This window comes from Ktedonobacterales bacterium, assembly GCA_036557285.1.
Taxonomy (GTDB): Bacteria; Chloroflexota; Ktedonobacteria; order Ktedonobacterales; family DATBGS01; genus DATBHW01.
Genome location: DATBHW010000038.1, coordinates 1 through 47,340, shown reverse-complemented (window position 1 = coordinate 47,340; position 47,340 = coordinate 1). Strand labels below are relative to the sequence as shown.

General features: G+C 60.1%; 49 protein-coding genes. 20 read left to right on the top strand and 29 right to left on the bottom strand.

Features of this window, described 5'->3' with window-relative positions; all coding sequences use genetic code 11:
- Positions 1–387, bottom strand: a 387-nt coding sequence (locus VH599_10835; GenBank protein ID HEY7348800.1) for a hypothetical protein, incomplete at its 3' end; no start/stop codon positions are given.
- Between the two features lie 711 nt (positions 388–1,098).
- On the opposite strand from VH599_10835, the gene VH599_10830 reads away from it, so the two are divergent.
- The 4 genes from VH599_10830 to VH599_10815 all read left to right on the top strand — a co-directional run bounded on the left by VH599_10830 (position 1,099) and on the right by VH599_10815 (position 3,993).
- Positions 1,099–1,416, top strand: coding sequence for a YtxH domain-containing protein (locus VH599_10830; GenBank protein ID HEY7348799.1), 318 nt, complete (start codon positions 1,099–1,101; stop codon positions 1,414–1,416).
- A gap of 192 nt (positions 1,417–1,608) precedes the next feature.
- On the top strand, positions 1,609–2,769 hold the full coding sequence (locus VH599_10825; GenBank protein ID HEY7348798.1) for a YihY/virulence factor BrkB family protein: 1,161 nt from the start codon (positions 1,609–1,611) through the stop codon (positions 2,767–2,769).
- A gap of 226 nt (positions 2,770–2,995) precedes the next feature.
- The gene (locus VH599_10820; protein ID HEY7348797.1) at positions 2,996–3,292 is read left to right on the top strand and encodes a hypothetical protein; all 297 of its coding nucleotides are present in this window, start codon (positions 2,996–2,998) and stop codon (positions 3,290–3,292) included.
- Positions 3,293–3,714: 422 nt separating this feature from the next.
- Positions 3,715–3,993, top strand: coding sequence for a YtxH domain-containing protein (locus tag VH599_10815; protein ID HEY7348796.1), 279 nt, complete (start codon positions 3,715–3,717; stop codon positions 3,991–3,993).
- Positions 3,994–4,192: 199 nt separating this feature from the next.
- Here VH599_10815 and VH599_10810 read toward each other — a convergent pair whose 3' ends face one another.
- The 3 genes from VH599_10810 to VH599_10800 form a co-directional block, all read right to left on the bottom strand.
- On the bottom strand, positions 4,193–4,600 hold the full coding sequence (locus VH599_10810) for a hypothetical protein (GenBank protein HEY7348795.1): 408 nt from the start codon (positions 4,598–4,600) through the stop codon (positions 4,193–4,195).
- A 768-nt stretch (positions 4,601–5,368) separates the two neighbouring features.
- Positions 5,369–5,695 (bottom strand): IS1 family transposase, encoded by a 327-nt coding sequence (locus VH599_10805; protein ID HEY7348794.1) that lies wholly within the window; start codon positions 5,693–5,695, stop codon positions 5,369–5,371.
- A 32-nt stretch (positions 5,696–5,727) separates the two neighbouring features.
- Positions 5,728–6,117 (bottom strand): helix-turn-helix domain-containing protein, encoded by a 390-nt coding sequence (locus VH599_10800; protein HEY7348793.1) that lies wholly within the window; start codon positions 6,115–6,117, stop codon positions 5,728–5,730.
- Between the two features lie 43 nt (positions 6,118–6,160).
- On the opposite strand from VH599_10800, the gene VH599_10795 reads away from it, so the two are divergent.
- Together VH599_10795 and VH599_10790 are read left to right on the top strand one after the other, a co-directional pair.
- Positions 6,161–6,340, top strand: a complete 180-nt coding sequence (locus tag VH599_10795; GenBank protein ID HEY7348792.1) for a helix-turn-helix domain-containing protein — start codon at positions 6,161–6,163, stop codon at positions 6,338–6,340.
- A 194-nt stretch (positions 6,341–6,534) separates the two neighbouring features.
- Positions 6,535–7,032: a DinB family protein gene (locus VH599_10790; protein HEY7348791.1), complete on the top strand. Its 498-nt coding sequence runs from the start codon at positions 6,535–6,537 to the stop codon at positions 7,030–7,032.
- Positions 7,033–7,210: 178 nt separating this feature from the next.
- On the opposite strand, the gene VH599_10785 is transcribed toward VH599_10790, so the two are convergent.
- Together VH599_10785 and VH599_10780 are read right to left on the bottom strand one after the other, a co-directional pair.
- Complete coding sequence (locus tag VH599_10785; GenBank protein ID HEY7348790.1) at positions 7,211–7,495, bottom strand: transposase; 285 nt, start codon at positions 7,493–7,495, stop codon at positions 7,211–7,213.
- A gap of 2 nt (positions 7,496–7,497) precedes the next feature.
- Positions 7,498–9,090: an ATP-binding protein gene (locus VH599_10780; GenBank protein ID HEY7348789.1), complete on the bottom strand. Its 1,593-nt coding sequence runs from the start codon at positions 9,088–9,090 to the stop codon at positions 7,498–7,500.
- A gap of 264 nt (positions 9,091–9,354) precedes the next feature.
- Between VH599_10780 and VH599_10775 the strand changes: the two genes are divergently transcribed.
- Together VH599_10775 and VH599_10770 are read left to right on the top strand one after the other, a co-directional pair.
- On the top strand, positions 9,355–9,570 hold the full coding sequence (locus tag VH599_10775) for a helix-turn-helix domain-containing protein (protein ID HEY7348788.1): 216 nt from the start codon (positions 9,355–9,357) through the stop codon (positions 9,568–9,570).
- Complete coding sequence (locus VH599_10770; protein ID HEY7348787.1) at positions 9,563–9,745, top strand: hypothetical protein; 183 nt, start codon at positions 9,563–9,565, stop codon at positions 9,743–9,745. The genes VH599_10775 and VH599_10770 overlap by 8 nt, the downstream gene beginning before the upstream one ends.
- A gap of 208 nt (positions 9,746–9,953) precedes the next feature.
- Here the strand turns inward: VH599_10770 and VH599_10765 are convergent, their stop codons facing one another.
- From VH599_10765 to VH599_10755, 3 genes are read right to left on the bottom strand one after another with little or no spacing between them, the layout of a single operon-like run.
- Complete coding sequence (locus VH599_10765; protein HEY7348786.1) at positions 9,954–10,493, bottom strand: replication-relaxation family protein; 540 nt, start codon at positions 10,491–10,493, stop codon at positions 9,954–9,956.
- Positions 10,494–10,550: 57 nt separating this feature from the next.
- Positions 10,551–10,901 (bottom strand): hypothetical protein, encoded by a 351-nt coding sequence (locus VH599_10760; protein HEY7348785.1) that lies wholly within the window; start codon positions 10,899–10,901, stop codon positions 10,551–10,553.
- 19 nt (positions 10,902–10,920) lie between these two features.
- Positions 10,921–13,911, bottom strand: a complete 2,991-nt coding sequence (locus VH599_10755; GenBank protein HEY7348784.1) for a hypothetical protein — start codon at positions 13,909–13,911, stop codon at positions 10,921–10,923.
- Between the two features lie 373 nt (positions 13,912–14,284).
- On the opposite strand from VH599_10755, the gene VH599_10750 reads away from it, so the two are divergent.
- From VH599_10750 to VH599_10740, 3 genes are all read left to right on the top strand, one after another.
- On the top strand, positions 14,285–15,493 hold the full coding sequence (locus tag VH599_10750) for an IS256 family transposase (GenBank protein HEY7348783.1): 1,209 nt from the start codon (positions 14,285–14,287) through the stop codon (positions 15,491–15,493).
- 151 nt (positions 15,494–15,644) lie between these two features.
- Positions 15,645–16,106 carry a DinB family protein gene (locus VH599_10745; protein HEY7348782.1) on the top strand — a complete coding sequence of 154 codons (462 nt, stop codon included), beginning with the start codon at positions 15,645–15,647 and terminating at the stop codon, positions 16,104–16,106.
- 778 nt (positions 16,107–16,884) lie between these two features.
- The gene (locus VH599_10740) at positions 16,885–18,912 is read left to right on the top strand and encodes a recombinase family protein (protein ID HEY7348781.1); all 2,028 of its coding nucleotides are present in this window, start codon (positions 16,885–16,887) and stop codon (positions 18,910–18,912) included.
- Here VH599_10740 and VH599_10735 read toward each other — a convergent pair.
- From VH599_10735 to VH599_10700, 8 genes are all read right to left on the bottom strand, one after another.
- Positions 18,830–19,891, bottom strand: a complete 1,062-nt coding sequence (locus VH599_10735; protein HEY7348780.1) for a hypothetical protein — start codon at positions 19,889–19,891, stop codon at positions 18,830–18,832. The two genes, VH599_10740 and VH599_10735, sit on opposite strands and share 83 nt — an antisense overlap.
- A gap of 73 nt (positions 19,892–19,964) precedes the next feature.
- The gene (locus VH599_10730; protein ID HEY7348779.1) at positions 19,965–20,615 is read right to left on the bottom strand and encodes a transposase; all 651 of its coding nucleotides are present in this window, start codon (positions 20,613–20,615) and stop codon (positions 19,965–19,967) included.
- Positions 20,616–20,790: 175 nt separating this feature from the next.
- Entirely contained in the window at positions 20,791–21,522 is a 732-nt protein-coding gene (locus VH599_10725; protein HEY7348778.1) for a tetratricopeptide repeat protein, read from the bottom strand.
- Complete coding sequence (locus VH599_10720; protein ID HEY7348777.1) at positions 21,467–23,308, bottom strand: tetratricopeptide repeat protein; 1,842 nt, start codon at positions 23,306–23,308, stop codon at positions 21,467–21,469. The genes VH599_10725 and VH599_10720 overlap by 56 nt, the downstream gene beginning before the upstream one ends.
- Positions 23,309–23,339: 31 nt before the next feature.
- The gene (locus tag VH599_10715; protein HEY7348776.1) at positions 23,340–24,275 is read right to left on the bottom strand and encodes a tetratricopeptide repeat protein; all 936 of its coding nucleotides are present in this window, start codon (positions 24,273–24,275) and stop codon (positions 23,340–23,342) included.
- Positions 24,276–24,284: 9 nt separating this feature from the next.
- On the bottom strand, positions 24,285–25,610 hold the full coding sequence (locus VH599_10710; GenBank protein ID HEY7348775.1) for a tetratricopeptide repeat protein: 1,326 nt from the start codon (positions 25,608–25,610) through the stop codon (positions 24,285–24,287).
- 23 nt (positions 25,611–25,633) lie between these two features.
- A complete protein-coding gene (locus VH599_10705) occupies positions 25,634–26,731 on the bottom strand; it encodes a tetratricopeptide repeat protein (GenBank protein ID HEY7348774.1) in 1,098 nt (365 codons plus the stop codon).
- A 151-nt stretch (positions 26,732–26,882) separates the two neighbouring features.
- Entirely contained in the window at positions 26,883–27,827 is a 945-nt protein-coding gene (locus tag VH599_10700) for a tetratricopeptide repeat protein (protein ID HEY7348773.1), read from the bottom strand.
- Between the two features lie 278 nt (positions 27,828–28,105).
- Between VH599_10700 and VH599_10695 the strand changes: the two genes are divergently transcribed.
- The gene (locus VH599_10695) at positions 28,106–28,801 is read left to right on the top strand and encodes a hypothetical protein (protein HEY7348772.1); all 696 of its coding nucleotides are present in this window, start codon (positions 28,106–28,108) and stop codon (positions 28,799–28,801) included.
- On the opposite strand, the gene VH599_10690 is transcribed toward VH599_10695, so the two are convergent.
- The gene (locus VH599_10690; GenBank protein ID HEY7348771.1) at positions 28,768–29,178 is read right to left on the bottom strand and encodes a hypothetical protein; all 411 of its coding nucleotides are present in this window, start codon (positions 29,176–29,178) and stop codon (positions 28,768–28,770) included. The genes VH599_10695 and VH599_10690 overlap by 34 nt on opposite strands.
- 95 nt (positions 29,179–29,273) lie before the next feature.
- Here VH599_10690 and VH599_10685 point away from each other — a divergent pair, with 95 nt between their 5' ends.
- On the top strand, positions 29,274–29,498 hold the full coding sequence (locus VH599_10685) for a hypothetical protein (GenBank protein HEY7348770.1): 225 nt from the start codon (positions 29,274–29,276) through the stop codon (positions 29,496–29,498).
- A 14-nt stretch (positions 29,499–29,512) separates the two neighbouring features.
- Here VH599_10685 and VH599_10680 read toward each other — a convergent pair whose 3' ends face one another.
- Positions 29,513–29,842 carry a hypothetical protein gene (locus VH599_10680; GenBank protein HEY7348769.1) on the bottom strand — a complete coding sequence of 110 codons (330 nt, stop codon included), beginning with the start codon at positions 29,840–29,842 and terminating at the stop codon, positions 29,513–29,515.
- A 178-nt stretch (positions 29,843–30,020) separates the two neighbouring features.
- Between VH599_10680 and VH599_10675 the strand changes: the two genes are divergently transcribed.
- On the top strand, positions 30,021–30,497 hold the full coding sequence (locus VH599_10675; protein HEY7348768.1) for a hypothetical protein: 477 nt from the start codon (positions 30,021–30,023) through the stop codon (positions 30,495–30,497).
- A gap of 1 nt (position 30,498) precedes the next feature.
- Here the strand turns inward: VH599_10675 and VH599_10670 are convergent, their stop codons facing one another.
- Positions 30,499–31,008: a hypothetical protein gene (locus VH599_10670; GenBank protein ID HEY7348767.1), complete on the bottom strand. Its 510-nt coding sequence runs from the start codon at positions 31,006–31,008 to the stop codon at positions 30,499–30,501.
- 480 nt (positions 31,009–31,488) lie between these two features.
- Between VH599_10670 and VH599_10665 the strand changes: the two genes are divergently transcribed.
- Positions 31,489–31,701, top strand: a complete 213-nt coding sequence (locus VH599_10665) for a hypothetical protein (protein ID HEY7348766.1) — start codon at positions 31,489–31,491, stop codon at positions 31,699–31,701.
- On the opposite strand, the gene VH599_10660 is transcribed toward VH599_10665, so the two are convergent.
- Both VH599_10660 and VH599_10655 read right to left on the bottom strand, forming a co-directional pair.
- Entirely contained in the window at positions 31,690–32,643 is a 954-nt protein-coding gene (locus VH599_10660; GenBank protein ID HEY7348765.1) for a hypothetical protein, read from the bottom strand. The two genes, VH599_10665 and VH599_10660, sit on opposite strands and share 12 nt — an antisense overlap.
- 162 nt (positions 32,644–32,805) lie before the next feature.
- Positions 32,806–34,923 carry a Mu-like prophage major head subunit gpT family protein gene (locus VH599_10655; protein HEY7348764.1) on the bottom strand — a complete coding sequence of 706 codons (2,118 nt, stop codon included), beginning with the start codon at positions 34,921–34,923 and terminating at the stop codon, positions 32,806–32,808.
- Positions 34,924–35,351: 428 nt separating this feature from the next.
- Here VH599_10655 and VH599_10650 point away from each other — a divergent pair, with 428 nt between their 5' ends.
- The 4 genes from VH599_10650 to VH599_10635 all read left to right on the top strand — a co-directional run bounded on the left by VH599_10650 (position 35,352) and on the right by VH599_10635 (position 38,641).
- The gene (locus VH599_10650) at positions 35,352–35,831 is read left to right on the top strand and encodes a ClpX C4-type zinc finger protein (protein ID HEY7348763.1); all 480 of its coding nucleotides are present in this window, start codon (positions 35,352–35,354) and stop codon (positions 35,829–35,831) included.
- A 2-nt stretch (positions 35,832–35,833) separates the two neighbouring features.
- Positions 35,834–36,118 (top strand): hypothetical protein, encoded by a 285-nt coding sequence (locus VH599_10645; GenBank protein HEY7348762.1) that lies wholly within the window; start codon positions 35,834–35,836, stop codon positions 36,116–36,118.
- Between the two features lie 71 nt (positions 36,119–36,189).
- Positions 36,190–37,155, top strand: coding sequence for a hypothetical protein (locus VH599_10640; GenBank protein HEY7348761.1), 966 nt, complete (start codon positions 36,190–36,192; stop codon positions 37,153–37,155).
- Positions 37,156–37,801: 646 nt separating this feature from the next.
- Positions 37,802–38,641: a hypothetical protein gene (locus VH599_10635; GenBank protein ID HEY7348760.1), complete on the top strand. Its 840-nt coding sequence runs from the start codon at positions 37,802–37,804 to the stop codon at positions 38,639–38,641.
- Positions 38,642–38,931: 290 nt separating this feature from the next.
- Here VH599_10635 and VH599_10630 read toward each other — a convergent pair whose 3' ends face one another.
- The 5 genes from VH599_10630 to VH599_10610 form a co-directional block, all read right to left on the bottom strand.
- Positions 38,932–39,447, bottom strand: coding sequence for a hypothetical protein (locus VH599_10630; protein HEY7348759.1), 516 nt, complete (start codon positions 39,445–39,447; stop codon positions 38,932–38,934).
- Positions 39,448–39,815: 368 nt separating this feature from the next.
- The gene (locus VH599_10625) at positions 39,816–40,280 is read right to left on the bottom strand and encodes a hypothetical protein (protein ID HEY7348758.1); all 465 of its coding nucleotides are present in this window, start codon (positions 40,278–40,280) and stop codon (positions 39,816–39,818) included.
- Between the two features lie 513 nt (positions 40,281–40,793).
- Entirely contained in the window at positions 40,794–41,666 is an 873-nt protein-coding gene (erm, locus tag VH599_10620; GenBank protein HEY7348757.1) for a 23S ribosomal RNA methyltransferase Erm, read from the bottom strand.
- A 544-nt stretch (positions 41,667–42,210) separates the two neighbouring features.
- Positions 42,211–43,455, bottom strand: coding sequence for a PQQ-binding-like beta-propeller repeat protein (locus VH599_10615; GenBank protein ID HEY7348756.1), 1,245 nt, complete (start codon positions 43,453–43,455; stop codon positions 42,211–42,213).
- Positions 43,456–43,499: 44 nt separating this feature from the next.
- Positions 43,500–44,456, bottom strand: coding sequence for a threonine/serine dehydratase (locus VH599_10610; GenBank protein ID HEY7348755.1), 957 nt, complete (start codon positions 44,454–44,456; stop codon positions 43,500–43,502).
- Positions 44,457–44,752: 296 nt separating this feature from the next.
- Between VH599_10610 and VH599_10605 the strand changes: the two genes are divergently transcribed.
- Positions 44,753–45,370, top strand: a complete 618-nt coding sequence (locus tag VH599_10605; protein HEY7348754.1) for a hypothetical protein — start codon at positions 44,753–44,755, stop codon at positions 45,368–45,370.
- Between the two features lie 148 nt (positions 45,371–45,518).
- On the opposite strand, the gene VH599_10600 is transcribed toward VH599_10605, so the two are convergent.
- Complete coding sequence (locus tag VH599_10600; protein ID HEY7348753.1) at positions 45,519–46,793, bottom strand: transposase; 1,275 nt, start codon at positions 46,791–46,793, stop codon at positions 45,519–45,521.
- Positions 46,780–47,340 (bottom strand): IS607 family transposase (locus tag VH599_10595; GenBank protein ID HEY7348752.1); only part of this gene is annotated, 561 nt, incomplete at its 5' end. The genes VH599_10595 and VH599_10600, both read right to left, overlap by 14 nt.

Genomic DNA, 47,340 nt, shown 5'->3' with positions numbered 1-47,340 from the left:
GCGTAGGACCAGGAAATCGGGAACGTGTCTCGGGGCGATAGTCCGCCCCTGCTGGTTCTGGTACCGCAGGTGCAAGCGCGTGGGCTGGCCGTAGAGTTCGAGGACGGCGGGATCATGTTCCAGCAGATAGATTGCCGCGAGCTCCAGGGTATGGCTTTCAAAGGGAATGCGCCGGCCCTCCATCTTGCGGCTGGGATAGCTCCCGTGGACGTTATGCCCCCGCCCTTGCACCGGGCGTGCGGGAGGCGACATGCGCAGGGTGTGAAGCACCTCCCGCGTCGCGGCACTGAGCTGGAGGTGGCGGCACCACTGTTGAAATTGGACGGACGTGAGCACCTGCACACCTCCTCGTTGCTCCACCACGAGCGCGAGATGCGTCTTGGTCACGATGGTCTCAGCCTACGGGGAGTTCCAGCAGCCTCCCTGCCGGTGAACAGTATAGCAGGGGGGGAGGACAAAAAGCAACCCACTCCAAACCATATCCTGTCCGCTTTAAAGCATATACGAGATGGAAATGCCAACAGCATCGCAGCGGTGTTCCTACCAGTTGCTCCTGCGGCACACAGCACACCTGCGGACCAGATATGCGGCAGAGAGCGGCAGCAGAGGACAGGATATGGGTAAACATGTGTATTGATCGATTGCCATGAGACCAGGAAATAGCATCGAAGCCGGTCAGCTTATGTGGCAAAAGGATGGATAGGATATGGTGTAATGCACAGCAGGTCTGCCGTTTGGCATGCCGAGTGCATCTCCTTTCTTAAGACCGAGGAAAGGAGGAGCGTTATGCCACGATGGATTTTCCCAGTGTCCGGAGTCGTGCTCGGAGCCTTTGGAGCCGCCTGGCTCTTTCTCACGAAGCAAGGTGCCAATGCGCGCCAGCAGTTCATGAAACAAGGGCGCCTCATGCGGAAGCAGGGGGAACGGACCTTTAATCAGATGAGTCACCGGGTCCAGGGAGGGACCCAAGACCTGCTCGCCCAAGGCCGACGCCTCGTGGGCAAGGTCACCAGGGAGCTGCCTCGCTGAAGCTAGGTAGGCTCGTCTGGCAGCGCACCCTAGCCACGGCTGGGCTGCGCTGCCAGTCAGGAGGCACCAATGCGGGAGTGGGAATCTGAGTTCCTTGGGAAACCGATCCAGGACCTGTGTGGTACTCTCACGACGCTCCGCCGCGCGGGTGCGACGCGACTGAAGCGGGTCAGGCGGGCTGTGCGCTGGTTCGTGCGCGGCGTCATCGTCGGAGCCGTCTGGGCGATGCTGTTTGCCCCCCAGTCAGGCGCAGCAACGCGACAAGCGGTCGGCAAGCTCCTGCATCCGCTCATAGAGATCGGCATCTCCTTGCGCGCCTGGCGGAGATGCCAGCAGTATGTCCACCACGATGCGTTGGCGGCAAGACGCGCGGGAGGCGAGGACTGAACCGACCCCGAGGAGTGACGGGCGGGAGGGCGTTGAGTCTTCGCTGCCCAGGAGCAGCCAGCAAGAAGGCTGGACGGGCGAGGAGGCATTCGCTCGGCCTGCGGTACCAGGCTGACAGGAGCCGTGTCGCCGGGAGTGGTCCAACTGGCTCGCGAGGCGGCAGCCCAGTTCGACCAAAAAGGGAGGAAAGCCATGGCGCTCTCCACACCACAAGCACAGCCATCGCGGCCATCGAACTGGCAGCCTCGACGCACCAGCAGTCCGTCGGGCCAGGCAGCACGCCAGCCCAGCGTGCCGCAGGAGCGCAAAGCGACCTCTCCGGCCAAGCACGCCCTGCAGGCGCTTGCCGCCTTGTGGGCTAAGATCATCAACGATTGGGTCTTCAATCTGGCCGCCATGCTTGCCTATACCCTGCTGATGTCGATCGTGCCCCTGCTGGCGATGTTTTTGAGCTTCTTTGGCCTCTTCCTGGGTGAGTTGGCACCCAGGTCAGAGCAGCAGTTGATCCAGCAGATTGGCGCGGCGATTCCCAGCGGGGGGCAGTTCATCGAGCCTGCGCTGCACCGGCTGGCCGCCAGTTCCGGCGTCTTGGCTCTCATCACTATTCTCCTCAGCGCCTGGTTTGGCTCGCGGCTCTTTGTGACCATCGAACAATGCTTTGGCATCATTTATCGCTTGCCGCCGCGCGGCCTGGTGCGCCAGAACCTCATCGCCCTCTTGATGTTGCTCCTCTTTGTCGTGCTCATGCCGGTGCTGCTAGTCGTTTCGGCAGCGCCATCGTTTCTCTCCACCACCTTTGTGGGCCGGTTCCTGGGCGACTCTCTGGCAGCTCGTGTCTGGCTGGCGCTTGCCACGGGCCTGGCGGGCTTGCTGATCGCCACAGCCCTCTTTCTGGTGATCTATGCGGTCATGCCTAACCGCCCCTTGCGAATCCGCGATGCGTGGAAAGGCGCACTCATCGCTGGAGCGCTGCTGGAAATCTATGTCATTGCGTTTCCATTTTACGCGACGTTTCTCCTGAGGCCAGAGAGCTACGGTGCAACGGCAGGCTTTGCCATGCTGGTGCTGGTCTTTTTCTACTACTTTGGTGTCATTCTGCTGCTGGGGGCCGAAATCAACTCGTTCTGGGTCGGACAACGCCCGACGGCGACCGAGCTGTCAGGCATCCTCTATGAGGTGCAGGTACGCAAGAGCCTGGCGGGCGCCGCTGGGCCCACCGCTGGGCAACCGCAGGAAGACTTACAGGCAGACCCCACTGGTCTGCACTTCACCATGACCCCAGCGCCCCACCGGCCTTCTGCCCCAGCCGAAGCGGCGCTATGGAGCACACAGCATGCCGAGGACGAGGGATGAGCCGTATCCCAGCACCCAGTACAGAGAGGTGCCCAGTGGTGGGGGCAGCGGAGACAGCCAGGCATCGTCACCTGCTTGATGGAGATGGAATAGTTTATCTTGGTGCGTGCTGGTGGTCACGGCCTCTGGAAGAGGCAGGATCACCACCTCATGGACACCCGGCGTGTCCCCTGCTCGTGACCGAGCAGCGAATACCATCGAAGCCATGCCGAAAGGAGATGATCTGATGGCACAGTACCAATCCTCGTATCGGACCCTGACGCTGGAAGCGTGCCTGGAGGAAGTGATCCGCCTGGGAGACCACTATTTCCTGTCTGGTGGTGGGGAGGGGTGGCGGGCAAGCGATCTCCTGGCCTGGCTGGAGCGGAAACATCCCGCTCTCCTCTCCTTGCCAGTCGCGCTGGTCCCCCCAGATGCCACTGGGTATGGAGCGGTCTTTGAAGTGGACCTGGAGGGGGAACCGATCACCGATGCGCCCCTCTATCGGCTTGAGCGGCGCAAGCCCGCGGTGGAGCCGTTCTGAGAGGATGCTCGTCATGCTTCCCACCGACCAGCATCCGGGCCAAGCCCCCGCTCAGGACTTCCTGACGCCCAGCACCGAGGCGCCCCAAGCCGCATCTGGGCGACGTGACGAGTCGACGCGAGCGGCAAGCCCCTGGAGGTGGCTCTTCAGCAAGAGCCACCTCCAGGGGCAGCTGGCGCGCATCCACGGGGCGGACGGGATATGGCTGATGATCGGAACCCTGCTGATCGCGCTGGGCGGCCTCACCTTTTTCCATTATCTTGCCGTCGCAGAGATAGCGGGCGGCTGTTGTGGGGGCGGGCTCCTGGTCCTGGCGGGCGTCATTTTGCTGGTGATCGGGGTCCGGGACCGAGGCGAGTTTTCAGGGTCGAGGGCTCCTGATAAGGGACATCAAGAACCCCTTGAGAAAGGATGAAAGACACATGGACTCCGATGATACGGCTTATGTCTTTGGCGTGCTCCTTGGCTTGTTCCTTGGCACCGTGCTGGGCGCTACCGTGGCGTTGCTGGTTGCGCCCAGGGAAGGAGTTGCTACACGCCAGCAGGTGCTCAAAGAGGTCCGCCGCCTCAATGAGCAGGGCGAGGAAACCCTCAGCCAGATCAATCGCCAGGTGCAGCAGCGCTCGACGGTGCCGCTGGCGCTGGCGGCTCAACCTTTCTCCAAGTCCAAGCCGGGCTGGAGGCGCCTGTGGCCGTGGTAAAAGACAACCGCCTTCCGCTTCCCATACTGATGTGGCCTGGTCATGCCGCTCGCACGCTCACAGCAGCAACGTGTGAGCGGCATGACCAGGCCAGGTGCTGGACCCGTCTCCACAGCCAGGCCGTCACGCGGGCCCCTGGAAGTACAGGGACTGGTCCAGCGGCTGCCGACGTGCCCTGCCCCGCTTCCGGTCTGCTGCGCTAGGAACTGGAGACGGGCCGCCTGCGCACCCCATCGTGACGCCAGAAGCCGAACAGCAAATGCACGACCAGCAGCGAGAAGACCGCGCCGATAATGGCCGTCATCAGCGGAATCCCATCGATGTAGTAGTCGCCCTTCCACACCAGCGGGATCAAGGCGAGGAACAGCCCGATCCCAATCAGCGAGATCAGAAAGGCGCCCAGCAGTCCGCCAGGGGTGCCGCGCCAGAGCAGTCGCTCCAGCAGGACCGCAGCCACAATCGAGATGCCCAGGATCAGTAGCAACTGGAGCAGGTCATACGAGATCGCGGGCTTGTCGCCAATCTGGAATGTGAGGATCAGGAACTTGACGCCAGGCCCCCCAATGTTCAGACTCACAAAAAACAAATTGGCCAATGGCAGTGCCATACCGACCTTCCTTCCTGGAGCGACATGCCGCGGGGAGTCAAGCGAGGAGAATTGATGGCCCGCGGCCACCGCCTCCAGCTTGTGGTACGCCTGGGCGCGGGGCATCAGCTCCCGCTGTCCCGGCAGCCAGACGCACGCGATCGTCACAACGTCGCTCCTCCCTCTCCTAAGGACGAAGCACTCCGCATGCCAAAAGCAGGCGAGAAGACGAGCCAGTGAGCAACGGCCTGGCGATCCGATCTCCCCCAACTCATCGCTGCTGCCGCGCTCGTGGGCTCGTGGAGAGCCCTCGCCAATTGGCCTGTGGATGGCAGCGATGGTGGGAAGAGGGCTTCAACAACAGAAGCCAGATGCCTCTGCGAGAGGAGGAAGCGGATGATTGCCACCAGACAGCGGACCACGGATCCGGAAAGGGAGACCGCCAGTGCTCCAGCCGCGCTGGCTGAGCAGACACGCTCAGCCGATGAGCAAGCGATCCTGCAGGATCCGTCGTTTGCGCCCCTCTCCTTAGGCAAGGGCTGGTCCAGATGACACGCCCGTTGTTCCTGGTCTGGAAACACTCTCACCTGCGAAAAATCGGCTCAGCCGCGTTTTTGCTTGTGGTAGTAGACCTGCTCGTGCTCCCTGCCTCGAAAGGAAGCTCTCCATGCCCGTCCGGAACGTGAGCAATTATGGAGGGAACATCACTGGGGCCATCCCCAGCCGGAAGTTAGAGCGGTGACCAGAAATATTGAGCGATATGCTAGACTGGAGGCATGAGAGGAGTGGCTAATTGAGCAGAGGCAAATGTCCGCGCAGTCTGGGATGCGCGAGATAGAGCCGCTGGCGCTGGTTGTAATAATAGACAAAGAGCCGCACCGCACGCCGTAAGGCGTCCAGGGAGCGACTGAAACAGCGGCAGCGGCGCGCTAACCGCTTGAGATACGTGCGCAAGTTGGCATTGAGACTTTCGACGGTGTAGGTTTCTTCCTTGCCTATCGAGACCAGATGCTGGCTGCCTTCAGGCCAGACCACTTCTTGATAGGCGGCATGCCCATCGCTGGTGGAGCGTGTCGCCCTGGGCAAGGTGTCTACCACCGTTTGTAAGGTGACCAGGCTCCGATCCTGGCTGACCTGCTGCCCAACGATCAGCCCGCTGCGGCGGGAGATGGCGACGATGATGTAGACTTCGTTTTTTTCTGCTGGACAAAGGGGTAGCGTTCATCCAGTTCAATCGTTTCACTGGGGGTAGCATCAGTGACGGTAGCAGGCAAGGCATCGGCAGCGCGCGTCACCCAATTGCTGACGCTTTGGTGATGGATGCCCAGGAGGCGTCCAATCGCGCGGAGGCTGGTGCCTTCCAGATAGAGTTGGAGGGCCCGTTTGCGCAGCGCCAGATCGTAGCCTTCCGGTTTGGGGTCAGGGGTGAAATAGCGGCGGCAGGCTTGGCAGCGGTAGCGCTGCGAGCCAGTCCGATTGAGACCGCTCTTGATGACGGACTCGTCCTGGTGGCAAGAGGGGCAAGGTGGCTGTTTCATACGCTGATGGTATCAGTACTCTGCACTTTTCGCCACTGCCGGCATGAGAGCCTATTCTAACGACTTACGCCAACGCATCGTGCGAGCCGTTGACCAAGGGCATCGCCAGGCCGAGATTGCCGCCGCCTTTCAGCTTTCCGTTGCCACTATCAAGCGCTATCTCAAGCAACGCCGGGAGACCGGGTGTGTGAGACACTGGAAGAGTGGCTCATCCTCGCATTAAGTGAGCCTGCCTGCTTATTAGGAGAACAGAGGTGGCGCTGAAAGCAAGGTTGGCCCCACCCGGTGCGCAGTGATGCCGCCCGATTCCAGGGCGACTGCTCGCATGGAGGCGAGCACCCAGCAGCGTTGCCAGGAGCGATCGCTCCTGGTATACTGCTCTCATGGCGCTCATTACTGGAAGGAAGGCAGCCACAGATGCAGCAGCACGTTCAAGAGTTGGTACGTCGGTTTGCTGAGGTGAACGACGCCCTCAGGAGCCTGGTGGAACCCTGTACGACCACGCAGTGGCAAACCCCCTGCGTGGTTGGGGAGTGGTCGGTTGGCGTCACCGTCCACCATATCGCCAACGGCTACGATCAAGAGGGCTGGGTCGCAGCCGTCATTGCCGCGATCCTTGCTGGGCAAAGGCTTCCTCCCCAGCAGGCAGACGGTCCTGCGGGGCAGGATTTTAACGAGTGGCATGCGCACCACTTTGCCACGTATACCCAGGAGGAGACGCTGGCGGTGCTGCGGCACAACGAGGCCGCCGTCTTAGGGCTGATCGAGGGCCTGCAGGACGAAGACCTGGAGAGAACAGCCCCCACTTCATCTGGGAGCGGTCGGGTGAGTCTGCGCCGCATCATCGAGGCGATTCTCATCAACCACGCGCAGGAACATCTCAGGAGCTTGCAGGCGGCTCTGGAGACGGGGTGAAATGAGCGGTGCTGACAACACACGTTGGAAGGCTCCACCAACCACCAGGGATGCGATGGACATGAGCCCATCCCCCTGCCAGCATTGCGCGCTGATCGGAGCGCGTCACAGCGCACCTGGGAGGGAGTGCGATCAGGCAGGGCCACAGGTCTCGCTTCTGCTGGCGGACCAGGAACCATCACGCGCAATAAAGGAAGCGCAGCCGCAGCAGATCAAAGTTGGCGCGCCCGTACATACTCCGCTTGAGCACTTTGAGTTTGTTCACAAAGCCTTCTGTCTGCCCGTTGCTGATCCCTGTTGAGAAGGCCGCTCGAACTGCCGCCTCATCGCGGCGCAAGCCACGAACAAACCCCTTCAGTTCCGGCAGGCGGCTCCGTGCGGCTTGGGTGAGCCAGCCTTCCAGCTCCTCGGCGCGCCGCTGGGCCAGCCCGCCCTGCATTAAGAGTGGGTGCGAAGAGGGCACTGTCAACGATCATCTTCTTGCTGCTCCTCTGCTGCCTCAGCAGCCTCGGCGAGAATCGCTCGTACCTCGTAATAAAAGTTAGTATCCTTGCCCATCGTTTTGGCGATGCGCGAGGCTGGGATGCTCTCCTCAAAATGCAGCCGCAAGACCTCTTGACGCTCGGCCTCGGTATAGGTGGTCTTCTTCTTCTCCTTCTTCTGGGCCAGGTACGCGCGCACATCCGCCGGTTCTATGCGCGCGTGCGCAGGAGAAGAAGGAGAAGAAGAGCCACTCGGCTTCATCGGTAGGGGAGGCAACTGCGCCCCCTCGACGGCTGGCACTGCCGACGTAAACAGGCTGTTCCAGGCACGCTTGGCGCTTTCCCGGTCAGCTTCGACGACGCCAGCGCGAACCCGATCTCGAATGTCGCGTCGGCAGTCCAGCAACACCTCACGAAAGAGCGCGCTGGAGACGTTGGGCAGCGCGATCAGCGAGGCGTAGCGCTGCAAGGTTTGTCCGCTGACCACACAATACCCACGCCCAGCGACACGCAGCGCTCGCAACGCCTCCAGCATTTCCTTGCCACCATAGCCCCAGGTGCGTGCCAGGTTCTCGTTGGCATTGAACAGACAGACCGTGCTGACTGCGCTCTTGCTCACGCCCAGATCGGCGCGCTCCAGTTGCACACTGAAGAGGCCCATGCGAAAATTGAGCTTGCGCCAGTCGGTGAAGCCATGCTCCAGCGCATCGGCTAGCACCGGACAATCGGGTCGCAGCGAGCGCCACTCATCGACGATGAGCAAGAGCGGCGGGAACTGTCGCTCGCCCGCGCGGTAGAGCGCGGCGCGGCGCTCCATCTCTGGGAACAGCACCGCCCCAGCGTAGGCTTCAGTCTCGCCTGGCTCGGCGTAGCAGTGCGGGAAGAAGGCGCGCATCTCACTCGCCACATCGTTGAAGTAGTCCACGACATGCAATTCGCCCGCGTGCATCACCTGCTGGAGCGCCAGGCTGCGCGCCAGGGTTGTCTTGCCCACGCCCTGCGGCCCGATGGTGACCAGGCTGATGATGTCATCCAGCGCGGCCCACAGCGGCACGCTCTTGCCGGTGTCCGGCTCCAGGTACTTGCCCAGCAGGAAATGGTTCGGGCCAATCTCGCGCCGCAGCACCCGGAAGTCCGGCGCAACGGGCAGTGCTGGTCCCTCAGCCTCTGGCCCATCGAGCAGATTGATCTCCGTCTTGCGCGTGCCGGCCTGCTGGCTCCAGGTCCAGACTTGATTGAGCTGTGCCTGCCCTGGCTCATCAAGCATCATGCCAATGGCGTGCTGGGGGATGATCTTCCTCTGATTCCAGAGCGCGGCAGCCTGGGCATGCTGCTGATCGGCAATAGCTTGCTGCTGGTCGGCCTCAGCTCGGGCTTTGGCAACGGCGGCATTGCGCAGTTGCACCTGGGTGATGCCAAGATGGACCAGCCCATACACCCGAAAGCCCAGTACCACCAGGCCCAGGCACACCAGCACCAGGCTCAGCCAGAAGAACACCGACCAGAGCGCGATCACGGCTAGCAAGAGCAGCAGCAAGATGCAGCCGGCTAGCAGCCACTTGCCATACTCGGTCACGAGTATTCCTCACTTTCGTTAGGTGGCAATGGCGCAGCAAAACAAAAACGCCCACAGTCCTAACAGAGAGCGAGCGTAGTAGCAAGGTAATGCTAGAATATACGCTACGGCCTGACCTGTCTTGGACAGGACTGCGCTGTAGCGGCGTCGGGGTGTTAACATCACCCCTGCGCCGTGCCATGTGCAACCTTGCTATCATGGTAGCACCAAGCGTTTAGAACTGTCAAGAGTTATACTAGAATGCTTGTAGCGATGGAGTGCTGTATGAGGTTTGATGAGATGCTGACGACTGGCGAAGCCTCAGCCCTGACAGGAATTAGCTCGTCACAACTAACCAAGCTATGTCGCGCTGGAAAAATCACCTCGTGTCGGCGTGGCCGCGAATGGTTTATCCATCGTGACGATCTCATCGCCTACATGCGAAAGTGGCACCCTGAAATCGAATTGAACCAAGAGCCTAAAGAGATAGACAATGGCTGATATGTTCATTTATGCGCTGGTTGATATGGAGAGCGAGGAGGGGCGCTATGCAGGCATTATTGCTATCCCTCAACGATGGGGAAAGATTCGTCTTTCTGAGGTCCGTTATCGGCAGGAGCCTGAAACTGATGGATATAGTTTCTGCTCTCGCAAGGGCGGCAGATGTTCGCTGTAGGTATGGGCTTCCTATCCTGCTTCCTATGTTTTCTCCAGGAATAGAGCCGCCCCAGCAATGCTCTCTTTTCCTGTGATTGGTAGTAAATATATCTCTTCTTTGAGTCTGATCTATTCTTTTGTAATGAGACTCTATTGCCGTCCTCATCCACTTGTGGAGGACTGTCTGGTCAATTCTACACCCTGCGGAAATCAGTGAGAAAAGTGGCTCATGCTTCAATCAAACTGTGTTTTCCATCCTCACAAGCAATCTCCCAGAGTGGGGATAGAAAGATGACAGCCGGATCAAAGTGCTCAGGAAGCGCAGCAAAGAGAAAGACGGGGGCCCGGTGGATCTGGTGCAAGGCGGTCAGCTCTTGTTCACACCAGTATCTCAATTGTCGCGCGCGCTGGTCGCCAAAAGGCGTGGCAACAGCCCAGGTGAACTGTTCCAGCGGCGTTTCAAACCATTCGTCAAATCCCTGCTCCATCAACGCCACCATGCGTTTGATCTTCTCTTTAAAGGCCTCTTCTTTTTCGGTTTTGCGATCATATTCCAGCCAGAGACATGGCGCTTCTCCAGAAGCAAATTTGATGAGGCCATCAGGGATCACCGGGGCGTCGTGCATCTCGCGCTTGAGGATGAAATCATGCAGCATGGTCTGTATGGTGATAGCAGGATAGAGGGAGGACAGGTGTTTGGCGCAGATCAGAAAGTCATTGACTCCCAGGCAGTGCCGCAGATGGGAAGACTTGACGAACTCGCGCATCTCTGAAGGAAATCGCCAGGCGCTAAAATCAGCACCACGTTCTTTTTCTAGAGCGTGTTATGCACTTTTACGAAGGCAGTTCACGTCCGGGCTAACAGCAATGGATCGCAGTTTGACATGGTTGCTGCAAAGCTTGGTGAAAAGCGAGTCCGCGCAAAAGTGCATAACAGACTCTAGAACGCTTCTTCCCCTGGTAGCAAGCCAATACACGTAGGCCACCCCGCCTACTGGTTTATCGGACAGGGGGGTATCCCGCAGCAGATACTCCAGGTCAACAAAGTGTTTGAGGATGGCCCGGACTTTCTGGTAAGAGCCTGGACCATAGATCTGTAAGGCGATCACTTGCTCAGCCGTGAGAAAAGGAAACTGAGAGAACGCATCTAAAATTCGGATTGCTCGGTCATTCATGGAGGGCATCCTCAGCGCTCTAGACGACTTTTTTTCGGCGTTGCATGGGCGCAGGGGGTGGAGACGAAGGCGAGGGTGGTCGTGTTAGTGGCGGAGGCGGCTCGTCAGGCGGCTCTTGTTGTCGAGAAGCGATCTCTCGTTCAACGTCGCTGCGCAGCTGTAGGTAACCCGCTTGGAGATTTCTCTGCTTGATCTCGTCAACGAGTGCTAGCAAATCCTGCTGGCTGATTCCACCTGCTGGCGGAAGGGTGCTGATGGTGGCTTCGCCCTCGGTTGTTCGCACGCGCGCCCGGAATCTCCCCAACTGCTTGAGTTGATTGGCAATGCGCGCTTCTACCTCCGAGGAAGAGAGTTCCGTTGGAACGGGTTGCACCATCCCATTCCAGTCCTCAACCGGCGCCTCCGCAAGTTCGCGCATCACCTGTTGCAGGAATGCTTCCAGTTCGATCACACGCGTTTCATAGCTGCTGCGCTGGTGTTCAATGATCTGCGCCAGACGGAATTCGTGCTCTATGCGTTTGGTTTCCTCTCGTATTTCCAGGGAAAGAAAGTTGCTATCTTCTTGAAGCTGTATTTTTCCACTGTCTATGGCTCTTGTTACTTTATCAAGATTGCTGATTTGATCACGGATGCGAGACATTATCCAAGGAGAACTCTGGATGAGTTCTTTCTCTAAATAATCGATTCCAGGGTCATTCACATGCTTTTTCACCTCTTCTTCATGCGGAGAACGGTCGTACCAGCCTCCCAGCTTTTCCTCAACATGCTCCACCCGCTTTTTCACCTCTTCCTCGAGCATGGAGGGGCTGTACCAGGTCTCTTCTACTCCTGGCCTGAGGACCCACACATTTAACTTTTCTATCCGAGAGGAGTCGCCGTAGTGGTAAGGATCAATGCTGCTCCAATCTAGTCGCCGCGATAGGTTAGTCTGGTCCTTCTGTTGGGGGGAGAGATGCCGAGGATCAAAGCCACCGCACCTGACACGAGTACGCTGGCGCTGCCACCAGTGCTGATCGCCCACGCTATTTTCAGCATGAAACCACACTTGGTGCGCTTGTAGTTGCTGCCAGAGATAGGAAACCGCAGCGTCCCACGAATAAAAGGGGGGGGAACCATATTTGAAGAGCTTTGTTGGGGTGAGGTCTCGTTCGGCGGCTGCTGGGCCTCCTGTATTTTCACGATAGTGATCCACTACGTTATACAGAGGGTCTGCGGGAGTCCCATCACAATAATAATTAGGTGAACCGATATAGTATATCCAATGTCTCCTCACAATATAGAAGAGGTCTCGCACTGCGGAAACCTCTGCCCGGAGGTAATCTCTCATCACATCTGGGAGTTTCGCTTGCGTGGTCTCGATTTCCTGGAGCCGAGGCAGGAGTTTTTGCTGCCGATAGTCAGGGAAGGCCGCAAGCTTGTGCTGTAATTTCTCGATTCGAGGAGCCAGATCAGAGACATCCACTGTTTCATCTGTCAAGGAAAGGTATTCATCTAATGTATCCAGATACTTTCTTGCTTGAGGGACCATCGCCCGGATAAAGTCATCTAATAACTCATCAGGAAACGGGATGTCATCAGGATTTTGGCCTACTTTTCCGGCAAGCATAGCCTCATAGAACAAGCGATTGAGCGCAGAAAGTGTGTGCTGAAAAAGGGAGGATGGTGGATCACGGAACAGTACTTGCCTAGAAACCATGGGATCATACTCAGCGCGATCCCTCGCCCGTTGATACTCCTGTACCGCTCGTTCCTCTCGTTTTACCTTGTCTACCAGGAGCTTTCCATAACCGTCTATAAACTGCCGGGTGGCATGGCCTGGGTGAGCGCCATGCATGAGCAGAAATTGGATGGGTTCGGAGATCGGCGCTCTTTGCGGTTCATATCTGGGTGGTCCGGGTTGTGGCGAACAGTCAAAGGTAGCGGCAATCTCTTTCGCATTATCAGGACTCACTCGCATGACAACGATATTTGCGGCTGCCTTACAGGTAGCTTTAATGGCTGGGTCGAGTTGTTCCAATACCTGATGAGCAACCGTTAAGGCGATGCCGTATTTGCGCGCTTCAGCAAACAACGTGGCAAAATCCTCGCTGGCAAATCGCTGAAACTCATCCGCATAGAGGTTGAACTTTTGGAAGCGCTGTGACGTCGAATTGCCGCGAGCGTAGACGGCATGAAGCACCTGTGAGATGATGATGCTGCCGACAAGACTCGTCACACTCTCCCACTGCGAATCAAGCCGGATGAGGAGGATTTTTCCTTGGTCCATAATATCGGGCAGACGAACGGTTGGGGTGAGCTGTCCGAAGATATCTTTTAAGGCCGGGCGAAACAAATCATCGAGCTTATTGACCACAGCAGAAACGTCATCGTCGCGGCGCAGCTTACTTTTGCGTTCAAACTGCTCCCAGAACCACTGCACATGCCCATCAGGGACATTGGCAAGCAGGTGCTGGCGAAACGCTCCATCGGAGAGCAGGCGGGGAATTTGCTGAACACTGCTCTGAGGATTATACAGCAGGGTCCGGGTGATATTCAGAAAATACTGGTACATTTGCGGCGTCTTGGGAGTAATATCATAGACCTTCGCCAAGACATGGAGTACCCGCTCAGCAGTGTCTTCTTGCTGCAAGGGATCAGCAGGATTTTCGCAGTGAAAGAGGTTTACTCCGAAGACATAGGTGGGGTCTCGAATATCAAGGAAGATTACATCTTCTGCTAAGCGCCGCTGCATCCGCTCACGCTTTTTCTGCTTGTCTGCGTGCTGACGCTCATACTCCATCCGCTCGATCACGCGCAGGGTCAAGTCATTATTGTTTTCCCCGGTTCTGCGATGAGGTTCCAGCACACAGATACCCAGATCTTGATTGATGTCTTGCAAGATGAGGTTTTCGAGCAAGCCAGATTTGCCGCTGCCGCTCATCCCGATAATGTATAAACCCTCTCGGCGCAAAGCCTGGTTGATGGTAACCGGTTTGCTATCAGCACCATTTCCCAGGGTCGAGTACGTCATCCTGCACCTCTCGTCGGGGATGGATACCAGCCATTATCCTCAACTATAACACAAACAAAGAGCTAGCTGCTATCGTGATCAACCGGGCAGAAATTACAACTGCCAAACGATCTCTCCTCTGTCTACCAACAGACAGATGGAAATATAGGGTGGTTCAGAATTGGGGAAGGGGTACTGTGAAGGAGTAGGAGCGACCGCTGCTGTAGATAGAGAAGATGCTTTAGTAAATGTCTTGCACTAAAACGGAAGAGAACGAACCATAAGGGAACCTATCAAACAGCCAAGACACCTTATCGGCCAAATAGGTAGGACTGTACAATAGATTGTGTAAATGGCAGAATCCGATGATGTGAACACGTGAACGGAGGAAGCCATGCCAATTCGACGCGAACTGATTGATGAATTGCTGCAAGACTATCCCAACCCGCAGGGCATCCTGGCGGAAGATGGCTTGCTGAAGCAACTGACCAAGGCCGTGATCGAGCGCTGCCTGGAAACGGAACTGGATACGCACCTGGGTTATTCCAAACATGCGCGCCAGGGCAACGCCACCGGGAACAAGCGCAATGGACACAGTCAGAAAACCCTCAAAGGCGAGCAGGGACAGGTCGAGATCGAGGTGCCCCGCGACCGCCAAGGCAGCTTCGAACCACAGCTCGTCCAGAAGGGGCAAACCCGGCTGGAGGGCTTTGATGACAAGATTATCGCCCTCTATGCACGCGGCATGACCACGCGCGACATTCAGGCCCAACTGCACGACCTCTACGGGGTGGAAGTCTCAGCCACCCTCATCTCGAACGTGACCGAAGCGGTGCTGGACGAGGTACGCCAGTGGCAAGCGCGCCCACTGGAAGCGCTCTATCCCATTGTCTATTTCGATTGCCTGGTGGTCAAAGTGAGAGAACATCAGCACATCGTCAACAAGTCGGTGTATTTGGCGCTCGGGGTCAACCTGAGCGGTTATAAAGAGTTGTTGGGAATGTGGATCGCCCAGAGCGAAGGGACAAAATTCTGGTTGTCCGTGTTGACCGAACTGCCGAACCGAGGGCTGAAGGATATCTTCATTGCCTGTGTGGATGGTCTCGCCAGCTTCCCGGAAGCCATTGAAGCGGTCTTTCCGCAGACGCGCGTACAACTCTGCATGGTCCATCTGGTGAGAAGCTCGCTGCGGTCTGTCTCCTACAAGCACCTGAAAGAAGTGGCGACGGATCTGAAAGCCATCTATACCACCAGTACCGAAGCAGATGCCGAGCTCCAGTTAGAACTCTTTTCGGAGAAATGGGACACCCGCTATCCCAACATCAGCAAGGCGTGGCGTGCCCACTGGGCGAGAGTCATCCCGTTGTTTGCTTTTCCGGCGGAGATTCGCAAGGTAATCTACACAACCAACGCGATTGAGTCCATGAACATGACCTTGCGCAAGGTGACGCGCCATCACCGCATCTTTCCGTCCGATGAGGCAGTCTTTAAGGTGGTTTATCTACCGATGCGCAATCTAAGCCAGAGGTGGACGATGCCAATCCACGACTGGAAGCCCGCGCTGAACCGCTTTGCGATAGAATTTGGAGAGCGGTTCCCTTAGGCATGATCAACATCCCCACTGGAGAGCAAGAGAGGAAGCGCAGGAGAGGACAACAGGTCAGTGGACAGGGTCCTGGACGGAGACTCTTGAGGTGAAAAGCGGTGATGGGTACTTTTGAACGGCAGGAAGGCAGGGGAAAACCGTGGACAAGATGACCTTCATCAGCACGCTGGAGCAGACACGAGCCCAATGGGAGGCCGCACTCGCACAGATGGACGAGCATCACATGCTCCGGCCGGGGATTCTGGGAAACTGGTCAGTCAAAGACCTGGTCGCCCATGTCAGTTGGTACGAGCGTGAGATGCTGCCCGTCATCCGCCTGCACGTTTTTACCGGCTCCGAATGGTGGACACTGCCCACCGATGAGCGCAATGTGCTGATCTATCAACAGAACAGCCATCGCCCTTTGCAGGAGATCATTCACGAAGGACAGCACTCCTACAGCGATCTGCTCGAAGCCGTTCACAGTCTCAGTGACGAAGACCTCAATGATCCTCGTCGCTTCAGCGATATGCCAGATGACTGGGTCCCTTGGCAGATCTTCGCGGCAAACTCGTCTGAGCACTATCAGGATCACCTGCCCGCGCTGCGCACATGGGTCGCGGACAGGTAGGAGAACTCGCTGGACAGAGAAGCGTACTGTTTACTATGATGGTTGATTTTGAACAGGCTTATCAGCTATTTACACAAACCACTTGACAGACCCAATAGGTCGATCTACCCTGGATTCTCTTACTTTCGCTCAACATTTCTTCTCTTAGTCAGGAATTCTTCCAAGTCAGATGGTTTGACTCGCCAATCAGACCCCAGCTTATACCCCACCAACTCACCTCTTCTCAGCCAAACCCGTACTGTCTCTATATCTACATCCAATTGCTTTGCTATCTCATCAGGGCGGAGAAATTTCTCTTCCATCGTTCCCCTCGTTTTTTCGCATTATACAAAACGACCAAAATTGACGGCAAACAGTCTTGTCTTGATAGCCTATAATGGTATATACTTGCGTTAGGTTGGGCATACTGGTTTACCTGATTCCGCTGTTGACCCAGGAGTGCTTGAACACCCGTCCAGCCTTACCGTTGACGCTTTTGTTATTGTCGGGTATGCTTTGAGGGAGAAATGAAACAGGGGTATTCCTGCTTGGAACAGAGAACACCCCCAGCCCCGCAGGTAAGTCACTACCATGCGATTAACCTCGTTATACCACACCTCGCATGATTTTGACTCGCTTGCTGGTAGAAAGGCAACGTGAGTCACCACGATGTCAGAAACACCTTCCTCTCCATACCCCCAGCCTACCCGTTGTGCGGCTGATCGTTTTTCACGTCTGGATGTTGAGCGGGTATGCCGTGTACTCGTTCGTATCGCCGTGCATCTGCAAGAGGGCCACTATGACGTACTTTCGTCCCAAAAACAAACCCAAACAACAACACGTATCCCTGGGCTGGGGACAGACACAACTAGACACTGAGGCAGGTATAGGTATTTACGCTCGCCAGAGTACGCTTGCTCAGGTCAAAAACTACCGGCAATCAACCGAGATGCAGACAGACGATCTGATAGCCTTTGCCAAGCAATTAGGCTGGAAAGAGGAGGGCATCATCCTCTTTACTCAGGACTTAGCCAAATCAGGAACGCTGCGGATTGACCAGCGCGAAGGGCTGCGCTCACTGATTGAACACATTGAAGCAGGGGAGATCAAAACCGTTCTGGTCTTCCTGGAAGACCGGTTGTTTCGAGACGAGACTGGCATTCAGTACAACGTCTTTATTGATGTCTGCAAACGGCATGGCGTTGTCGTCATAACGCCTCACATGACCTACGATTTTGCCAACCCGTTCCACGTCAAACAATTCCGCTGGAGATGTGAAGAAGCCGCCGATTATTTGCGTGATTATGTCTTTCACCGCTTACACGGCGCGAGAAACCGCATCCTTGAGAGCGGCAAATGGGCAGGTCGCGCTATCCCTATCGGGTATATCGTAGACAGCAGGGAGTCCATCATCGTTGAGGGAAGCGTCGTTCCCAATCCCACGTACCGCAAATTCATTCCTTATGAGCCACACGCGAACATCGTTCGGTGGCTTTTCAAACGATATTGGGAAATAGGGGGCAGGGTGCGCCCGCTGTGCCGGGAATTGTACCAACTGGCGTTTCTCTTTCCAGAGTTTGCGGAAGACGTTGACATCAGTAAGTACCTTTCCTTCTACCAACTCAAGCGGGTGCCAGGAGGCTTCCATCTGTCACGACACGGCTTGACCGGCCTTCTGACCAATGTGGCATACATTGGCTATTGGGTCCATCAAGGCGAAGTCGTCAAAAAAGGCAACCACGAGCCAATTGTTGACGAGGAGCTATTCTGGTATGCGTTTAACCGCCTTTCCCCGTACACCATTACTGGTGAGCGCAACGAGAAGAAAAACGGGTACACTCGATACACCCGGAAAGAGCCGATTCCCGCCCTTTTGAAATACGCCATTTCCTCACGCGAAGGTGGACGGGTGTACGTCACAACGTCAGGGTTGACAGATCAGCCCATTTACGTGATTGAGGAGCGCGGGCAAGACCTTGTTCTCAAATATCACGCAGCAACCCCCTGTAAAGAGATTGACACCCTGTTTGCCAACCGTCTTGTTGAACACTTGAAGCAGACAACGCGGTTTGAACACTACCATGAGTACGGTGAGCAGCTTGTCCAAGAGCGTCACCAGCTTATCAAGTCCATCGATGACCAGTTGGCCGAGATTGACAAGCAGATGGACGGCATTGTGGACAGCCTTTCGCTCCCCCGAATAAAGAAGGCGAAGGAGGATGAGAAACAAACAAGAACGCTGAAACAGAAATTGGCAGAACGATACGCCAAGCTTGAAGAACAGAAAGAGGAACTGGAGAAAAAACGCGCCACCCTGCTCAAAGATGAGACGCCGCAGAAACTCATGGCGTATTATACGCTTGCTGATCGCATCGCAGAGGATTGGGAGAACATCCCCTTTGCAGATCGGCAGGCATTAGCCAATGGATTAGTCAAAGGTGTGTATCTTGATGAGATGACTGCCCACTGGCTGCGGCTTGAAGTTGAATGGCTTGATCCGCAGTGGGGGACAGAACGAACGTACATCTTTCGTTGCAAAAGCGCACATAAGGAGTGGACAGAAGCAGAGAATGACAACATCAAAACACTGTACCCAGACGCACCAAGAGAGGAGCTTTTACAAACGCTACCGCGCCGCACGTGGGCAGGGATCATCATCCAAGCCCGGAAACTAGGAGTCCAGCGCCATAACCTGAAGAGTTTCTGCGACATTCCGCAAACACTCAGTTTGGAAGACATCGCCTTCATGAAAGAGGCGGGTATTGCTGTTGACGAAACATCATGTCACAAATGGGAGAGCGTGGACCCGCCGCGATCATCAGCTTGATCGCCCGGCCATCCGACTCGACATCGCTCGCGTTGATCTCCGGCCTGACCGCCGACCAGATTTCAGACTCGTTGTGGATGATCACGCTCCCTGGCTCCGGCGGATAGCTGTACTGCATGCGCTTGAGTTCCACCGCCCTGGCGTCCGCGCCCAGCAGCTTCACATCCCACAGAAACGCCGTCTTGTACTTATTCAGGCGCACGCGATCCGTCAGCCAGTCCTTATAGCGCCGCAGCCAGGGCAGCAGCGTCGCCAGGTCCGAGCGCCCCCGTTTGGCATTCGAGACCTTATGAATCGCAAACTGCATAACCTCGCGCCCGGCCTCGAACCAGCGCCCATCAGTATCGAACACGCCGCCCGGCACGCCTGCCGCTGGCCCGACGGGCCGCTGATGAAAGCGCAGCGGCCTCTCGATATTATCGGGGTCCGTCTCGATCTCATCAATCGTACTGGGATCGATCTGCCCGATCTTCACGCTGCCATCAATAGGATTGACGAAGAAACGAATGAACTGCTCCCCATACACGCTCAGTTCTGTACACAGATCGTAGATACGCGCGCTCATATGATTATCGGGATCGCGCCAGAACGCATCCAGCACGCGCTGCACGCGCCGATTCGCCGCCGAAACCAGCACCCCGCGCCCCAGCGTAAAGTTCGTAATCGTCTCCACAATCGTATTCGCCAGCGGATTCGCGTTGTACGCCTCGTAACATTCGTTGTGCAGTTCTACATAGACTTCGGGCTGCACATCCTTCAGAGACCAGCCATCGGAAAGACGCCGCCAGAAGAAATCTTCCTGCGTCAGCGGCGGCTCCTGCGCCGCCAGCAGCGCCTGCTCGCGCACCGGCTGCGTCCCCGCGCTCAGCCTCGCTTGCCCGTCCGGCGCATCTACGATTTGCTCATCTTCCACCTGGCTGTCCTCGCCGGAACCAGCCATAAACAACAACACGCGGCGCATGGTCGTTTGCCAGGCCATACCATCCCCCTCTCACATCAACCCCTGCTCAACCGTTCCTGCATGTACCGTCAGCCTCCCGCCAAGTGTGTCCCTACAAAGGATATTCCAGTGGAATGCACACTTCCGCCCAAGGCCAATCCTGGAGGTTGGCCTTCAGTGGGTTTTGTGCCACATATTTGATAATCCGCCAGAGCGCTTCTTCATCACGGATCACATGATCGTAATATTCTCGCTGCCAGAACATCCCCTGGAAGCCGATCAGGCGCTGTATCCGATTGGCAGTAAACGACTTCCAGGAGTGGAGAATCTCCGACAGCGCATAAGGAGCCAGCAGTTGCACCACCACATGGACGTGATTTGGCATAATACACCAGGCAAGAAGCCGATAGCGGATACCATCGAAGTGACGGAGCGCCTGAGCGACTATCTCAGCAACCGCAGGAGTTGCCAGATAACACACTCCCACACCACTATCCAGAAAGCGTTGGATGCGTCTAGAAATAAGCTGGTCCAGACGCGCTTTCTCCACAGTTGAGAGCGTTTGCCCACCTGCAAGCGCCTTTGCCAGCAGCGCTTCGCGTTCAGCCTCGTAGGCCAGAAGCACATGTTGAGGCAGCGCGTCTGCCAGCCGGAAGGTCACAAAATAGGTTGCTGCGTTGCGTTCCCAATGCGGGAGATAGCCACGACTCCGCAAGGAAGCGCCATCTTGATCAGGGGAACCAGCGGGTTGGTCGTCACTCACAAGACAATGCCCTTTCGCCTGTACAGCCATCCCTGGTGGCGAATCGCTGCTCCAGGTGCTTGTACCGCCGCCGTCCCTGGCGGCCAACGCTGGCCCACGCGAACATTGCCCTCTGAAGCCCCACGTTCGCCCTGGCGTTCCGGTGCGCCGCCAGGGATGGCAGCGGTACGCGCGGCTACCAGTTGTAGCCCAGCTTGTTCGCGCGCTGGCGGGCGCGTTCCGCCTCGGCAAACCGGCCCAGACGGGCAAGCAGATTGGCCTTGTTGTGCCAGGCAGGCGCAAAGTTCGCGTCGCAGAGGTTCGCCTGCTCATACGCCGCCAGCGCCCGCAGCGGCTGCCGCAGCGATTCCAGCACAAAGCCCTTGCCGTTATAGGCATCGGCTGAGGTCGGGTCAAGCCTGATCGCCGCGTCATACGCCGCCAGCGCCTCCTCATCCCGCCCAAGCTCGCGCAGCACATCCGCCTTGCACAGCGCGATAGTCCCATCGTCCGGCTCCAGTTCCAGCGCGTGCGCGTAGGCAAAGAGCGCCTCTTGAAAGCGGCCAAGCTCCTGAAGCAGTTCTCCCTGCATAGCGCAAAACTCGGCATTGTCCGGCTCCAGACGCAGCGCCTCCCCATAGGCCGCCAGCGCCTCATCGTCGCGGTCCAGCACCCGCAGCAGATCGCCCCGCGACACGCAGAACTCCGCGTTCCCCGGCTCCAGGTCGCAGGCGCGCTCATAGGCAAAGAGCGCCTCCGTGTGCCGCTCCAGGTTCCAGAGCAGGCTGCCCTTGTGGGCATAGCCCGCCGCCTGTGTCGGGTCCAGCTCGATAGCCCGCTCATACGTCGCCAGCGCCTCTTGATAGCGTTCCTCAAGTGCCAGCGATTCGCCTTCCAGCATCAGGCGCTCGATCTCTTCTGCGCTCATCGTTCTCATCTCCATCCAGAGGCTTCAGCCCTTTCTGGCCGCGCGTCCACCGACGATTATCCTCTGCGGCGCGCCTGCCGCAGCCGCCGGTACGCCGCAAACGCCGCCCGATACCGCCCAGGTGCAAGAGCGTCCTCATCTTGCTTTGACACGCATCGGCATTGTTCGGGGCCAGTTCCAGCGCGCGCTCATAGGCCGCCAGCGCCTCCTCATAGCGTTTCAGGCGCTTCAGCGTATCCCCTTTGCTGCGATAGAGCGTCGCGTTGTTGGGGACCAACTCGATTGCCCGCTCATAAGCAGGCAGCGCCTCCTCATCGCGCCGCATCGCCCGGAGCGCCGCATAGGTATAAATATAGGCATCCGCGTGCTTCGGGTCAAGCGCAATCGCCCGATCACACGTCTCCAGCGCCATTTGATAGCGCCTCAAATGCAGCAGCGCGACAGCCTTGCCCCGCAGGCAGGCGAGATTGCGCGGATCCAGTTCCAGCGCGCGCTCATAGGCCGCCAGCGCGTTCTCATAGCGCCCCAACTCGCGCAGCACCGCGCCTTTCACCTCATACGCATCGGCGTAGTGAGGATCGACATACGTCGCCCATTCCGCCGCTCCCAGCGCCTGCTCGTGGAGCTTTATCCGCAGCAGCACAGTAGCCCTGATCGTATGGGCGCCGGTCCGCTCATTGTCCAGGGCCACGCTGCGGGCCGCCGCTCCCAGCGCCTCCTCATAGCGTTTCAGGCCCAGCAGCGCCAGCCCCTTGCCCGTGTGGGCTGCCGCCAGATTCGCGTCCAGGCGCAGCGCCTGCTCAGCCGCCGCCAGCGCCTCTTCGAAGCGCCTGAGCGCAGCCAGCGCAATCGCCATATTCGAGTGGCTGATCGCCTGCGTCGAGTCCAGCGCCAGCGCCTCCTCGCGCCGCCCAAGACGCAGCAGCGCCGTGCCCTTATTCTGGTAGACCGTCGCGTAAGTCGGATCAAGCTGGATCGCCTGCTCATACGCCGCCAGCGCCTCTTCCCGGCGGTTCAGCCGAACAAGCGCCGCTCCTTTGTTATTCCAGCCCTTCACATACCCCGCGTCCAGTGCCAGCACGCGCTCAGCCGCCCCCAGCGCCTCTTCCGGGCGCTTCAGCCGCAGCAGCGCCACCGCTCGATTCGCGTGCGCGGGGGCCAGCGTCGCATCCAGGCTGATCGCATAGTCTAAGTTTCCCAGCGCCTCCTCATACCAGCCCAGTTCCAGAAACGCCGCGCCCTTTCCCGCATAGGCGGCGGCCATCTTGGGGTCCAGGCCCAGCACGATATAATAGACCTCCAGCGCCTCGCGGGGCCGCTTCAGATAAACCAGCGCCGACGCCTTATTATTCTGCGCCAGCAGCGAGGCCGGGTCCAGTTCCAGCGCCTGCTCTGCCGCCTCCAGCGCCTCCTCATCGCGCCGCAGTTCCCCCAGCGCCGCGCATTTCTGCGCGTGCGCCTCTGCCACCGTAAAATCATGGGCCAGCCCCTGCTCGCAGGCGGCCAGCGCCTCCTCAGCCCGATGCAGTTGCAGCAGCGCCACACTCTTGCAGATAGAAGCGTCCACCAGCGCCGCGTCCAGCGCAATCGCCTGCTCTGCCGCCTCCAGAGCATCAGGAGAGCGTTTCAGCCCGACCAGCGCCTGCCCTTTCAAGGCCAGGACGCGCGCGTTGCTCGCCTCCAGCCCCAACGCCTGCTCGCAGATACCCAGCGCCTGCTCATAATCGCGCCGCTTGATCAGTACCTTGCCTTCGGTGATCAGGCGATCAATCTCTTCAGCACTCAATATGCGCTCAATCCCCTCAAGAACATAAAACTTAGCGGGCGCGGCGGAACCGCCAGAACAGCTTAAAGGCCGCGAACGCTTCCCCATACAGCCCCAGCCGGAAGAGCAGGACCGCTTTGTTGATATAGGGCGCGCGGTGGCCGGGGTTCAGTTGAATGGATCGCTCGATAGCCGCCAGCGCCTCGTCATTCCTCTTGAGAAACACCAGCGCCACAGCCCGATTATTATAGGCGGACGGCAGGTCGGGGTCCAGCGCAATAGCGCGATCACAAGCGGCCAGCGCCTCTACATAGCAATTGAGGCCGATCAACACCAGGCTCAGATTGCTATGAGCGATAGCGTGTCGTGGGTCCAGTTGTATAGCGCGCTGATAGGCGGCCAGCGCCTCTTCCGGGCGGCGCAGGTTGCGCAGCGCCGCCGCTTTATTATTGTGGCTGGTGGCATAGAACGGGTCCAGCGCAATAGCATGCTGCGCCGCCCAGAGCGCCTCCTCGTAGCGCCGCAGGCTCGTGAGCGCCCCACTCTTGCCAGCCGAAGAGCGAATGTGGGATGGGTCCAGCTTGAGCGCGTATTCATATGCCTCCAGCGCCTCTTGCGAGCGTCTGAGCGCCAGCAAGGCGCTGCCGCTGGCGCTGAAGCCATCGGCGTCGCGGGGGTCCAGCACAATGGCGCGCCTGGCAACCTCCAACGCCTCTTGATCGCGGTGCAGACGACTCAGCACAAACGCCTTCTGGCTGTAGACAGGCGCGGCGCTCGCATCCAGCGCCAGGGCGCGCTCGCAGCATTCCAGCGCCTCCTCATAGCGATGCAGACCCTCCAGCGCCGCCGCCTTCAGCGTCCAGGCGCTCACATTATCCGCCTCCAGCGTCACCGCCCAGTTGAAAGCCGCCAGCGCCTCATCGTAGCGCCGCCCCTTGAGCAGGCCGCTGCCCTCAGCGAGCCAGCTTCTTGCATCTTCCTCATTCATACCGCCTCCCTACGGGAAAGGCCAATCTTCCGGCTCCTCTTCATCCTCGCGGGGAATATGGTGCTGCTTTGCCAGCCGCCGCTTCCAGCGCCGATCCTCACGATACGTCTTGAGCGCATCGCGGTAGCGCCCCAGCCGCAGCAGCGCCGCAACATAGCCTTGTTGAGCGCGCCGCCGGTATTCCGCGCTGCCGCCGTACCAGTTCGACGCCATGCGAGCGGCATCATACGCCTGGCACGCCTGTTCATAGCGTTTCAGCGCCATCAGCGCCTGGGCTTTGTGCAGCCCCGTCCCGTTGAGGTCAAAGGGCCGCCCGCCATCCAGCCGCTGGCACACCTCCAAGACCTCTTCATAGCGCCGCAGATGCAGCAGCGCCTCCACCTTCTGCGCATACGTAGCGCGGCTGGGGATTTCAAGCTGCAAGCTTTGCTGGCACAGCGCCAGCGTCTCCTCATAACGCCTCAGCGCCAGCAGCGCCTCCCCCTTGCCGGTGCGCGCCTCGCGCAGCAGCGGCCTCAGACGCAGCGTCTCCTCAAACGCCGCCAGCGCCTCCTCCGGGCGTTTCAGGCGCATCAGCACCTGCGCCTGGTGATACCACGCCAGCACATCCCTGGCGTTCAGCGCCAGCGCCCGCTCGCAGACCGCCAGGCTCTCCTCGTAGCGTTTCAGCTTTGCCAGGCTCTTGCTCTTATTCAGATAAATCCCAGGATTCTTCGGGTCCAGTTCCAGCGCCTGATCATACGCGCTGATGGCATCATCGTAGCGTTTCAGGTGAGAAAAGACATTCCCCTTGCCAAAATGCGAGGCCGCGTCATTCGGCTCCAGGCGCAGCGCCCAGCTATACGCCGCCAGCGCCCGCTCATAACGGCTCAGCCTGCTCAGCGCCTCCGCCTTGTTGCGGTGCGCCAGCGCGTTAGCGCGGTCTAGCTCGATAGCCCGCTCGGCGGTTGCCAGCGCCTCCTTCTCATTCTGAAGCTGCAACAGCACGCTCGACTTCCCAATATAGCTCGGCGCCTGATCCGGATTCAGATAAATCGCCCGCCCATAGGCATAGAGCGCCTCGTCATGCCGCCTGAGCATCGTCAGCGTATTGCCCAGGTTATGATACGCGCTGGCATCGCTGCGGTCCACCTGCACCGCGCGCTCAAAAGCGGCCACCGCCTCCTGTGGGCGCTTCAGACACAACAGCGTAATCCCCTTGCTGCTCCAGACACTGGCCTTCTTCGGATCCAGCGCCAGCGCCCGCTCGAACGCCGCCAGCGCCTCCGTATACTGCTGCTGCTTCAGTAGTTCCTGTCCCTCAGTGATCGCTTGGGTAATCTCTTCGGTATTCATACGGTTCCTGAAAAGGCTGGAGGCTAATACAGCGCCGCGCCGCGCCGCCAGGCTTGCAAATCTTGCAAACATTGTAGCACCTCAGCCCTGGCGTTCCGCGACTCCTCATCCGTCGGGTCCAATTCCAGCGCCCGCCCAAACGACGCCAGCGCCTCCTCATAGCGCCGCAGCCCCGCCAGCGCCAGCCCTTTCTGCGCGTGGACAGGCGCGTATTCCGGCTCCAGCTTGATAGCGCGAGCATACACGCGCAGCGCCTCCCTGGCCCGCCCCACCGCCACCAGTATCCGGCCCTGGCGAACATGCGCAAACGGGTTCAGCGGGTCCAGCCGCACCGCCTGCTCATAGACCGCCAGCGCCTGCTCCAGCAAATCGAGCCGGACCAGTTCATCTCCCCACCCAACATACGCCGGGGCACAATCCGGTTCTTGCTGGGCCACCCACCGATACAGCGCCAGCGCCTCGGCATGATAGTCCAGCCGCGACAGCAGCGCCGCCCGCTTCACCTGTGCCAGCCAGTTAGCCGGATTCCACTCGGTTGCCTGCTCCAGCGCCGCCAGCGCCTCCTCAGCGCGCCCCAGCGCCACCAGCGCGTCCGCCTTGCGCATCGGGGCCAGGCTATCAATCGGATTCAGCGCCATCGCGCGCTCAAACGCCGCCAGCGCCTCCTCTGGACAATTCAGCTTCAGCAGCGCGCAGCCCTTGTTCTGCCAGGCAATTGGATGGCACGCCTCAAGCGCCAGCGCCTGCTCGTAGGCTGCCAGCGCCTCCTCATAGCGCCTGAGTTCATACAGCGCCGTCCCTTTGCCCAGCCAGTAAAGCGCCTCCTCCGGCTCCAGACGCAGCGCCCGCTCATACGCCGCCAGCGCCTTCTTGTACTGCCCCAGCGCCCGCAAGATAGCCGCCCACTGCGCGCAGACACGCGCATCCCTGGGGATCACGCGCAGCGCACGCTCGCATACCACCAGGGATGACTCATACTCTCCTCGCCAGAAAAGCGCCAGGCTCGCCTGCAAGAGACGCTGCCCAACCATACGCTTCATCCCAGCCTTATCAGACACCTCGGCTGAAGGCCGCGACTTGATGATAACCAGGCGAGAACTGCCCCACATATCGCTAGACATACTGCGTGACCGCTTACTGGTAAAGTAAGCCTTCTTTCAGGGTATCTAGAGTATCTTCAGATTGTCCAGGGTATCTCCAGATTGTCTCCCAGTATAGCAGAGCAGCCGCCCGCGCGGGCCTATCAGCCCAAAGACTAGCCCAAATGGGGTATTACTCACCGCCCAGTTCTCTTGCCCGCTCATACGCCGCCTCCGCCTCCTCCACCCTGCCCAGCGCCGCCAGCGTCTCGCCCATACTCACCAGAGTGGCCGCGTCATCCGGGTTCTGGCGCCGCGCGTATTCCAGCGCCGCCAGCGCCTCCTCATAGCGTCCTAGCTCCTTGAGCAGATGGCCCTGCCGCTGATACAGCGCCGCCGTATACGGGTCCACCTCAATCAGCGGGGCCAGCGTCGCCAGCCCTTCCTCGTAGCGCCCGAGTTCAGAGAGCATATCCGCCTTGCCATAGCGGTACGCTTCCTGGGACGGCTCCAGCTCCATAGCCCGGTTATAGGCCGCCAGCGCCTCCTCGTAGCGCCTGAGTTTGCCCAACACCTGCCCCTCGCCATAATAAGCATCTGCGCTCTCAGGATTCCGCTGGACAGCGCACGCATACGCCGCCAGCGCCTCCCCATAGCGCCCCAGCGCCCGGAGCGCATGGCCCTGCCCCACATAGCCGGACGAATCTTCAGGATTCAGTTCGACGGCGCGCGTGTAGGCTGCCAGCGCCTCCTCGTAGCATTCGAGTGTATAGAACGTTTGCCCCTTGCTCCGAAAGGGCAGCGCCTTATCGGGATTCAAGCTGGTCGAGCGCCCGTAGGCATAAAGCGCCTCCTTGTAACGTCGCTCCTCGTAGGCTTTATCCCCTACCAGCGCCCAGAGGGCGGCATGCCGCTCGCTCACCATAGACGCCTCCCCGCAAATACTCAAGTTATGCCAGATGGTCACTCGTAGTATAGCAGAGTTAACGACAAACTCCACAGGCAAGAAAGACCCCATGCACAGCATATCCGAGTTCCACCACCTATCGGGGTTGCCACTTGTAGCGCCGCCATCTTGGCGGCCACCGCTGCGCCAGCGCGAACGCTCGCCCTCCAGGCCACCGTACCAGTGGACCAACGTCCAGCCGCCTGGAAGGGACGCGCGAGCGACCAACGGGAGCGAGAGTGCTGAGGCCCAGCCGAGGCAAGCGGCCCTTCCCGAAGGGGGCGGCGCTACAAGTAACACGCCTCGCCTGCCAACACCTCATGTGTGATGGAACTCATATCTGCCGCCGCTGGTCATTTTGCCGCCAAAATCGTACAATAGCATCAACTGAGACGAAGACCATCGCTTTTTCCCAGCTCTCCCTTCTATAAGGAACAGCAGGTATACAGCAGATATATTAAGGAACAGCTATGCGCTTCATGCGGCTCCCCTTCTTAATGATCATCATCGCCCTGGCCGCCTCCGTCTCGACACAGTTCGAGTACCTGCTGCGCTTTTTCGCTATGGCGCTGGCGGCGCTCACCCTGCTGGGCGCGCTCAGCGACATGCAGCGCGCCGCCCGCAACGTCAGCGGCATGCTGCAAGAAGACCTGCTCAAGCTCTGGTTTGGCAGCAAGCTCCGCGAGCAGCACACCTGGGACGCCCTCAAAACGCAGGTGAACCAGACCGCCAGCGCCCTCCGGCTGCCACCGCCCCTATCGCCTCCCCCCGACCCCAGCGCCAATGGCGCCCGAACCTCCGGCTCCATACGCCTCCCTGGTCCGGCCAGAAAGAAAGCATCCGCCGCCGCTGCCAGGGTCGTCGAAGCGCCCGACGAATCAGCCCCCCCTGGGCAGGCGCGCCCGCCGCTGGGGCCATTCTTGCGCCTGCTCGCCATCGAAGCCCTGAGCGAAGCCATCGTCGTTGCCGCCATCGCCCTCAACTGGTTCCTGCCCGCGCCCGGCGCCAGCCAGGGCGAACAGACCGCCCTGCTCATCCTGGGCCTGCTGACACTGGGCCTGCTCTGGTTCGATTGGCGGCTCACCCGTCGCTTTGTCGCCGCCATCCAGACGGAACTCGCGCGGCTCGCGCCTCAGACCTCCACCAGCGCCACCTCCAGTTCATAGCTCACGCCAACCTGCTGGCTGCGCAGGTCAGCGACCCGCTCCACCAGATCATCGAAATACGCCTGGACCGTCTGGCCCTCCGGGTCAGTGAAACTGAGCGCCGTCGCCACCTTGACATAGGATGCCCACAGCGCGTCGCGGTACTGCTGGCCCGTCAGGCCGGTGGGCGTGCCGTCATACTGCGCCAGATCATTCAGCGCCAGCGCCGTAAAGCGCCAGACGCGCCTGCCCGGCCCCAGGTCCACATAGCTCTGAGCGCCATCGGCTCGCACCGTCGCCCGGCGCACGCGGGGCCGCTCCAGCCGATACGTCCCCGGCTTCACCAGATAGCCGGTCCCATCCAGCACAACCTCACAATCCACCTTAATCGTCGGCATACCGCGCCCCCCTCAATAACTCCCTGCTTTCCGGCACAGTTGTTGCGAGCCAGGACGGTGCTGATACTCGCGCCGTTCGATAGGGGAAAGCGACCATGCTCGTCACACCATCTCAAATCGCCCTGTACTCGCTCGCGGCCCTCTTCGCCCTCTATCTTTGGGTGCGAGCCTTCACCTTCCCGCGTGGAGAGCGACGCCAGGCGATTATCATAGCCGCCATCTTCATGGCCTTGATGATCGCCATCGTCGTCGTCTTCTCGCTGCTCGTCCCCTGGCTCGTCTCGCTCATCACCACGCAGCCAATCACCGGCCTTGCCTGAGCAGCCCGGCCCCATCACGCCTGATGATCGCCCTGGCCTGGGGCGCGCCTCTCCACCAGACCCTCCTCATTCACCCGCAGCCCACGCCGCGCCAGCGAACGCTTGATCGTCTCCAGCAGGCGGCGCAGCCCCGCATTCTCCTGCTCCAGCAGGCGCATACGCTCCTGCAACGCCTCCACCTCAGCCTTATACGCCTGGGCCACGCGCTGATAAATCTCCTGCGACGTGCTGGCAACCGTCTTTTTCCACGCCGCCCAGCCCGCCACAAACACCAGCAGCACCGTCACCACATCCACCCAGCCCAGCACATCCAGACCATGCTCCAGGAATATGTCCATCTTCATTCGGCCAGCGCCCGGCGGGCAGCCGACCCTCACCTCCCATTTCAGCAAAGAGTACCTTTCAGACGCCCGCGCCAACCAACCCGATTGTGAACTCGGCCACAGCGCGCAGCCGAGGCTATGCTATACTGGCGCCAGAGCGGCGAAACCCATCCCGAAAACCAGATAGATGAAACCAACCATGTTCCTATTGATTCGCTTGTTTGCGCGCGCCCCGTCGCGCCTCTATGGCTATCTCCTGCTGCTGCCCCTGGTAACAGTCCCCTTCACTATGGGCCTTGCCCTCTTGATCGGGACCGGGCCGCCATCCCTGCACATAGACCCCGCCAATGGCCGCTACCTCAGCGATCCCCTCTGGCCGCTCATCCTCGCGCCTGGGCTGCTCAATCTGCTGCCCTGGCTGATCTTGCCCTCGGCCAGAGAGCCGCGCCTGCGCCTGCGCCTGCGCTTCCATGCCCGGCTGGCCGGAACGCTGGGCGCGCTACGGCTCATCGCCCCCATCGTCGTCTGGACGCTGACCGCGCCGCCTGCCTCCATGACCTTCTGCCCCAACCTCGAACCATGCGGCATGGACGCCCTGCTCTGGGCTATCGGCGTCAGCGTCGCCCTTTGGGTCGTCACCCTCTTCTGCTGGATCGCCACCCTCGCCCGCGACTAACTTACCACTCCAGCCAATCCAGATTTACCGCCACATTGCCCGCGCCCGCCAGCGGCAGCCAGAAGACCAACCCCGTCCCCGGCGGCAGCAGCGCCCCCGCAAGCTCTGGCGTCCATTGCAGCACCGCGCCCGCCGCCAGCGAGAACAGATCGGTCACATTCGCCGCAGCCGGAGCCGCGCCCGCGTTCGTCGTCGCCTCCAGCAGAGCGCCCGCACTCGTCACGCTGGTCCGATGCTTGTTATGGACAACCGCCGCCGTCCAGCCAGGGTCAGCCGCCAGCGTAGCAACCACCCCAAAAGCCACCGCGCTGTCTGCCACCAACTGCGCGCCATACACAAACACCTGGCGGCCACTGGCGGCGGGATTCCACAGCGCCACGCCCGCATTGCCCGCCGCCGCCAGCGCCAGCTTCCCGCTCGTCCCGCCAAACGCCTGCCCCTGGCGCACCAGCCGCTCAACGCTGGGCGCAACGCCCACATTCCCCAGACTATCAATAAATCCCGTCATCATTTCTCTCCTTCGCTAATCTGGCGGCTCCCACCCCCACCTGTAGCGCCGCCTTCCAGGCGGCCAACGCTGCGCCAGAGCGAACGCTCGCCCTCCAGGCCAGCCGAGGCAAGCGGCAGAGACGCGCGAGCGAGGCACAGCCGAGCGAGAATGGCCGCGCCCAGCGCGGTCAAGCGGCTCTGGCGAAGCCCTCTCCGAAGGGAGGCGGCGCTCCCAATAACACGCCTCGCTTGCCAACACCTTAGATTTGGTAGAACCATGCTTCACACCGCAGCCTTCAGGGGGTAGCATAAACGCGGTTGGCGCGTTAGAATGAGCGTGGCGGCCAGACACCGCGTGTACCGCCGCCTTCCAGGCGGCAGGCGGGGCCGAGGGGCGCGTGTACCGCCGCCGTCCCTGGCGGCGCCACGGAACGCCAAAGCGAACGTAGCACGCAGCGGGATATGCCCTGAGTCCATTCAGTTCACATTACGGAGGTCACAGATGCGTCGAAGCGTTCTGATCATCGGCGTGGTTCTGGCGTTCGCGCTCCTGCTTTTCGGCAGCGTCCTCGTCTTCCAGGCGTTTGACCGAACCTCGCATTCCGTCAGCGACACCCTGCGGCCATTCATCATCACCATGTTCCCCGTCTGGCTCGTCGCCATCGCCGGAGCCTGGGCGCTCCTGCGGAAATCTTCCCCATCCTCAGACGCCTGAAGAGGCATCCGCCAGCTTCAGCTTCTCATCAAACGTGCGCGGCAGCAAACCTGTCCGCGCCACAATCAGATCGAGCAGCGCCTGGTGGCGTTGCTCAAACTCCTCTCTGGTCAGGCCCAATGAAATCGTTTTTGAGGGCGGCTGATTGCGCCACCAGACGATAGCATCGCGCCCATAGAGCCGAAATGCAACCGCATCCTCCTTAGGCTCCACCTCGAACAGGCAAACCTCTTCCCAGCGCAGGAGCCGTCTTCGTCCGATATGCTCAGGGCGATACAAAATACCCGCTGCATCTGCTATTACTCCATACGGTTTACCAAGTATCCGAGGCAGAAAGAAGACGAACATACCAGTGAACAGCAGCGGCGCGCCAATCAGCAAGCTCACCACAAGCGCCAGCAAGCCACCGCGCACAAGCAGAGAAAGCTGCGCCGGATTGCTGGTAATGAGGGCATAGGCTGTATATATCCCAAGCCCTGCCCAGGCCGCAAAAATCGGCACAAAGACAAGATAGATAATTATCCAGATGAGACGCGAACTACCAGTGCCACGCCACAATAGTTCGAGCGAACCACCCGAAAGCCGGGGCGCGTTGCCAGGGTCAACCTTGATCGTCGCGCGTGGCATCGCCTCCTGGTTTCCCTGAATGGCGAGCAGCCGACGGTGAAAACGGTCCCTGCCCAGAGACGAACCCCACAGATAACCAATGCCCTGTGCAAACATGCCCAAAAGAGGCAAAACGCCCACAACCAAAGCGACTACAAAGAGAACAGCTATCACCAACAAGGGGATAGAAATCTGCCAGCCTGTTCCAAAGCCAGCAAAGTTAAACAGGCCAAGAACCTTTATCACCAGCCACACCAGGCTACCGAGCGCACCAAGAACCACCAGCACCCCCCAGACCCGTTGCGCCCACCAGAAGCGATCAGGAAATGCCCACATAGATGCCCTCCTGGCAAAGAAGCAGATAAGACAACAATGCCCCTTGCATGCCTTCATCTTATCGCATCTCAGCCAGGCAGACAAGAAAAGCCACTTGTAGCGCCGCCATCCCGGCGGCCAACGTCCAGCCGCCTGGAAGGCCGCGCTACAAGTGACAGCAGCTTAAATCCCCCGATACAGCCCGCGCCAATCCATCACCGCGCCACCGTATTCATGGCGCACTTTATAGCTGATCATATCTTGCGTAAAGTTCAGCCCATACAGCGGATTATCCTGAATGAACAGCGCCGGGTTCACCTGCCCGCCGACAAACCCGATCTCAATCGTATCCACCTCTGCCGGGTCTGCCGCCAGATACCAAGAGCTATTGGCTGGCGTGCCTGCTGCCGGAAGCTGCGTACTCACGATCAGTTGGGTATAGCCCATCATCGGATTGATGTCATTGTTATTGCTCCCTGGCATACCCGCCGACTTCACAATCACCATCCCCGTGAACTCCAGTTCCGGTGGCACAATCAGATACTTCGGGCGCAGACCAATGCGCTTGCCCGCAAAGTTCGTCTGCTCGCGCATCGCCGTCACCCCCGCCTGCATCGCGCTGCTCGAAAGCGCCACCGCGCCCAGATTGGTATGATTCGCCGCGTCAAAGAGCGGATTGCTATCGTAGATCGCCCCGTTGCCGCTCAGAAAGCCATACACAAACTCCGCCAGCGTATACGCCGCCGCAACCGCCAGCTTGCTCGGAATCTGCTTGATCGCGTGCAGATCATCGTTCAGAATCGCCTCGCGCGAAATCGTCACCAGATTGCCGCGCTTCGTCGCGCTGTACGTCGCCGAGCCATCCGCCAGCGTCAGCGTCGTATACGCCGCGTCCTCGGCCACTGTCGAAAGCGACCCAAACGCCCCCAGGCGCACGCGGTTCTGCTGCTTGAAATCTTTGATCGGCACCTCCGTACAGAAGCGCCGCCATTCCGCCGGAAACACCCGATAATCATGCAGCAGGCGCTTATTCATGCTCGTCCCCAGCAGATAGCCGAAGCTCGCCGTCGTCAGATCAGCTTCCGTAATCCGCGTCAGCGGCGCGCTCCCATCAACCTGAATCATCCCAACCGTCGAAAGATTGCTGATGCCGCGCACCGCCGGATCGCCCGAAACCCGCGCATACGCCTCGCGGATGCCGCTGAACGCACGCACGCCCGCAAACCGCGACTCCACCTCCAGATCGAACATCCGATCAAACGCCGCCTGAACCTTCTCGGCCTCCGTCACCATTGACGACACCTGCGCCTTTTCATAGCCCATCTCGCGGATCAGCCCCAGGCTTGCCAGCGCCGCCAGCGTCTCGCGCTCCTCGCTAATCGCCCGCTCCAGTTCATTCGCCTCGAAGACGCGCCCCCCGAAGCGCCGCCGCAGCTTACCAGCCACCGGACCCGGCAGATGGCTCTCACCCAGCCGACGCCCCAGCGCCAGCTCGCACTCCGCCAGCCGCTGCGCCTGCTGCGCCGCCTCCAGCGCCCGCTGGGCATCCGCCCGCAGCCCCGCAAGCTCCCCTGTCTCCGTCTGCTGCGCGCTCGCATCCCAGCCGTCCGTCTCACAGATGCGCTGGCTGGCCCGCGCCTCCTCCGCCTTATAGTAATAGCCGTCCTTCAGATCATCGCTCTCGCTCATCGCCCGCGTCCCCCCATCTTGATTCACCGCCCGCGCGCCCTCGCGGTGGATGCCCAGCAGCCTGCCGCCCGCGCCTGGCCGCGTCACCACATCACAACTATTCAGCGCCACAAAGCGCGTCACCGCCCGGACCATCTGCCCGCTGGCCTCGTCGCGCCGCGCCTCAACCTGCCCCTGCACATCAATAGAAACCCCGACCAGCCCCGGCATTCCCTGCTCCAACGCCTCGCGCAGCAGCGACCACAGCCAGTCTGCCGACTCCATCAAATGCAGCGTCGCCACCACCACCCGCTTGCGTGGCTGGCTTCCGCTGACCCGGCTTTCCTCCACCCGCGCGTGCCGATAAAAGCCCACCAGATCGCGCACGCTGCGCTCCGGGCGGTCCTGCGGGCCGGGATGATCGGCAAACGCCTGCGCTCCCTCCAGCAGCGGAACCAGCGAAGCCACGATCTCCGGCGCGTAGAAATAGCCATTCTTCGACAGACCGCCCCGCAGCGCGATCACATCAACCTCGCGCGCCTGCTCGCCAGGGAGCGCCCTGCCTCGCCTGCCTGGCGCAGCCGCCTCGCGCAGCACCCCCTCCAGAACAATGCGCTCGCCTGTTGTACCCATATGCCACTCCCTCCACCTGGAAATAAAGCAACTGAGAATAAAAGCTCCGCCCGTACTGCCGCCACTCCACGCGCACGCCGCCTGTACCGCCGCCGTCCCTGGCGGCGCACCGCTGCACCTTCATAGAGGCTGCTCTTCCAGGCAAACGCCACTTGTACCGCCGCCTTCCAGGCGAACGTCACGCCACTGCGGGCGGGGAACCCGTACCGCCGCCGTCTCGGCGGCTCAACGCTGGCCTACGCAAACGTGGCACTGGAGCGCGAACGTTCACCTGGCCGTTCGGTTGGCCTCCGAGACGGCGGTACATGCGCCCGCCTTGCGCTGCGCCCGCAGCATCAGCTATACTGAGAGAAGACAGGAAGGGTTCCTGGGCCTATCGCAGCAGCATCACCGCGCGCATCCCAAACCAGGAAAGCGAGGATGACACCATGCCAAACGGATTTAAGACGCATCCCCAGAAAACAGACCGCATGACATATCGCTGCTCGTTCTGCGGCAAGTCCCAGGATCAGGTCAGGCGGCTCATCGCCGGGCCTGGCGGCGTCTACATTTGCGATGAATGCGTCGCTCTCTGCCAGGAAATCATCGAAGAGGAACACACCTCGGACCCCATGCAAGCGGACAGCGGCGGCTGGATAGCCACCACCACCAGCCACGCAGGCAAACTCCACAAACAAGCGCCAACCACTCACCCGGCCCCCACCCCCTGCCCCGAATGCCAATCCGAGCGGATGCTGGCCGAAGCGGGCAACATCATCGGCTTATCAACGTCAGAGGAAGAGGCGTCCGACCTGGCTGGCAGATTCACCGAAACGTGGGCCATCGTCTGCCCCAAATGTGGCTATACAACCTTCTACGCCAAACAGCCTGAAAAGCTGAAGAAACAAGCGGGCCAGAGCAGAGAATAACCATGCTGTTCATCATCTTTCTCATCCTCGACCTCGCCTGCATCCTGCTCTCACTGGCGCTGCTCCTCACCAGCCGCGCTCGCTGGGCGCGCCTGGCCGCGCTCCTGCCGCTCTGCCTGGGCATCCTCTCCGGCGTCATCGGCCTCATCGGCCATGCCTCCCAGTTTCCCGCCTGGCGGCTCATCGTCGTCCTCATCTTCGCCGCCGCCATCACCGCCCTCATCTGCCTGCTCACAGCCCGCCTGTTGCTGGGCGTTGGCCCCAAACAGCCCTCGCAGCCACAGTAGTGCTTTCCACCAGCGGAGGATACCGATTGAGAAGAAATCAGCAAAGGAACATAGAGGCTCTCCTCGCCACATTGGCAAGCGTGCAAAGCAGCGATAAATCTCGGCGCGCGCTGCGCAAAGGGCGCATCGCCATACGCCTCGGCTTCCTGTTTTACGGCCTGCTTGTGGCCTGGAACACCTTCCTCAATGCCCCTGACTACTTCCAGCGCAGAGATTGGTGGGGCTTCTTCTGGCTCGTCTCACCCTTCATCGCTATGTTGCTGAGTTGGTCTGCCACTCAAAGAGAGGCAGAGCGGCGATGGCTGGGCGTACCTGGCAAAGCCCTGACCTTGCGAACGAAGCTGGCTGATGAAGAGCTTGTTCCGCCCGCTGCTGACCAGCCAGCCCCGCTGGGAGGAGATGAGCTTCCCCTCACCCCCACACGGATCGGCCCGCTCAAACGCTGGAAAGCCTCGATGATCGTCTCCGCTATCTTTAGCGTCTTCTTCCTGCTCCTGGGGCTGGGCAGTGGATGGGGCTTCCTGTTCCTGCTGGCGCTTCCTGAATCTGGATTTCAGGCAGGTCCAGACTTCCCTCTCATCGAGTTTATCTCCGTTGTCATCACCTTTAGCCTCATCGTCCTGTTCCTGTGCGGCCTGGGCATTGCCTTTCTGATCGCTGCCTGGCGAGCGCCGCGCGGCTCGACAGTCATAGCCGACGACTGGGGGCTGCGCTGGCGGAAGGGCGGCTGGGGCCACAAGAGCCACGCCGCTCTTGCCTGGCACGATGTACAGGGCTTCTATTTTGCCGCCTACCAGAGCAAAAAAGCTGGCGCCTACAAAGCCTACCTGCTGGATAGCTGCGACACAGCCTTCCTCTGGAGGCTCATCCCTCGCGCCGCCCCTGCTGAACTGGCGGCAAGCGAATACCTCTCCCGCCTCATCGTAACCCGCGCTCGCTTGCCGCTGCGCGACCTATCTAGCCTGCTTACCTCAGTCGTCAGTCAGGAACCGACAGAGGCTACCGCTGGCGCTCCAGCAAATACCCAACAACTATAACCCATTGCAAACAATCGCCCCCTTTTTGCAGCAATTCCTACCTGAGAAGCCGCAATCCGGCACGCTTTTTGCTACCTTGCGGGTGCGACCCTGCGCCTGTGGGAACCAGAGATGGATTCTGCTCGATGTAGTGGCGCTTCTGTGATTGCTCGTCCTGCGCGTCAACCGACGTGTGGGCATCGCTATAAACAACGTAGACACGGTGTTACCCCGGCTCAGGCCGCTAGCTCTGACTCGCTGGCTAGTTGGCTGAAAGCTAGCTCGTTCCCAGCGCGCCCTCCGCGCCGCGGACCGACAACCGGAATCATTACCTATGGCTCGTTATCCCACGCACCGTGGCGCGCGTTGCCTGTGTGGTTGTGTAACGGAGAGCCTGGCAGCCTGGTGATCGCTCAACAGGTTGCCCTCTCAGTCTACTTACCGCACCCTGCATGGCAAGAACAGGCGCGCCCTCCCTCATCGTTCCCCATCTCCCACCTTCCCGCCTCGTCGTGTCGCTCAATCGCTGTACCCGTGTAATCAAACCCTGGCGCGGCAAACGCTGCCCATCCTGGGGAGCGGCGTAGTTTTAACCGCCAGCACGCTCGCGCACATTCACCTGGTCGTCTGCCTGCTATTTGCCATCCACGCCACAAGGAGGAACGCCATGTTCAATCTCAACGCCCTGGTGATCTTAACCATCTTCAACCTGATCGCCCTCGTACAAATCGCCGCCAATATCCTCGCGCCTGCCAGGCTCCAGCGTGGCCCCATCCTGGGGGCCGCCGCGATCTGCCTGGCAACCTCCTTAACCGGCCTGGCAATGGCAATGCTCGTCCCCTCGCCCGTCGTCGGCGTCGCCAGCGTCACCATCGCCGCCCTTGTCAACCTCTTCGCCGTCCTGGGTACCGGCCTTGATCGGCTCAGTGACCCCGGCTCGACGGAAGCCATACGCCATCTGCGTGGACTCGCCCGCATCGCCATCATCGGCTCGCCCCACGAGCCTGCCTTCGCAGGCGCAGCCCCACTCGCGCTCAGCGCCCCCACACGCAGCAAGCCCGTGCTCATTCGCGCCCCCGCTCAGCCTCCCGCCCTCCCTGGCCCCGACCCGCTGCCTAAATTGCTGGAGGCTGCCAATCGGCTCGCCCTTCCCGCGCTCAGGCCCACCCGGCCACAGCGCAGCGCGACACACATCCCCACCAGCGCCAAACCCCTGGCCCCCCGCCAGAACTATACCGTCCCACGCCGACCCAACCGACTGCCAACCTCTTCGCTCGCCTTCCTGCTGAGCGTTGACCCAAAGGACGCGCCAGACATCTTTGCTGACGCCCGCGCCAGCATGAGCGAGCTTTCCGCGCTTGCCCATCGGGTGCGCCTGGTCTCTGACCCGCGCCGCCCAGTCTCAACCCCACAGAGTACCAACGTCTGGCCGACAACCTTCTCTGAGCCAGACCCGGCCTGGCGTACCTCCTATGGCCGGCTTCCAGCCCTCGCCGCTGGCGTCTAAGCAGGATGTACTCTGTGGACCCTCGTCCAGCTTGAGGCTGGCTGTCGATAGTGCGCTGCAACCATATGGTCGCAGCGCACACTGCATCTCGGCCCACTGAGAGGCCAGGCGAAGCCGGATACCTCAACCCAACCCCACACCACATCAACCGGCCCCCGCCTCTCCCGTTCGATCCCTCGAACAATCTAAATATAGAAGAAATGTTCTACCTTGACAAGCCCGTAAAGTCCCGCCACTTCCCGCCATCCCCCGTCAAAGCCGGCGCCAATTTCCCCAAAAGCGCCTGCCCCTCAGACCATTCCCGTAAAACGATCATTCACATACGCCAGCTTCGCCGCCTCATCCCGCCGCGACGACAGGAAGCGCACCCACGCCTGCCGCTCGTGCCAGACCGCCCCCAACTCCCATACACAGAACGCCCCTCGATGGCTGCTCTCGAACTCCGTCGGCTCATAGCCCCCGGCCCGCATCAAATCCTTCACATACGTTGATTCCCAGACCTCGTTCGTATTCCGCCAGGTCTGGATCATCAGCAGCAGCACCGACCCGCAGTGATGCAGCAGCACAAAACCCAGTTCATCCGCAAACTTCAGCCGCTCCACCTCCCTCGCCACAAAAGCGCGGCTCTCCGCAGCCTGCTCCTCAGCAATCTCCACATCAGGGCGGCGAATATCGTACCACTTCAGATACGCCCCCGGCAGGCTCAAATCCTCCCCCGGCGTCACCAGCTTCTCATAATACACATACCCATCAGGGACCACATTTCCCAAACGCCCCAGATGCGGAATCTGCTCGACAACCGGCATACCAACCCTCTTTCTTTGGAATCTTTACATGCCCTGTAGCCCCCCATTTTGCTGAGGGGCTACCTTTAGTATACAGGCATATCCGGTCAGCATCGGTCCTCATTGCCACGCGCCTTGCCATCTCAGAGTTCCACCACACAGGAGACACCGGCAAGCGAGCGCCACTCGTACCGCCGCCGTCCCGGCGGCCCACCGCCGCGTCCACGCGCACGCCCCCCTCCAGACAACCGCCACTCGTACCGCCGCCGTCCCGGCGGCCCACCGCTCGCCTGCCGGTCCGTTGGCTCGGAGGGCGGACGCTCGCCAGGGCGAATCGTTGGCCGCCTGGAAGGCGGCGCTACAGGTAGCCCCTGCTTTTTAGTAGACCCCTATCCAATCGCATCCAGCGCCCGCTGGAACTCCGTCAGCGCCAGCCCCACATCGCCCAACTGCTCCACCAGCGCCAGATAGAGCCGCCGCAGATACGCCCCCTGCGACACCAGCAGCGTATTGCGCGTCATCCGGCTGATGCTGCCCAGCGGCGCTTCCAGCACCCGCCACGTCACCTCCAACTCCGTCAGCACCAGCGTGCATTTCGTCTGGAGCGTAGCCTTCGCCAGTTGCCCCTCATCCGGGCGCAGCCGCCGCCCGCTCTGCACCGCCAGCGGCGTCTTCTCACCCTGAAAGCGCGGCGGACGGCGCAGCGCCCGCACCAGCGCCGCGCGCAGCGGCTCAGGCAGATTGCACGTCAGCAAGCGCAGGCCGTATTCCCGCCGCAGCGGATTCGACCCGACATAACGACCAGAGGGCGGGGGAGGCGGAGGGGACGGGGGCAAACCAGAGAATATCGCCATAGATGGCGCTCCTTTCGACATATCCGGCCAACAATCCGTCACATGCCGAAACGGCCCCCTCCTGGCGCGGCGACTGGCATAACCTTGCCGGAGAAAGCGCGGATGACGCGCGCTTCCCTATCCAACAAGGGGCAGCCCAGCCTTGCTTCAGGAAGGGGCCGTCGAGCGAACTACCAACTAGGCACAATATCCAGTGATAGAATACCCTCAGCCCCATTCCTGGCGCGTCCAGGTCTGGGGGGAATGACGCGGTGGTGATTGCTTCGCCACCGCGCCATGCCGTCCAGCACAACTCATCACAAGACCCGCTTGTTCCGAGCAACCATAGTATACCTGCCTGCCCCCATCCTGTCAAGCGGCATAGGACCAGAGGAATAATACCACCACTCGTACCGCCGCCGTCCCGGCGGCTCACCGCCGCGCCCGCGCGCACGCCCCCCGAGCAACCGCCACTCGTACCGCCGCCTTCCCGGCGGCTCACCGCCGCGCCCACGCGCACGCCTGCCCCTTGTTTTACACGCGCAGGCGTGTTCGACGCCTCTTCTGCAACCTGCCCTGCTGCTGCACAAGCCGCTGCTCGCTCCCCGCTATCAGACGCCTCGCCTGCGCATTCGCCTCTTCCTGGAAACACGCGAACAACCCCAACCACTGCTCCACCGTCAGCATCGTTGGCGTCGCCGCATCATCAAAGCCCACCGCCCTCTTGATATGTCTCAATTGCAGCCCGCTAAAAACCCCCTTCAAGCTATCGGCCAGCGTCGGCTGCCGTCTCGTAAAACCATACACCACAAAATCGCGGAAGCCCTGCCGCTCCTTCTGGCAGACCAGCGGCGGCCCCCGCTTGCGCAGCCGCAGCATCACCACATCCACCTGCGGCTCCGGCACAAAATCCTGCCGCCGGAACCGATGCACCAGTTCCACCTCAAACCAGGGCTTCAGCAGCAGCGTTCGCAGCGACTCGCGCGGCTCCCCCAGGAACATCGCCGCCGCCTCCTGCTGCATCGCCAGGTACGCATCCTCCGGTGCGTGATCCCCCGTCAGCCTCGCCACAATCGCCGCCGTAATATTGAACGGAATATTCGCCACCACCTTATACGGCTGGCGCGGCAAACGATACTCCAGAAAATCACCCGCGTGGATCGTCACCTGCGGCCTATCCGCGAACCGCTCAAGCAGCAGCGCCGCCAGGCGCGAATCTTTCTCAATCGCCACCACCCGCTTGCAGCGCAAAGCAAGCTGCTCGGTAATAATCCCCTTGCCTGGCCCAATCTCATACACCACATCGTCACGCCCCACCGCGCAGCGATTCAGCAGCGCCGCAACCAGGCGCGCATCCTTCAGAAAATGCTGCGCGTAAAAGACACCTTCTCGGCACGTTGATGACATCAGCACACCATCCTTTCAAGATACAGGCAGCCAGCAGACACAAAAAAGCCGCAGAGCCAACCAGCTCATGCGACTTGGTGCGAAGCCCGATCTTAAAAAGACGGCGCGGCAGGCAGCGCGCCGCATCCACGTTCACTCAAGAAACGCAGACCACGCGCGCTCAAGCAATAGCCCCAGGATGGGCTTCGCTCAGACCTGCCGAATGCGTGTCATCACGCAGAAACCTTTCATCACCTGACTGTTCATAACGCCCTCACTATAACACACCGCGTGGCCCATGTCCAGCGGTTTTCCCTCAACGGTTATCGGCAGGCCACTTCTAGCGCCGCCTTCCAGGCGGCCAACGCACTTGTAGCGCCGCCATCTTGGCGGCCAACCGCCTGTACCGCCGCCGTCCCTGGCGGCCAACGCACTTGTAGCGCCGCCATCTTGGCGGCCAACGCTTCGCCAGTGCGCGCGCTGCTCTTAGGTGCAGCCGCCGCGCCGATGCAGGCGGGGGGAGTCCCTGTAGGCGGACTTGGCGGCGGAGCCTCTAGCCGCGATTTTAATCGCCCGCCTGTGACGGAGAAAGCTGGTTGATGCCTTCCTCATGCCAGAGTTCCGCTCCCGTACTGGCGTCCAGTGCGTACAGCGTGCTGTACCCTGACCCATCAATTTTTCCCAGGTACAGCGCCCCGTTCATCACCGTCGGTGAGGTAAACCTGTTCCCCTGATTCGCCCCCAGCCCCGTATGCCAGCGCACCGTCCCATCGCTCGCGTCAAACGCATACGCGCCATCTGCTGTAAAGTAGACGACGCCATTGATGACTATCGGGGTCGAACTACTGCACGTATCCGCCTGGTAACGCCAGCGCAGCTTCCCTCGCGCCGCGTCAAGCGCGTAGAGGGCGCAAGGGAAGCCGCTGATATAGACCACCCCATTAGCAACCACCGCAGAGCCTCCCACCATCCCGCTCTCGTAGCGCCAGCGCAGTGCTCCCGTTGCCGCATCGAGCGCGTAAGTATCCGGCAATCCTGGTGTCATCCCAGAGGGGCCGTTACCGTTGATGTCGCCAACATACACGCTGCCATCCGCCACCGTTGGCACGTTCCCAATCGTATCATCCAGCGTATAACTCCAGCGCAGTGACCTATCCTTCGCGTCGAACGCATACACAGCCCCCTGCGAGTAAGCATAGATCACCCCATTGACGACGGCTCCGAAGGACTCCTCCATCGGAAGACGCCAGAGCATCTTGCCGTCTTGCGCGTCGAGCGCATACGCCCCAGTGTACAGCACGCCATCAGCTTCTATCGGCAGCGCGTAATCAACAAATGGAATCGAAACAACCTCGCAATCAGTCTTGCGCAGCCAGCGCAGCGACCCATCCCTCGCATTGAACGCATACGTATATCCTCCATAGCCGGAGACGCACACAAAGACGACGCCCTGCGCACCTAATGGTGTACCAATCACCGCAACGGGCGGGGGAGGACAACTTCGCGGACACGGAAACGTCCCCGTGACCATAATACGATTACACCAGCGCACAGCCCCCGTATCCGGGGAGAACGCATACAGCTTGCCCCCAACCGAACCAGCATACACAGCCGGTTGAGAGGCTGGTGGCGTTCCTGTCCTGGTCGGGACGGCTTGCTGCCCTGTGCAGCGTGTCAGCGCATAGCCCCTGTCAGAAGCCTGCCCCGCGTCCCCAACGCCTGCCGCCTGCGGGGAACATCCGGCCAGAGCCGAAACGAACAGAGCAAGAGCGCAGAACGGAAGAAAAATGTGTCTTGCAGAGGAAAACATCGCGCCACTCCTTTCATCCCTAAAAGGGTCAGTTGCTTAGCATGCTAGGGCATAGCCCCCTGAAGAATCTTCACCAGCTTCGCCGTATCAATATTGCCGCCCGAAACCACGCAGACAACCTTCCCCTCGCCCGCCTTGCCCGCCAGCGCCGCCGCCACCGACACTGCCCCCGCCCCCTCGGCAATCACATGGTTGCGCTCGGCCAGCAGCTTCACCGCCCCCGCAATCTCCTCCAGCGTCGCCACCAGCGAACCATCCAGCAGCCTGCTCACCAGCGGCCACATCTCCTCCAACACAAACGGGCTGCCGATCCCATCCACAAAGCTGGCCTGATACTCAATCTTCTTCGGCCCGCCCGCCGCCAGCGCCGCCGCCAGCGCCGCCGATGGTTCCGCCTCGCAGGCATAGACGCGCGTCTGCGGCCTCAGCGCCCGCAGCGCCGAAGCAATACCGCTGCTCAGACCGCCCCCGCCGAAGGGAACAAGCACCGCATCCACATCCGGCATATCCTCCAGAATCTCCAGGCCAATCGTCCCATTGCCCGCCATCACCCCCGCATCGCTCACCGGATGCACAAACAGCCCATTCATCCCCGCGAAGCGCCGCGTCCTCAATACCTCGAACCACTCCGCAAACGGAACCTTGATAATCCTTCCCCCCAGCCGTCGAATCGCCTCCAGCTTCGCCTCTGGCGCGTGATCGGGGACCACAATCGAACACGCCAGCCCCATCCGCCGCGCCTGCCAGGCCACCCCCTGCGCCATATTCCCCGCGCTCGCCGTCCATACCCCTCCCGCCAACTCTTCCCTCGACGCCAGCAGCAGCGCGTTGCTCGCCCCGCGCAGCTTAAACGAACCAATCGGTTGCAGATTCTCCAGCTTCAGATAGATTTCAGCATCCTCCACGTTCAGGCGAACAAGCGGCGTGCGAATAACCGCGCTGGCAATGCGCCCCCGCGCGGCGCGAATCTCTTCAAGCGGGAGAGCGGTAGGTGCGTTCATAAATCAAAGCCTCTCTGTTTCGATGCGGCGCTCCTCATCTACAGAAGATTACCCATATCGTCCGACACACCTCGGCTCATGGACAACCAGGATCGCCGCCCATAATATACAGCATCCTGCGGATGAGAACGCGCCGCTTTTCAGGTATCCTCTCCCCAGAACAATCAACACAGCGGGTCGCGCGGCAAATGACGGGAAAACGCCGTTGCTACCAGCGTCACTCCACTGCCTGTTGAATGTATCCAAATAACCTCTTAACCGCACATGAAGAAGTTCTGCAAGAAAGGGAAAAACCTATGTTAAAGTTCTTCCGTACCTGGCTCAAGGGATCGCCTTTGCTGATCCTGGCCCTCGTAGCCCTGGCGGCCTGCGGCTCGAATCCAGCGCCCACCACCACCGAAGTAAACCCACAAAAAAGCGGCTTTAAGTTTTCTCTGGTACCTTCTTCTGCGGCAATCACCACCTGCCTGCCTCACGCATCAGGGTCAGCCAGAATCACCAGGGGCGAATTGAACGAGGAAATGACCATCACCGTCAACGGCCTCGCGCCCAACACCGGCTATGACCTCTTCGTCACCGAGCTTCCACACGCGCCCTTTGGTATCGCCTGGTATCAGAGCGACCTGGAAACCAACCACGAAGGCAATGGCAGCGTCAGCGTGCGCGGCATCTTCAACGAAGAGACCTTCTCCGTCTCACAGGGCGGCCCCACCACCACCTTCAAGGCCACCCATCAGTTCCACCTGGGTCTCTGGTTCAATGACCCCGCCGTCCCATTCAACCTCGGCTGCGAGCCTGGCAAGACCTCGCCCGTCGTGACACCGTTCAATGGCGAGCAGCACGCTGGCATCCAGGTACTCAACACCAGCAACTTCTCCGATGACGCTGGCCCGCTCTCCAAAGTCTCCGCATAGCACAGCTTTTCCTTCCGTCGCGGGTCGCGCGCAGAGGGCGTCTGGAATTCCAGACGCCCTCTGCGCTTATAAAGACCGTTACCCTTCTTGTTTCTCGTTGGCATCCGGGTTGCAAGATCACTTTCACAGTATCACAAAGCATAGACAGCTATGCTCTGGTTGGTAGGATTGCCGCTCTATCCAGCGCACAAGGCTGGACAACCGTAGAGATCGGTAATCCTACTGGCCGTACTGCTCTGACGGCCTCTATCCCCTGCCCGAAGGAATTGGGGAATGCTTTTCGGCCAATGTTGTAGCTGCCGTTCACATCGGCGTGAATGCGCCGCCCATTCTTGGCCCGATACAACCCGCGCTCAACCCGCTTGCCACTGAAGACATGGTTATTTTCCTGCTTCGGGTCGTAGACCGGCAGCGGGTCCAGGTCAAGGAAGGATGCTTTGGAGGTGTAGCTCTCTTCCTGCACCTTCACGGCAATGCCTACCAGTTCCGCTTTGTAGCGCAGCATCTTGATGAAGCGAGCGTGCGGTATCTGGACAAAATGCTGGTTGTTGACGCGCCCTAACTCTATCTCCTGTTTCCAGAGCAGATTTTTGCCAATGACCAGCGTGCCGATGCCCTCGCTCACCAGTAGCGAGATGATCGTCTTGCTGGCAGCGTGCAGATAGTGATTGATGCGGCGCGTCCGCTTCGTCGTCAAGCGTTCCATGCGTGCTGTCGTGCCAACGTATCCTAATGCCTCTTGCAACTCAGCCCGGCGCTTGTTGTAGAACTGGTTGTAGCTTTTCAGGACGCGCCCGTTAACAAGGTGTGGGACAAAGCCCCCTTTGTTTGAGGTTAACGCGGCCAGCGTATCTACTCCGAGGTCAACAGCAGCATACAGGGCAGGATTACCAGAGGGGGCAGCTTCCGCCTGCTCATACACGATTTCCACCACAGAGAACCCGATACGTGGCACGATGCGTGCCTGCTTAACGGCTTTGTGGGCGGTCTGCACTTCGATGGCAAGGCCAGAGGGGGCGAGTATCCCACGCGCCAACGCCCGGCGCGAAATGGCCTGCCTATCATAGATCAGCAGGAAGCGGCCCTTCGTCTTGTCCTTGTATTTGGGCAGTTTCGGGCGTCCGGTGAACGTGCCTGGGTCTTCCCGGTACGCCTCACAGGCCGCAAAGAAGGCTCGCCAATTCTTATCCAGTTGGCGCAGAATATCATTAGAGACTTTGCGCGGCAAGGCGGTATAGGCGTCGTGGTGTTTGAGCAGATGGAAGAGTTCTGCATAGCCGATGTACCGCCGCTCAAAAATAAAGGCTTGCCGCACGAGATAATTGGCGGCGTTGTAGAGATTTTTCGCCTTGAACGCCGCTGCGTCAATGGCGGCAAAGCGTGGGTCGGACTTCCCGATCACATGCTGCTCAACCAATTGCATCGGCATCCTCCCCCGCTTCCAACTGTTTGACCAGCGCTTCGGTTTTGCGTTTGGCCCGGCGTCTCCCATAGAGACGGGCGGTGAACGAATAGAGGATAGAGGTGAGATCGGCCATGAGGTCTTCGGTCTCGTTTTCTGCCTGATTGACCACTTCAATGGTGCGGCCCTGTTCCCGCAAAAGCGTCTCCAGATAGCGGAAACCAAAACGGGTGAGCCGGTCCCGATGTTCCACCACCATCAAGGTGATGGCCTGGTCCTCTAAGAGCGCCAGCAGTTTGGGGCGGCTATCATTGACGCCGGAGGCGATCTCTTTCACGACTTTGCTCACCTGATAGCCCTTCGCAGCGCAGTACGAGAGCAACCGTTCCGCTTGCCGATCTAAGTTCGCCTGATGCTCATGAGACGGGACGCGGGCATAGATGGCGACCCGCTGCGCTGGCGCGGCTGGCTCTTTCGGCTCTTGCACAATGATGGTGCCGGTCGGAGCCTGATAGCCGGGAATCTGGCCCGCTTTCCACCAGCGAAAGGCCGTCCGATAACTGATGCC

Excerpts from the sequence above, each read along its gene's own strand:
- VH599_10830 (HEY7348799.1), top strand. The coding sequence starts at position 1,099 with ATGCGGGAGTGGGAATCTGAGTTCCTTGGGAAACCGATCCAGGACCTG.
- VH599_10825 (HEY7348798.1), top strand. The coding sequence starts at position 1,609 with ATGGCGCTCTCCACACCACAAGCACAGCCATCGCGGCCATCGAACTGG.
- VH599_10820 (HEY7348797.1), top strand. The coding sequence starts at position 2,996 with ATGGCACAGTACCAATCCTCGTATCGGACCCTGACGCTGGAAGCGTGC.
- VH599_10815 (HEY7348796.1), top strand. The coding sequence starts at position 3,715 with ATGGACTCCGATGATACGGCTTATGTCTTTGGCGTGCTCCTTGGCTTG.
- VH599_10810 (HEY7348795.1), bottom strand. The coding sequence starts at position 4,600 with ATGGCACTGCCATTGGCCAATTTGTTTTTTGTGAGTCTGAACATTGGG.
- VH599_10800 (HEY7348793.1), bottom strand. The coding sequence starts at position 6,117 with ATGAAACAGCCACCTTGCCCCTCTTGCCACCAGGACGAGTCCGTCATC.
- VH599_10795 (HEY7348792.1), top strand. The coding sequence starts at position 6,161 with ATGAGAGCCTATTCTAACGACTTACGCCAACGCATCGTGCGAGCCGTT.
- VH599_10790 (HEY7348791.1), top strand. The coding sequence starts at position 6,535 with ATGCAGCAGCACGTTCAAGAGTTGGTACGTCGGTTTGCTGAGGTGAAC.
- VH599_10775 (HEY7348788.1), top strand. The coding sequence starts at position 9,355 with ATGAGGTTTGATGAGATGCTGACGACTGGCGAAGCCTCAGCCCTGACA.
- VH599_10770 (HEY7348787.1), top strand. The coding sequence starts at position 9,563 with ATGGCTGATATGTTCATTTATGCGCTGGTTGATATGGAGAGCGAGGAG.
- VH599_10765 (HEY7348786.1), bottom strand. The coding sequence starts at position 10,493 with ATGCGCGAGTTCGTCAAGTCTTCCCATCTGCGGCACTGCCTGGGAGTC.
- VH599_10760 (HEY7348785.1), bottom strand. The coding sequence starts at position 10,901 with ATGAATGACCGAGCAATCCGAATTTTAGATGCGTTCTCTCAGTTTCCT.
- VH599_10755 (HEY7348784.1), bottom strand. The coding sequence starts at position 13,911 with ATGACGTACTCGACCCTGGGAAATGGTGCTGATAGCAAACCGGTTACC.
- VH599_10750 (HEY7348783.1), top strand. The coding sequence starts at position 14,285 with ATGCCAATTCGACGCGAACTGATTGATGAATTGCTGCAAGACTATCCC.
- VH599_10745 (HEY7348782.1), top strand. The coding sequence starts at position 15,645 with ATGACCTTCATCAGCACGCTGGAGCAGACACGAGCCCAATGGGAGGCC.
- VH599_10740 (HEY7348781.1), top strand. The coding sequence starts at position 16,885 with ATGACGTACTTTCGTCCCAAAAACAAACCCAAACAACAACACGTATCC.
- VH599_10735 (HEY7348780.1), bottom strand. The coding sequence starts at position 19,891 with ATGGCCTGGCAAACGACCATGCGCCGCGTGTTGTTGTTTATGGCTGGT.
- VH599_10725 (HEY7348778.1), bottom strand. The coding sequence starts at position 21,522 with ATGAGCGCAGAAGAGATCGAGCGCCTGATGCTGGAAGGCGAATCGCTG.
- VH599_10715 (HEY7348776.1), bottom strand. The coding sequence starts at position 24,275 with ATGAATGAGGAAGATGCAAGAAGCTGGCTCGCTGAGGGCAGCGGCCTG.
- VH599_10710 (HEY7348775.1), bottom strand. The coding sequence starts at position 25,610 with ATGAATACCGAAGAGATTACCCAAGCGATCACTGAGGGACAGGAACTA.
- VH599_10705 (HEY7348774.1), bottom strand. The coding sequence starts at position 26,731 with ATGTCTAGCGATATGTGGGGCAGTTCTCGCCTGGTTATCATCAAGTCG.
- VH599_10695 (HEY7348772.1), top strand. The coding sequence starts at position 28,106 with ATGCGCTTCATGCGGCTCCCCTTCTTAATGATCATCATCGCCCTGGCC.
- VH599_10690 (HEY7348771.1), bottom strand. The coding sequence starts at position 29,178 with ATGCCGACGATTAAGGTGGATTGTGAGGTTGTGCTGGATGGGACCGGC.
- VH599_10685 (HEY7348770.1), top strand. The coding sequence starts at position 29,274 with ATGCTCGTCACACCATCTCAAATCGCCCTGTACTCGCTCGCGGCCCTC.
- VH599_10680 (HEY7348769.1), bottom strand. The coding sequence starts at position 29,842 with ATGAAGATGGACATATTCCTGGAGCATGGTCTGGATGTGCTGGGCTGG.
- VH599_10675 (HEY7348768.1), top strand. The coding sequence starts at position 30,021 with ATGTTCCTATTGATTCGCTTGTTTGCGCGCGCCCCGTCGCGCCTCTAT.
- VH599_10670 (HEY7348767.1), bottom strand. The coding sequence starts at position 31,008 with ATGATGACGGGATTTATTGATAGTCTGGGGAATGTGGGCGTTGCGCCC.
- VH599_10665 (HEY7348766.1), top strand. The coding sequence starts at position 31,489 with ATGCGTCGAAGCGTTCTGATCATCGGCGTGGTTCTGGCGTTCGCGCTC.
- VH599_10660 (HEY7348765.1), bottom strand. The coding sequence starts at position 32,643 with ATGTGGGCATTTCCTGATCGCTTCTGGTGGGCGCAACGGGTCTGGGGG.
- VH599_10655 (HEY7348764.1), bottom strand. The coding sequence starts at position 34,923 with ATGGGTACAACAGGCGAGCGCATTGTTCTGGAGGGGGTGCTGCGCGAG.
- VH599_10650 (HEY7348763.1), top strand. The coding sequence starts at position 35,352 with ATGCCAAACGGATTTAAGACGCATCCCCAGAAAACAGACCGCATGACA.
- VH599_10645 (HEY7348762.1), top strand. The coding sequence starts at position 35,834 with ATGCTGTTCATCATCTTTCTCATCCTCGACCTCGCCTGCATCCTGCTC.
- VH599_10635 (HEY7348760.1), top strand. The coding sequence starts at position 37,802 with ATGTTCAATCTCAACGCCCTGGTGATCTTAACCATCTTCAACCTGATC.
- VH599_10630 (HEY7348759.1), bottom strand. The coding sequence starts at position 39,447 with ATGCCGGTTGTCGAGCAGATTCCGCATCTGGGGCGTTTGGGAAATGTG.
- VH599_10625 (HEY7348758.1), bottom strand. The coding sequence starts at position 40,280 with ATGGCGATATTCTCTGGTTTGCCCCCGTCCCCTCCGCCTCCCCCGCCC.
- erm (HEY7348757.1), bottom strand. The coding sequence starts at position 41,666 with ATGTCATCAACGTGCCGAGAAGGTGTCTTTTACGCGCAGCATTTTCTG.
- VH599_10615 (HEY7348756.1), bottom strand. The coding sequence starts at position 43,455 with ATGTTTTCCTCTGCAAGACACATTTTTCTTCCGTTCTGCGCTCTTGCT.
- VH599_10610 (HEY7348755.1), bottom strand. The coding sequence starts at position 44,456 with ATGAACGCACCTACCGCTCTCCCGCTTGAAGAGATTCGCGCCGCGCGG.
- VH599_10605 (HEY7348754.1), top strand. The coding sequence starts at position 44,753 with ATGTTAAAGTTCTTCCGTACCTGGCTCAAGGGATCGCCTTTGCTGATC.
- VH599_10600 (HEY7348753.1), bottom strand. The coding sequence starts at position 46,793 with ATGCAATTGGTTGAGCAGCATGTGATCGGGAAGTCCGACCCACGCTTT.